We start from the raw sequence: 56,122 nt of genomic DNA, 5'->3' as shown, positions 1-56,122 counted from the left end.
GATCCGTGACCGTGCCACCCGCCTCCGTGATGATCGGCACCAGCGCCGCCACGTCCCACAGGGACAACTCCGGCTCGGCCATCACGTCGAGTGCACCCTCGGCCAGCAGCATGTAACCGTAGAAGTCGCCGTACGCCCGGTTGCGCCAGCTGCCGCGCATCAGGTCGAGCACCGCGTCGAGCCGCCCGCCCTTCTCCCACCCCTCCAGCGAGGAGTAACAGAAGCTGGCATCGGCGATCCCGCGCACCGCGGAGACGCCGATCCGTTCGCCGGCCGCAGGGCCCGGTCCGGCGTACGCGCCCGCGCCGGCGCTGGCCCACCAGCGTCGTCCGAGCGCTGGTGCGGACACCACGCCGACGGCCGGCCGGTCGCCGTCGTAGAGGGCGATCAGGGTGGCCCAGATCGGCACACCACGGACGAAGTTCTTGGTGCCGTCGATCGGGTCGATGATCCACCGGCGGCCGTTCGGGTCGGCGGACGGCTGCGCGCCGTACTCCTCACCGATGAGTCCGTCGGCCGGCCGGTGCTCGGCCAGCAGGGCGCGGATCTCCCGCTCCACGGCGGTGTCCGCGTCGGAGACCGGCGTCAGGTCGGGCTTCGCCTCGACGTGCAGGTCGAGCGCGCGGAACCGGGCCGTGGCGATGGCGTCGGCCCGGTCGGCGAGCAGGTGGGCTAGGGCGAGATCGTCGGCGTACCCGGTCATGCCGGCAACCTAGCCCACGCCGGTCGGGTCACTCGTCCGGCCCGCGACGGTCACCCTCACCGGGCCCGCGCTGGTCGCTGTCGCCGCGTGGGTCACCCTCGCCGGCCCGGGAGGCGAGCAACCGACGGTACGAGGCCAACCGACGCGGGTCGGCCTTACCGGCGGCCACCCAGGCGTCCAGCCCACACTCCGCCTCGTCGGCGGTGTGCGGGCAGTTCGGCGGGCAGTCGACGGTGCCCTCGACCAGGTCCGGGAAGCCGTGCAGCAGGCTGTCGGCCGAGACGTGCGCCAACCCGAAGCTGCGGATCCCGGGGGTGTCGATGATCCAGCCCGGGTCGCTGTCGACGCCCGGCACCGGTGGCAGCCGCAGCGCCACCGCGCTGGTGGAGGTGTGCCGACCCCGGCCGATCGCGCTCACCACGCCGACCGCCCGGGCGGCGTCCGGGACGAGGCGGTTGACCAGCGTCGACTTGCCCACCCCGGAGTGCCCGACCAGGACCGACACCTTGCCACTCAGCAGCGCCCGGAGCGCGTCGAGGTCGCCGTCGGGGCGGTTGAGCACGTACGGCAGTTCCAACTCCGTGTAGTAGCCCAACACCTCCTCCGGCCCGGCCAGATCGGCCTTGGTGAGGCAGAGCAGCGGCTCGACGTCCGCGTCGTACGCGGCCACCAGGCAGCGGTCGATGAACCCGGTGCGCGGCGGCGGATCGGCCAGGGCGCTGACGATCACCAGCTGGTCGGCGTTGGCCACCACCACCCGTTCCAGCCGACCCTCGGCGGTGGTCTCGTCGTCGTCGGCGGTGCGGCGCAACACCGAGCGGCGCTCGGCGATCCGGACGATGCGAGCGAGAGCGCCCTCCGCGCCCGACGTGTCACCGACCAGGCTGACCCGGTCACCCACCACCACCGACTTGCGGCCCAGCTCACGGGCCCGCATCGCGGTGACCGTGGGCAGCTCGGCGCCGACCACCCCGCGTTCGGCTCCGGACAGCACGCACGTGTAGCGGCCCCGGTCGACGGCGATGACGAACCCGTCGACCGCGTCGGCGTGCCGTGGGCGGGTACGCGTACGCGGGCGCGAGGACTTTCCGGGCCGGACCCGTACGTCGTCCTCGTCGTACTCCCGCCGTTTGGTCGCCAGGACCTGTCCTCTTCTCGCGTCAGCTCTTGCCGGTCACCATCGCTGACCATAGCTCCGGGAACTCGGGCATGGTCTTGGAGGTACACCCCACGTCGTCCACCTCGATGCCGGGAACGGCGAGCCCGGCCACCGCGGCGGCGTGTGCCATCCGGTGGTCGTGGTAGGTGCGGAAGACTCCACCGCGCAGCGGGCGCGGCCGGATCTCCAGCCCGTCGGCGGTCTCGGTGATGTCCGCCCCGAGCCCGCCGAACTCCCGCGCGAGCGCGGCGAGCCGGTCGGTCTCGTGGCCCCGGATGTGCCCGACGCCGGTGAAGACCGACGGCGAGTCGGCCAGCATGGCCAGCGCGGTCAGCACGAGGGTCAGCTCGCCGACGTCGGACAGGTCGGCGGTCAGACCGTGCACCACGCCCGTGCCGCGGACGGTCAGCCCGTTGGTGGAGAGGGTGACCTCGCCGCCCATCCGCTGGAGCAGCGAGCGGAGCTGCTCGACCGGCTGGGCGCTGTTGTGCGGCCAGCCCTGGAGGGTCACCTCACCCCCGGTGACCAGGGCGGCGGCGAAGAACGGCACGGCGCCGGAGAGGTCCGGTTCGATGTCCCAGCCGCGCCCGGTGAGCGGGCCGGGCTCGACGGCCCACACGTCGGGGGTGCTGTCGTCGACCGCCGCGCCGGCGGCCCGCAGCATCTGCACCGTCATCCGCAGGTGCGGCGCGGAGGGCACCGGCGGGCCGACGTGGCGCACCACGACCCCGCGGTCGAAGCGCGGGGCGGCCAGCAGCAGGCCGGAGACGAGTTGGCTGGACGCGGACGCGTCGATCACCACGTCGCCCCCGGCGACCCGGCCGGTGCCGAGCACGGTCAGCGGCAGGCTGCCCGCGCCGGTGACGTCGATCCGGACGCCCAGCGAGCGCAGCGCGCCGACGAGCGGGCCGAGGGGCCGGGTGCGGGCGTACGGGTCGCCGTCGAAGGTGACCTGCCCGTCGGCCAGGCCCGCCACCGGCGGCACGAACCGCATCACGGTGCCGGCCAGCCCGACGTCGACGTGCGCGGGGCCGACCAGCGGGTGCGGCCGGACCAGCCAGCGCTCGTCGTCGCTGATCGACACGTGCGCGCCCATCGCCCGCAGGCCGGCGGCCATCAACTCGGTGTCGCGGGCGCGCAGCGGCCCGGCCAGCGTCGACGGGCCGGCGGCGAGCGCGCTGAGCACCAGGGCGCGGGCGGTCATCGATTTGGAGCCGGGCAGACGCAGCGTCGCCGCCACCGGGTCGGACGCGGTCGGTGCGGTCCACGGCTGCGGCGGCCGGGTCGCGGTCAGATTCCCCACGGTTACATTCTGCCGTGTCGGCCGGTGGACGGTGGGAACCGGCGGTCGTACTCCCGGTTGTCGGGACAGCCAACCGGGCGTCCGACGCATTAGCGTGTGTGCCATGTGTGGCAGGTACGCGACGACCCGAAGCTCCGGTGAGCTGAGCGCGCTGTTCGAGTCGTCCGACGACACCGAGGGCGGGGTCCGGCCGGATCACAACGTCGCACCGACCGACCCGGTGCCGCTGGTCCGGGTCACCCCGGAGGGGCACCGCAGCCTCTGTGTCGGCCGCTGGGGTCTGCTGCCGCACTGGTCCCGCTCCGCCTCGGGCGCCGCCCGCATGATCAACGCGCGGGCGGAGACGGTGGCCACCAGCCGGGCGTACGCCGGCTCGTTCGCCCGCCGCCGCTGCCTGGTCCCGGCCGATGGCTGGTACGAGTGGGTCCGGCTCCCCGACGGCGGCCGGCAGGCGTACTTCATGACCCCCCGGGACGGCTCGGTGCTGGCGCTGGCCGGCATCTGGTCGGTCTGGGAGTCCGACGCCGAGCGCCGACTCACCTTCAGCGTGCTGACCACCGCGGCGCTCGGCGACCTGGTCGAGGTGCACGACCGGATGCCGGTGCTGCTGCCGCCCGAGCGTTGGTCGTCGTGGCTCGCGTCGACCGACGAGCCGGAGCGGTTGCTCACGGCGGCGTCGACGGAGCAGTTGGCGGGGTTGGAGATCCGACCGGTGGGTGCGGCGGTGGGGGACGTTCGCAACGACGGGCCGCAGCTGACCGCCCGGGTGGCCGTGGCGCCGAGTGTGACACCGCAGGAGTTGACCCTGTTCTGACACCGGCGCGCATCGTCGGCCGCCGATTTGCCAGGGTTCCGCGTGATTCGTCTCCTGGCTGTTCAGTCATGTTCCCGGCAGACCCTTGTCCCGGTGTCGATAAGTGCGATAGAACACAGCGCCGGTAGTGGCCGTCGATTCGCACGGGGCGGACGACGTCCATCGATCTTGCCGGTCCCACGGGGGAGGTGGGTGGATGACACGGGCACGTATGCCGCGCCCGCACGAGGTGGCGGCGGCGCGGCGAGATCCGCGACTGCTGCGGGCCGTGCAGGAACGGCGACAGGACGACGCGTGGCGCACCAGAGGAACCTGCCAGAGCGTCGATCCGGAGACATTCTTTCCGGCACCGAACGAACCGGCGGACGCTGCCGTCGCGCTGTGCCGCAGTTGTGACGTGCAGGGCTCCTGCCTGGCCTGGGCCCTCGACGTCGGTGACTGCCACGGTGTCTGGGGCGGCACGACGCCCCGGGAGCGACGAGCGATGTTGGTCGCCTGGCGCGGCGAGGTCGAGCCTGACCTGGGCGCCATCGACGACGCCGGCCCACCGGTGCGCGATCGTCTGCTCGCCCTGGTCCCGCTGAGCTGAATCGGCGGGCGGGTTCGCACCTGTGGTTGGTGCGGCGGCGCAGAATAGGCCGGTGCCACCCAGCAACGAGATCGAGACCCCGCGCGGTCCGGCGCGGATCGACACCGACCTGCCCCGCCGTCCGGCCACCGCCCTGCTCGTCCTCGGGCACGGCGCGGGCGGCAGCGTCGACGCGCCCGACCTGCTCGCGGTCCGGGACGCGTCGGTCGAGGCCGGCGTGGCGGTGGTTCGGGTGACCCAGCCCTACCGGGTCGCCGGTCGACGCGCGCCGGCACCGGCAGGTCACCTCGACGAAGCCTGGGCGGCGGTGCTCGCCGTGCTGCGGGACCGGCACGCCGACGTGCCGACGGTGGTCGGTGGGCGTTCCAGTGGTGCCCGGGTGGCCTGCCGGACGGCCCGTGCGGTGGGTGCGGTCGGCGTGGTCGCGTTGGCCTTTCCGCTGCACCCGCCCGGCCGACCGGAACGCTCGCGGGCCACCGAACTGGACACCGGCCTGCCGACGTTGGTCGTGAACGGCGACCGGGACCCGTTCGGGACGCCGGAGCCGGGGCCGACCGTGCAGGTGGTGAGCCGTCCGGGTGAGACGCACGATCTACGCCGGGATCCACCCGGCACCGCCGCCGCCGTGCGCGCCTGGCTGTCCGCCCAGGGCTGGGCGGCCGGCTGAGCCGTCGCGGCCGGCTCGCCGGGGCGACCGTTTCCGGGGCCGGGCACGGGTCGTTGCATCCGATGGTGCCGGCGGCCCCGATCAGGGCCGTCGACACCAGTCCTCCCAGGCCCTTCCTGGTCCCAGCGCCGGCCGCCGTCGGGGCCGGGACCAGGAACGGGAGGGCCGGCCGGAATGCCCCAGTGGTCATCTCGCGTTACTAACCCCGGACGACTTTTCTGCGAGGGGGGTGACCGGTGCCAACCGAGACACGAAGCCTGCAACGGGACGAACGGGACGCCCGGCAGTTGAAGCAACTGCTGGATGGCCCGGAGTGGCCGGCGACGGCGGGACCGGGCGGGGTCGGTGCGGTGAGCACGAGCACACCCGCCGGAAGTGAATCTGCGGGCAGGTCCGTGCGCGTATCCTCGGCGGGAAAGCATCCGACGCGAGGGGATGTGCGGTTGACCACCGAGAAGACGGACGAGCGCAGGGCCCGATTCGAGCGGGACGCGATGCCATTCGTCGATCAGCTCTACGCTGCTGGGCTGCGGATGACACGCAACCCGGCGGATGCCGAGGACCTGGTTCAGGAGACCTACCTGAAGGCGTACGCGGCCTTCCACCAGTTTGAGCAGGGCACGAACCTGAAGGCCTGGCTCTACCGGATCCTGACCAACACCTACATCAACTCCTACCGCAAGCGGCAGCGCCAACCGATCCAGGCGCCCACCGAGGAGATCACCGACTGGCAGCTCGCTGAGGCCGAGTCGCACACCTCCAGCGGCCTGCGCTCCGCCGAGACGGAGGCACTGGACCGGCTGCCGGACAGTGACGTCAAGGAGGCCCTCCAGCAGTTGCCGGAGGAGTTCCGCCTGGCGGTCTACCTCACTGATGTCGAGGGCTTCTCCTACAAGGAGGTCGCGGACATCATGGGCACGCCGATCGGCACCGTGATGTCGCGTCTGCACCGGGGCCGTCGTAATCTGCGCAAGCTGCTCGAGCGCTACGCCGGGGAGCGGGGCTTCAGTGCCGCCCGCTCGGCGAAGGGCTCGACCGCCGCTGCTGCCGGCCGGGAGGTGTGACGTGAGCTGTGGGGAGCCGCACGAGACGGACTGCCGCGAAGTGCTCGCGGAGGTGTATCTCTACCTGGACCTGGAGTGCGCCGATGAGCGCCGCTCGCTGATCCGGCACCACCTGGACGAGTGCGGGCCCTGCCTGCGCGAGTACGGGTTGGAGCAGGAGGTGCGCGCGCTGGTGGCGCGGTGCTGTGGCAACGAGACCGCGCCGGACGAGCTGCGTGAGCGGTTGCGGGTCAAGCTCACCGAGCTGGTGGTCTTCGAGACCAGCGACTCGCGTGAGCTGGCCGACTGAGCGTCGGCACCAGCTGGCAAGACCGGTGGCCCGGGTCGATGTCGACCCGGGCCACCGGTGTACCCGGCCTCGGCCGGGTCGGGCTGAGCGGCGACGGGCAACCGGCCCGTCGACCCGTTCAGGAGTTGGGACGCTTGCCGTGGTTCGCGGCGCTCTTCTTACGAGCCTTCTTCTTCCGGGACTTCTTCGCCATGCTGACCTCCTCGTGATGGGTCGGATCCGTCCTGCGCACGACCTCGGCGCCGATGCAGCCACCGGAGGTCCGGCGTCGGGTCCGACCCGCTGATGGTAGTGCGGTCGACACCCGCCGCCTTCCCCAGGGCGGGCGGGTCATCCCGGCTGTGCCGCTGCGCGCCCACCGCCGGTCGACGCATGATTGGATACGTCGGCAGGCACGTCGCGAAGAGGGAGGGCCTGGACATGGCCGAGGAGATCCGCGCCGAGATGGTGGCCAACGTCTGGAAGGTCGTCGCCACCGCGGGTGACACGGTGGCCGAGGGTGACACCCTGGTGATCCTCGAGTCGATGAAGATGGAGATCCCGGTCATCGCCGAGTCTGACGGTGTGCTTCAGCAGCTCGCCGTGCACGAGGGCGACGTCGTGCAGGACGGTGACCTGATCGCGGTGATCGCTTGACCGGGTTGCGGGTCCGTCCGGCCGAGCCGGCCGACTTTCCGGCGGTGGCCCGACTGACCGTGGCCGCGTACGAGGCGGACGGCCAGCTCAAGGGCGAGCACGGGTACGGCGAGGTGCTGGCCGATGTGCCGACCCGGGCCGACAGCGGCGAGGTGCTGGTCGCGGTCGACGAGGTGACCGGTGCGGTGCTCGGCTCGGTCACGTTCGTGCTGCCGGGCACCCGGTTCGCCGAGCTGTCCGGGCCGGGCGAGGCGGAGTTCCGGATGCTCGCGGTCGACCCGGGTGCCCAGGGGCGGGGCGTCGGTGCCGCGCTGGTCGAGGCGTGTGTCGGCCGGGCGACCGAGTTGGGTTGCACGGCGGTGGTGATCTGCGTCCGGGCCGGGATGGCCGATCCGGCGCACCGGCTCTACTCGCGGCGCGGGTTCGTCCGCTTCCCGGAGAAGGACTGGTCACCGGCGCCGGGCGTGGACCTGCTCGGCCTGCGCCTGGAGCTGACCCGCGGCTGACCCGCTTACCGACGACCGGCGGCTGAGCCGCCGACCCGGCGAGCCCGGAGTGTGACGATCGCGCCCGGGTCAGGCGTCGGGTTGCGTGCCGATGGCGGCCAGTAGCTCGTCGGCCACCTCCAGGGCGAGCTTGCGGCGTTCGTCGTCGCTGATGTGCGGGGCGCGGACCGCGAACCAGCTGGTGTGCACCGCGAACAGGGACAGCGCGGCGCGCAGTTGGGCGGCGGGGGAGTCGTCGCCCCGGCAGAGCGCGTTGGCCAGCTCCATCATCCGGCCGCGCATCTTCTGACCGGCGGCCAGGCTCTTGAGCGCGGTCTGGTTCTGTTCGAAGAAGCGCATCACCGACGGCTGCTCGCCGCTGAACATCGTGTCGGCGTAGCGGGAGATCAGCTCGCGGCGGGTGGCCAGGGTCGACGGTTGCGACTCGGCCCAGGCGACCAGCGCGTCCATCCGCTCCAGCCGGTCCTCGACGAAGCTGGCGACGATGTCGTCCTTGCTCTTGAAGTGGTAGTAGAGCGCGGCCTTGGTGACGTTGAGGCGCTCGGCGATCTCCCGGAGCGAGGTCTTCTCGTACCCCTGCTCGGTGAAGAGCTCGAGCGCGACGGCCTTGATCCGTTCCCGCGTTCCGCCGCCTGTGCTCTCGCTCACCCACACCCTCCAAATACCTTGACCGGTCGCTCGCCCCCAACTTACCGTGCGGCTAGTAAGGTGACTAGCCGGGCGGCAAGTAAGTTAGCAATTCTCGGGGGGAGCTTACCCATGACTCAGGCAACACAGGCCGGCACACGACCCAACAACATACGGGTGGTGCTGTTCGGGCTGATGATCGCGATGATGCTCGCGATGCTCGACAACATGATCGTCAGCACCGCGCTACCGCGGATCGTCGGCGAGTTCGGCGGCCTCAACCACTTCACCTGGGTGGTCACCGCGTACGTGCTGGGCACCACCGTCTCCACCCCGATCTGGGGCAAGCTCGGTGACCTCTACGGCCGCAAGTCGGTCTTCCTGACCTCGGTCGTCGTCTTCCTCGTCGGCTCCGCCCTCTGCGGAATGGCCGGCTCCGGCATGTTCGGCGGTCCGCAGGACGGCATGGTCCAGCTCATCGCCTTCCGGGCCGTGCAGGGCCTCGGCGCCGGCGGCCTCATGGTCGGCGTGATGGCGATCATCGGTGACCTGGTCCCGCCCCGCGAGCGCGGGCGCTACCAGGGCATGATCGCCGGCATCATGGCCATCGCCATGGTGGCCGGCCCGCTGGCCGGTGGCTTCATCACCGACCACCTCTCGTGGCGCTGGGCGTTCTACGTGAACCTGCCGCTGGGCGGTATCGCGCTGCTCGTGCTGATCACCACGATGCACCTGCCGAAGTACCGCACCGAGCACCGGATCGACTGGCTCGGCGCCGGGCTGCTCTCGGTCGGCATCACCGCGATCGTGCTCATCACCACCTGGGGTGGCAACGAGTACGACTGGACGTCGCCGCAGATCCTCGGCCTGGCCGTGCTGGCCGTGCTCGCGTTGGTGGTGTTCGCCCTGGTGGAACGCCGTGTCCAGGAGCCGATCCTGCCGCTGGCGCTCTTCGCCAACCGCAACTTCGCGCTGATCTCGGTGATCGGCTTCCTGCTCGGCTTCGCGATGTTCGGCGCGATGAACTTCCTGCCGCTCTACCAGCAGACCGTGCAGGGAGCGTCGGCGACCAACAGCGGTCTGCTGCTGCTGCCGCTGATGTTCGGCATGCTGGTCGTCTCGCTGGTCATCGGTCGGGCGATCACCCGCAATGGCCGGTACCGCGCGTACCCGATCATCGGTGGCGTGGTGATGACCGGGGGCATGGCGCTGCTGTCCATGCTCGACACCGACACCAGCAAGCTGATGTCCTCGCTGTACATGATCGTGCTCGGCGTCGGCATGGGCTTCCTCATGCAGACCTCGATGCTGATCGCCCAGAACAGCGTGGAGCAGAAGGACCTCGGTGCGGCCAGCGGCGCGGCCACCTTCTTCCGGTCGATCGGTGGCTCGTTCGGCATCTCGCTGTTCGGCGCGATCTTCGCCAACCGGCTGGCCAGCTCCGAGGGCGGCCGGGCCTTCGGTGGCGGCGAGGCCGGTGCCGGAATGGACCTGGCGAAGCTCAAGGAGCTTCCCGCCCAGGCGCGCGAGGCGGTGCTCGGCGGTCTCTCCGACGCCATCTCGCACGTCTTCCTCTGGGCGGTGCTGTTCACCATCGTGATCCCGGTGCTCGCCTGGTTCATCAAGGAGATCCCGCTGCGCACCGCGAACGAGGCACCGCCGCAGGCCACCCCGGAAGAGGACGCCGAGGTCGCCCTCGGCAAGGCCGCCCCGGTCGCCTGACCCGACCCCCGAACGCGCCGCGTCGACCGTCACGGTCGGCGCGGCGCGCCCCTGCTCAGGCGTTGCCAGAGGCGACGCAGGGGGTTGCGGGGGCGGGGCAGCTGCGGGGCCTGGCTGCCCAGGAGTTCGGTCGCCAGTGCCGCCGTCGCCGGGTCCAACTGCGGGGCGGCGAGGGCCAGGTGAGCCAGCGAGGCGGCGATCGGGACCGGTCGACTCCGCGCCACCTCCGCGACGTCGGCCAGCCGCTCCGCCACCACCCGGGCCACGTCCGGCCGTACCGCAGGGTCCACCCAGGCGGCGGTGATCAGGGCGAACAGCGCCGCCTCGGTGACCCAGTCCTCGACGCCCCAGACCAGGTCGAGCAGCACCCGACGTCGGGTCGAGCCCTCCCACGGCTCGTCGGTGCGGTGGTGCAGCAACCCCAGGCAGGCCCAGACCTGCACGCCACGGACCCAGACCGACGGGTCGTGGGCCGCCAGCAGTCGACCCACCCCGTTGGCCGGCGCGGCCGGCGGGTGCACCAGCAGACCGAGCAGGTCGGTCAGGTCGAGGCCGGCCAGGCTCACCGCCGCGTCGTACGCCGCCGGTGGGTGCGCCCACGCCGGGTGGGCGATCTGCCCGATCCGTTCGATCGCCGTCGCCGAGGGTGCTGCCAGCGCGGGCGTGGGGACGACGTCCGCGTAGTGCCACAACCGCTGAGCGGACGCCCTTCGCGGCTCGCGCGGGTCGGGCTCCGCCACGCCGACGACCTCGATCCGCAGCCCGGGGGCGGTGGAGATCGCCGTCCCGATCGCGCTGGGCGGGGCGGCGGCGGGTAGGCGCACCGCGCCGCCGAGGCCGTTGTCGTCATCGGCCACCGCCTGGCGTACCGCGTCGAGCAGGGGACCGCCGGCCGGCGTGAGTTGGCCGAGCCAGGGCCGGCCCCGGCAGCACTGGGCCAAATCGCCGTGCTCGTGGCTGTCGTCCGGGTGGTCGCGCACGAAGTCGGCGAGCGCGACCAGATGGGCGAGGTCACCGTCGCGCAGGTGCCGCAGGCGGTGGGCGGTGTGCACCGCGCAGTCGAACGACGGATCGCGCGCCAGCGCCCGCTCGGTCCACTCCAGCGCCTCGTCCAGCCGGCCGATCTCGGCCAGGGTGCCGGCGATGTCCGCGTAGATCGCCAGGTCGTCGGGGTCCAGCTCGACGGCCCGACCGAGGGCCGCGAGGCCGTCGCGGGTCCGGCCCGAGCTGCGGTACGCGTACCCGAGCCACACCTCGCCCATCTTCGACGGTTGTGCGCGTACCCCTCGGGTGGCCCACCGGACCGCCAGCTCGACCTCGCCGAGTCGCCGGGCCAGCGCGGACGCCGCGCCCAGCAGCAGGCCGTGGTCGGGGTGCACGGTGGCCGCGTTGCGGGCGAGCGTGAGGTACGGGGTCAGCGGGGCCCGGCCGATCCGTGGCACCGGGTCGGGCAGCGCGGCGCAGATCTGCATGAGGACGCGGGCGATGTGCTCCGGATCCAGTCGTTCGGCCAGCTCGGGGGCGGTGACCCAGGGCACGCCAGCCCACTCGGTGCCGGGCGCGTACGCCGTCGCGGCGGCCAGCAGTTCCAGCCCTTCGGCGGGGCGGCCGGCGGTGGCGAGGAGGTGGGCGCGGGCGACGACCGCACCGACGAAGGTGTGGTGGTTGATCGGGAAGAGGTCGAGGCCACCGCCGCTCGTCGCGGCGAGTCGGGCCAGCGTCTCGTGCACCTCCGGGAGGGTGGGGGCCTGTGCCAACGCGCCGGCGAGGTGGCCGGCGGCGTGGTGCAGGTCGCCCTCGTCGAGCGCCAGCCGGGCCAGCGCCAGCTCTTCCGTCACGGAGAGCGCGGGATCGTCCGTTCCCTCGGGCACGTCGTCCTCTCGTGGCAGTGAGACCGGATGTAGCGGGTAAAGCTTAGTTGATATTGAGATCAACTGGTGATCATCTGCGCAGTCCTGCTCGTTAAATTGCTGGTATACGCTCAAAAGTGCAAGACTGAGCAAGAAGTGCGCGGCAACCGCGCAGAGGGAGGGGTTTCCGTGACACGTGCAGGGGCTGGCATGGCCGCCGACATCGACGAGCAGCCGGCTGGCTACGCGCGCCTGCTCTCCGCTGCCAACGCCGCCGAGATCGCCCGGGTGGCGGCGGTCATCGCCGAGCGTCGGCCACGGCACGTGGTCTTCACCGCGCGGGGCACCTCCGACCACGCGGCGCTCTACGGGGCCTACCTGACCGAGATCCGGCTCGGCCTGCCCGCCGGGCTCGCCTCGCCCAGCGTCGTCACCCTGTTCGGGGCCCGGCCCGACCTGTCCGAGGCGCTGGTCGTCGGGGTCAGCCAGAGCGGCGGCTCACCCGACCTGGCCGAGGTGCTGCGCGCCGCCCGGGCCTCCGGGGCGCTGACCCTCGCGGTCACCAACGCCCCCGACTCGCCGCTGGTCGGCGTGGCCGAGCTGAGCGTCGACATCGCCGCCGGACACGAGCGGGCGGTGGCCGCCACCAAGACGTACACCGCCGAGCTGCTCGCCCTGCTGATGCTGGTGGAGGGGATCCGGGCCGGCGACGGCGTGCTGCCCAAGGCCGAACGGGAGGCGCTCGACACGCTGCCCGAGCTGGCCGCCCGCACCCTGGCCGACGGGACCCCGGCCCAGCTCGCCCCGCGCTACCGGTTCGCCCGCCAACTGGTCACCACCGGCCGGGGGTACGCCTACCCGACCGCCCGGGAGGCCGCGCTGAAGCTGATGGAGACCTCGTACCTGCCGGCGCTCGCCTTCTCCGGTGCCGACCTGCTGCACGGCCCGCTCGCGATGACCGACCCGGAGGTTCCGGTGCTCGCCGTGGTCGGCTCCGGCCCCGGTGGTCGCTCCATGGGTGAGGTGCTGCCCCGCCTCGGCGAGCGCCGCGCCGACGTCGTGGTGGTCGGCTCCGCCGACGTGCCGGGCGCCACCCGGCTGGCCGTTCCCGAGGTCGACGAGCGGTACGCCCCCCTGCTGGACATCCTGCCGATGCAGCGGTTGGCGCTGGCCCTGGCGCTCACCCGGGGCGAGGACCCGGATGCGCCACGCGGGTTGAAGAAGGTGACCGCGACGATGTGAGGCGCGGCATGGCACCCTGGTCACCGTGTCCACGCTGCGCGACCTCGCCGAGGAGCACACCCATCTCCGTCCGGCAGACATCGACCACCTGCACCGGATCGCCGGCGATTGGCAGCTGCTCTCCGATCTGTCCTTCGCTGACCTGCTGCTCTGGGTGCCGGTCGACGCCGACGGGACGTTCCTCTGTGTCGCCCAGGTGCGTCCGACCACCGCGCCGACCGCCTACCAGGACGACCAGGTGGGTCGGATCGTCGGCGGGCCGGAGGTGGCCCACCTGGGGGTGGCCTACTCCCAGGGTCGGATCTGGCGTGAGGGCGACCCGGTCTGGTACGGCGACGTGCCGGCCCGGCACGAGGCGATCCCGGTTCGGCTGCGTACCGCCGAGGGGGAGGCCGGCGAGGTGATCGCCGTGGTGGGGCGGGACACCAACCTCTCCACCGCGCGTACGCCCAGCCAGCTGGAGCTCAACTACCTCACCACGGCCGACGACCTGGCGCAGATGATCGCGGACGGCACCTTCCCGCCGCCGCGGCATCCGGGCGAGACCACCTCGGCGCCCCGGGTCGGCGACGGCCTGGTCCGGCTCGATGCCGGAGGGAAGGTCACCTACGCCAGCCCGAACGCGCAGTCCGCGTACCGCCGACTGGGCTACGCCTCCCACCTGGTGGGGGAGGACCTGGCCGCGTTGCACCGCCGGCTGGCCGGTGACCCGCTGGACGGCACCGAGGCGTCGAACGGCATCCTGGCCGCGCTGCGCGGTGAGGCGCCTCCCCGCCGGGAGATCGACGCACGAGGTGCCACCATGCTCACCCGGGCGCTGCCGCTGATGCCGGCCGGCGTGCCGATCGGCGCGTTGGTGCTGGTCCGGGACATCACCGAGGTCCGCCGCCGGGACCGGGCGCTGATCACCAAGGACGCCACGATCCGGGAGATCCACCATCGGGTGAAGAACAACCTTCAGACGGTGGCCGCGCTGCTGCGGTTGCAGGCCCGCCGGGTGGCGATGCCGGAAGCCCGGGTCGCGTTGGAGGAGTCGGTCCGCCGGGTCGCCTCGATCGCCCTGGTGCACGAGACGCTCTCGATGTCCAGCGACGAGGCGGTGGAGTTCGACGGCATCGTTGACCGGGTGGCCAGCGCCGCGACCGAGGTAGCGGCGACCGAGGTGAGCGTCGGCATGCGGCGGCGGGGCAGCTTCGGCGTACTGCCGGCGGAGATCGCCACCTCGCTGGTGATGGTCCTCAACGAGTTGCTGCTCAACGCCGTCGAGCACGGCTTCCCACCTGCCGACGAGGCGGACGAGGTCCCGGTGCCCGCCGCGTCGGGCATGGTGCCGGTCGCCGCCCCCGAGGTCGACCCGTCGCTGCGACCCGAGGTGGTGGTCTCGGCGCACCGGTTCCGCAAGATGCTGCACGTCTCGGTGACCGACAACGGGCGCGGCCTACCCCCGGACTTCGACGCCGAAGCCGGCAGCCGGCTCGGCCTCCAGATCGTCCGCGCCCTGATCACCGGTGAGCTGCGCGGCACCATCGAACTGCGCGCCGGCGCCAACGGTGGCACCGAGGCGGTGCTGGTCGTTCCGCTGGCCCGTAGCACCGACGGCCGCTCGCAGGCCTGACCCGCCCTCCCGCCTCCGGTGTCGCGGGGTCTGCGGCGGGAGCGGACCTCAGGATGGGCGTGATGCCGCTCAGTCATCAGGATGATTCACCGGCATCAGGCGCATCGGGGTGGGCGGGCCCGGTCGCCGGCCGGCGTCCGGTCAGCGGTCGGGGCGGCTGGTCAGCAGGGCGACGGTGAGACCGGGGCGCTGCCAGACCTGGGCGACCGTGAAGTCCCTGCGGAGCGTGTCGCCCTTGGCACCGGGCACGGCGGCCAGCGGCTCGGCGTGCCGGCCGGAGACGACGAGCCACACCCGTGCCGTACCGGCCAGGCACGGTGCGGGCTGGGGGCACTCGGCGGCCCACAGGTCGCCGCGGCGCACCTCGTCCTCGGTGACCAGCACGTCGCGCGGCGGGTCGCTGAGGTGGTACTCGATGCCGAGGTCGAGGAAGAGCCAGCTGTGCCGGGGTGAGTAGACCACCGCGTCCCCCGGTCGTTGACCGTCGGCGATCACCCTGGCCGCCCCGGCGTAGTCCACCGGCGCGCTGCGCGGCCACTCGTGGGTCCGTCGCAGCGCGGCCTGGTCGGGTAGGCCGAGCAGCCCGGCCAGGACCACCACGACGAGCGCGGCCGGTGCGGCCACGGCGGCCAGCGCCGCGCCCGCCAGCAGGCACGCGAAGGGCACCACGAAGACCAGGTACCGGGGCACCCACAGCGGTACGACAGTGCCGGCGGCGAAGAGCAGCAGGACCGGCAGCAGCACCGCCGTGACCGGCAGCAGGGCGCGCCGTCCGAGCCGGGCCGCGCCCAGCGCGGCGACCCCGACCAGCAGACCACCGACCACACTGCTCTGGGTGACGCCGCCGGGCAGCGCGGTCAGGTCGTCCAGCCGGACCAGGTGCACCCAGTTCAACTGCCGGGACTGCTGGGTACGGGCCTTGAGCAGCAGCGGACCGGCCAGCAGTGCGACCGGTAGCACGGCGACCAGCCACCGCCACACCCGCCGATCCGGGGCACCGTCGCGATCGGCCGGCGCGGTGGTGCTGGGCGTGGTGGAGCCCGGTGCCGGGATGCCCGAGGGGACGGTACCGCGCCACCAGACGAGCGCGACGACCAGCGCGTGGGCGGCGAGCAGGGTGAGCGCGATCAGGTGGATGAGCCCGAGCGCGGCGACGGCGGCCGCGTAACCGGCCCACCGGGCCCAGCTCGGTCGACGCAGCGCGGTCACCAGCAGCAGGGTGGCGAGCACCGCGAGCACGGTGGCCAGCGCGTACGGGCGGGCCTCCTGGCCGTAACGCGACGTGCCGGGAAGCACCGCGAACAGCAGGCCGGCGAAGAGACCGGCGCGCCGGTCGACGAGCCGTGCGCCGAGCACGGCGAGCAACCCGGCGGCCACTGTCATCGCCAGCACTGCCGGCGCGCGCAGGGCGACCGTGGAGTCGCCGACGATCCTGGTCCAGACGTGCATCAGCAGGTAGTACGGGCCGGTGGCGGCGTCGATCGTGTCGGCCAGGCGGGCCAGGTCTCTGGGCGACCGGGTGGCCGCGCTCCACGTCGCCAGTTCGTCACGCCAGAGCTGGGCGGAGTTCAGCCCGGTCACTGTCACCGCCAGGGTCAGCAGCGCCGGAGGGAGCCAGACCGGCAGGCGGCGTAGGTGGTCCCACGCCGCCCCGATCGACTTTCCGGACAATCCGCCCACGGTTCGAGCCTGCCACGGCCCTGCCGCCCGTGGGTGTCAGCTGGCGGCAGCCGGCTGCCGCCAGGCGGGCATCACGTCGTTCGGGCGGGCGGTCTTCGCCGGATCACGCTCGACGAGGTCACCGAGCACGGCGTCGATCCGTGCCGTCAGCTCGTCGTCCAGCCGTACCGCCGAGGCCGCGGCCGTCTCGGCGAGTTGCTCGGGCCGGGACGCACCGACGATGGCCCCGGCCACCGTCGGCCGGTTCAGCACCCACGCCACCGCCAACTGGGCCATCGTGCAGCCGGCGTCCTCGGCGATCGACCGGAGTTCGCGTACCCGGGAGAGCAGCAGGGCCGACGAGTAACGGGCGATGAACGACCCGCCGAAGCCGTCGGTCGCCCGGGAGCCGGCGGGCGGGCGTTGGCCGGGCTGGTAGCGACCGGTCAGTACGCCCATCGCCAGCGGCGCCCAGGCCAGCTGACCGAGCCCGAACTCGGCACAAGTGGGCACCACCTCGGCCTCCACCACCCGCCACAGCATCGAGTACTGCGGCTGGTTGGCGATGAACGGGATGTGCAGCTCGGCGGCGAGCCGTACCCCCGCTCGCAGTTGCGGCGCGGTCCATTCGGAGGCACCGACGTAGAGCACCTTGCCGTGGCGGACCAGGTCCGCGAAGGCGAGCATCGTCTCCTCCAGCGGCACCGTGTCGTCGTACCGGTGGGCCTGGTAGAGGTCGACATAGTCGGTGCCCAGCCGGTTCAGCGAGGCGTGGCAGCCCTCGATGATGTGCTTGCGGGACAGCCCGGCGTCGTTGGCCCCCGGCCCGACCGGCAGGCACACCTTCGTGCACAGCTCGATCGAGCTGCGCCGGACGCCGCTCAGCGCCTTGCCCAGCGCCTCCTCGGCCCGACCCTGGGCGTACCGGTCGGCGGTGTCGAAGGTGGTGATGCCCGCGTCCAGGGCGGCGGCCACGCAGGCGGCCGCCGCGTCGTCGTCGAGTTGGTTGCCGTGAGTGACCCAGTTGCCGTACGCGACCGCGCTGACGCGCAGGCCCGAACGGCCCAGTTGCCTGTACTCCATATGAGGATCCTCGGGTCGCTCCGAGCTGTCGCCGAAGCGTTCGAACGTGGTCGAATCCGTCCGTGATCGAGGTTCGGTTCTCACCGGACGACCTGAGTCGGGTCCGGTTCGTGCACTCGCCCCTGGCCGAGCTGGTGGCCAGTTCCTGGGCGCTGCGCAAGCCGGCGAAGTACTGGATGCACCGTCCGTGGCGGGAGCGTGCCGAGCGGCTGCTGCCGGACGCCGGCCTGGAGCCGTTGTTGGCGGTGCTCAGGTCGTCCAACGGCTACGTGCCGGACTTCCTCACCCCGATCGGAGTGGCACCGAACCTGGCGGCCGAACTGCGGGCGGTCGCCGGCACCGACCCGACAGTGGTGCGACGGCAACTGGAACGCGCCGGAGCGCCCCGGTTGTCCACGGCCGAGCTGGTCGCGCAGCTCCACAGGTACTTCACCCTGCTGATCGCGCCGGACTGGCCCCGGCTGCGGGCACTGGCGCTGGCCGACGTCCGGCGGCGGACGCTGCTCGCCGCTGAGCAGGGCGGGCGCACCCTGCTGCACGAGGTGCACCCGTTGATCCGGTGGGACGGCGCGGCGCTGCGGGTCGCCGTCGGCGCGACCCTGCCGGCCGACCGGGACGGACGCCCGTGGACGCTGCTGCCCACCGCGTTCTCCGGGCCGACTGTGCACGCGATCCTGGAAGGTGACGCCGGGCCCGCCCTCTGCTATCCGCCGGCCGGGTTGGGCGGGCTATGGGATTCGCCGCCGCCCAGCGCCGCGCTGGGCGCTCTGCTCGGTGGTACGCGGGCGGCGGCGCTGACCCTGCTCGACACGCCGCTGAGCACCGGCGAGCTGGCCGCGATGTTGGGGCTCGCGCCGGCGACCGCGTCGCACCACCTCACCACCCTGCGGGACAACGGCCTGATCGCCGGTGTGCGACAGGGACGGGTCGTGCGTTATGCCCGAACTATCCTCGGTGACCAGCTGGTCGGTTGACCGCTGGCCCGTGATGTGGGATCCCACACGCGGACATTGGCCGGCCCCCTCGGGGTGTGGCAGCATGGCCCCATGACCGCCGCAGTCGTTCGCCGCTTCGTGGCCCGTCGCCACGTCGATTACGGCCGCGTGCGCAGCGCGATCTGTCCGGCCGACTGACGACGCCCGACCAATCCGTCTCGGGCGCGCTCCGCGCCGGCTGTCACCGACACCGTTGTCCCGCCCGCTTCGCCGGGCCGGCCGCCGCGCCCCGCGTACCCCGAGGCACAGCAGACAACGGAGGACGCCGCGATGGCGGTCAGCAGCATCCCGGCCCGTTCCGAGGACCCGACGGCTCGTCCGACCCGCGCGCCGCGCCGGCCACGGGGTGAGGGTCAGTGGGCGCTCGGCCACCGTGAGCCGCTCAACCCCAACGAGCGGATCAAGAAGGACGACGACCCACTCAACGTCCGGGCCCGCATCGAGAACATCTACGCGCACCGCGGCTTCGCCTCCATCGACCCGCAGGACCTGCGCGGCCGGTTCCGCTGGTGGGGCCTCTACACCCAGCGCAAGGCGGGCATCGACGGCGGGCGCACCGCCGTGCTGGAGCCGCACGAGCTGGAGGACGAGTTCTTCATGCTCCGGGTCCGCATCGACGGCGGTCAGCTCAGCCTGGCCCAGCTGCGGGTTATCGCGGACATCTCCCGGGAGTTCGCCCGGGACACCGCCGACATCACCGACCGGCAGAACATCCAGTACCACTGGATCCGGGTCGAGGACATGCCGGAGATCTGGCGTCGGTTGGAGTCGGTCGGCCTGCAGACCACCGAGGCGTGCGGCGACTGCCCGCGGATCGTGCTGGGCAGCCCGGTCGCCGGGGTGGCCCGCGACGAGCTGCTCGACCCGACCCCGGCGATCGACGAGATCGTCTCCCGGTACGTCGGCGACAAGCAGTTCTCCAACCTGCCCCGCAAGTTCAAGACCTCGATCTCCTGGTTGGTGGACACCCCGTACGAGTCGAACGACATCGCGTTCCTCGGCGTCGACCACCCCGAGCACGGGCCCGGCTTCGACGTCTGGGTCGGTGGGGGCCTCTCCACCAACCCGATGCTCGCCAAGCGGCTCGGTGTCTGGGTGCCGCTGGCCGAGGTACCGGACGTGTGGGCCGGGGTGGTGGGGATCTTCCGCGACTACGGCTACCGCCGGCTGCGCAACCGGGCCCGGTTGAAGTTCCTGGTGGCCGACTGGGGCGTGGAGCGCTTCCGCGAGGTGCTGGAGAAGGACTACCTCGGCCGTACGCTGCTCGACGGCCCGGCCCCGATCCTGCCGTCGAAGCCGGTCGACCACGTGGGCGTGCACGAGCAGGCCGACGGGCGGCACTACGTGGGTGCCGCCCCGGTGGTCGGGCGGGTCTCCGGCGCACAGCTCAGCCAGCTCGCCGACGTGGTCGAGGCGCACGGCAGCGACCGGGTGCGGCTCACCCCGTACCAGAAGCTGCTGGTGCTCGACGTGCCGGCGGAGCGGACGGAGTCGCTGGTCGACGCCCTGCGCGGGATCGGTCTGGAGGCCCGGCCGTCGGCCTGGCGACGCGGCACGATGGCGTGCACCGGCATCGAGTACTGCAAGTTGGCGATCGTCGAGACGAAGGCCCGCGGCGAGGAGTTGGTGGCCCGGCTGGAGCAGCGGCTGCGCGACTTCGACGCGGACATCTCGATCCACATCAACGGCTGCCCGAACGCGTGCGCGCGTACCCAGGTGGCCGACATCGGGCTCAAGGGCCAACTGGTGGTCGGCCCGGACGGCCGGCAGGTCGAGGGTTTCCAGGTGCACCTGGGCGGCGGGCTGGGCATGGCCCAGGGGCAGACCGCCGGTTTCGGCCGCAAGCTGCGGGGTCTGAAGACCACCGCCGAGGAGCTTCCGGAGTACGTGGAACGGCTGGCCCGTCGCTACCTGGCTGGTCGGAGCGAGGGCGAGACGTTCGCCAACTGGGTGATCAGAGTCGACGAGGAGGAACTGCGGTGAGCAGCGAGAACCGAGCGGCACCTCTGTACTGCCCGTACTGCGGCGAGGAGGACCTGCGGCCGCACGAGGCGGGGCACGGCGCCTGGGAGTGCCACGCCTGCACCCGGGTCTTCTCGGTGAAGTTCACCGGGCTGCTCAGCCGGGCGGTGACGTCATGAGCCTCGTCTCGGCCGCCAGCCTGCGCCTGGTGGGCCCGGGCGGCGCGACACCGGCCGACCCGACCCGGCGCAGCCCGGACGAGCTGCGGGCGCTGGCCGAGCAGGCCGCTCGGGACCTGGAGGGCGCCCCGGCGCTGGAGATCGCCCGCTGGGCGGCGCAGACCTTCGGTGAGCGGTTCTGCGTCACCAGCTCGATGGCCGATGCCGTGTTGGCGCACCTGGTGTCCCGGGTGGCTCCAGGGGTGGACGTGGTCTTCCTCGACACCGGCCTGCACTTCCCCGAGACGCTGCGGGTGCGCGACGAGGTCGCCCGGACGCTGCCGGTGAACGTCCGGTCGATCCGGCCCCGGCTCACGGTCGGGCAGCAGGACGGCCAGTACGGCCCCCGACTGTTCAACAAGTCGCCGGACGACTGCTGTCAGCTGCGCAAGGTGGAGCCGCTGGAGCGGGCGCTGACCGGGTACGACGCCTGGGCCGCCGGTCTGCGTCGGGACGAGTCGCCGACCCGGGCCAACACGCCGGTGGTGACCTTCGACGCGCGCCGCGGCAAGGTCAAGGTCAACCCGATCGCGGCGTGGACGCAGCGGGAGGTGGACGCCTACATCGCCCGCTTCAACGTGCCGGTCAACGAGCTGTTCAAGCAGGGGTACGGGTCGATCGGCTGCTGGCCGTGCACCCGCCGTACGAAGGCCGGCGAGGACGCGCGGGCCGGGCGGTGGGCCATGTTCGAGAAGACCGAGTGCGGGCTGCACGTCTGACCTCCCCGGCGACGACCCTGACCGGCCCCGGCGCGGCCGGCGGGGCGGACCCGGTGGTGCTGGTCGCGCATGGCAGCCGTGATCCACGGGCGGCCGATGCCACCCGGGCGTTGGCTCGGGCGGTGTCGGCGGCCCGGCCGGGCACGTCAGTGTGGGCGAGTTGGCTGGACCACACCGAGCCCGGACCGACCGAGGTGCTGCGCGACCTGGCCCGGGCCGGTCACCGCCGGGCCGTGCTGGTGCCGCTGCTGCTGACCGCCGCGTACCACCATCGGGTGGACATCCCGGCGGCGGTCGCCGCGGCGGTGCGGACCGGGCCGCCGCTGGCGGTACGGGTCACCGATGTGCTGGGGCCGTCGGACGGCACGCCCGATCCGAGGCTGCTGGCCGGGCTGTGCCGCCGGCTGGGTGAGACGAGTCCGGGGCGCTTCGACGCGTTGGTGCTGGCGGCGGCGGGCACCCGGGACGCGCGGGCGCGCCGCTCGGTGGGTCGGGTCGCCGATGCCCTGGGCGTGGAGTTCGGGGTGCCCTGCCGGGTGGCGTACGCGTCGGCGGCGCCACCCGCGGCCGGCGTGGCGGTGTCCCGGCTGCGGGCTGCCGGCGCGCACCGGGTCGCGGTCTCCGCGTACTTCCTGGCACCGGGGCTGTTCCATGACGCGGTGGCGGAGGCTGCCCGCGCGGCGGGCGCGGTGGCGGTTGCCGCGCCGCTGACCGACGCGCCGGAGTTGGCCGAGTTGGTGCTGCGTCGGGTCGACGATCGGCCGGTGCTGGCGTCGACGGGGTGACGCCGCGCCCCTGCCCGTGCCCGCCCGGCACGGCGATCCGGTGCCGGACAGCGGAACGCCCCGGCGGGTGAACCCACCGGGGCGTACAGCTGTGTCGTTGGGGATCAGGCGGTGTGAGCGCGCAGCACCCGGAGACCGCCGCGCCGCTTGACAGCGCGCCGCTCCTCCTCGCTCATTCCGCCCCAGACGCCGGCGTCCTGACCAGACTCGAGTGCCCACTGCAGGCACTGGTCGGTCACGGAGCAGCGCCGGCAGACGGCCTTGGCCTGCTCGACCTGCAGGAGAGCCGGTCCGGACGTCCCAATCGGGAAGAACAGCTCCGGGTCCTCGTCGCGGCAGACAGCATGGTGACGCCAGTCCATGGCGGCAACACTCCTCATTCTGGATGGGTGGCAAATATTGCTTGTCGTGCTTTTCCTATATGCATCCGCAGTGCCGAGGTGACCGTTAGCGTTCGTCCATTCGGCAGTGCGTGAGCAGGCGGTTAGCGCCGGGGACCTGCTGGAACAGCTCAACCTGTCGAGCATATCCAGGCGATGTCCCGGTAACTCAAGTTCGCTTGTGAATACTTTCACGAACAGTCGTGATGTCAAGGGTGACGCTCGGAAAAACTCCAGGCGGTGAGCAAGCCCACAACCCATTTGTCCAGGTTCCAGTGCTTTCCTGGTTACCCGCCGTGCCACAGTCGAGGATCAATATAGTACAGTCCGCGTGACATTGCTGACATTTCCGGCACCCGTCCCTCGGTGTGGCGGCGACCAGTCGATCGGCTGTGGCCGCCGGGTCAACCAAGGGCAGTACCCGAGACCTAGCAGATTACTCTCAGTGCGGCGGGAACGGAGGTGAATCTGACTTTCTCCCGCTCGCCGAGGTAGTCCCCGTCCAGCTGAAACGCCTGCGGGCGACTGGAGACCAGCGTGAACTCCGCTGTGTCATGGAGACGTAACACCTGCCGGCCGCGAGGATTCGGCTGCCGGGACAGGAACTGCGTCACTGTCCGTGTTGTGCTAGCCACCCGGAGCTGACGCAACGCCAGCACATCCAGCCCGAGGTCGAACGACGCGGCCGGATTCGGGTTGACCTCCCGGTCGCCCAGGTACGTCCAGGGCGCCGTGTTCTGAATGATGACGGTGGCCAGCTCGGCCTCCGCCGGCTCGCCCGGACGCTCCAGGACGATCGCCGGGTGCCGCCGGTCCGAGGCGAGGAAGTACTGGTTCATGATCGACCGTAGGTAGAGCGACGGCGTGGACACCCGTCCCTTCCGCCGGGCCTGCTCCACCCGGTGGATCACCGCGGCGTCCAGGCCGAACCCGGCGCAGAAGGTGAAGTAGCGGTCGTCGGCGAGGCCCAGCCCCACCGTCCGGCTCCGGCCCAGCCGCAGCCCTTCCAGGATCATGCTGGTCGCCTCCGGCCATTCCCGGGGCAGCCCCACCGCGCGGGCGAACACGTTCGTCGAACCACCCGGGACGGTCGCCAGCGCGGGCAGCCGCTCGGCCATCGGCGTAGCGCCGACGCGCGTCGGCGGTTCGGCCGTCATCAGGCCGTTCACCACCTCGTTGACGGTGCCATCGCCACCCAGGGTGACGACCACGTCGACCCCCTCCGCGGCTGCCTCCCGGGCCAGCGCGACGGCGTGCCCGCGCCGACGGGTGTAGCGCACGCTGAGATCGACTTCGCTGCGCAGCGCCCGGACGAGCACGTCCCGGCTGCGTTCGCTGGTGGTGGTGGCCTTCGGATTGACCACCAGGACGGCCCGCATGGGCGGCACTGTACCTTCCGGCGGCCCGGGTATCGTGGCGCGCGTGACCATCGACTCGGACCCGATCCCCGTCACGCTCCGCTGGGCGGTCCGGCTGCTGTGGGCGGAGGCGGCCGTCGTCGGGCTGATCGCCGTCTGGCTGGTCTGGGCCGACCTCACGGCCACCCGCACCGACCTGCTGGCCGCGTTGCTGGTGACCGCGTTCGCCGTCGGAGCGGCCGTCGCGCTCTGGGCACTGGGCCGGGCGCTGCTGCGCCGTCAGGCGGGCGCACGCGCCCCCGCGATCGTGCTCCAGTTGATGCTGCTGCCGATCGGGTGGTTCATGATCCAGGCCGGGTTGGGCTGGCTGGGCGTACCGCTGATGGCGCTCGGCCTCGGCGTGGGCTGGCTGCTGGTCTGCCCACCGACGACCCGCGCCCTCGGCTTCGAGTGACCGCGCCGGTGTGCCGGACCGGTCAGTAACCGCCGGAGCGGCGGGTGAGCAGCGCGATCGTGGCCCGACCGTCGGCGGAGGAGGCGGACGCCGAGGTGGTCAGCGCGGTGAGCACCTTCCAGGCGAACGACGACTCGGCGGGCAGGGTGGCACCGCGCACGGTCGGCACTGTCACCTCGACGGTCAGCGCGTCCTCGGTGACCGCGAAGCGGCACTCCAACTCGGCGTCCCGGGTGGCGATGGCGAGCAGCATGGCGCACGCCTCGTCGACCGCGATGCGCAGATCCTCGATCTCGTCGAGCGCGAACTGCAACCGGGCCGCGAGACCGGCGGTGGCGGTACGAAGCACGCCGAGGTAACTGCCGTCGGCGGGCACCGTGAGGTGCACCACGTCATCGTCAGTCGCTGGCTGGCCAGTCAGTTGAGTCACGCCTCATCCCCCCGGTCGGGGACTCTACCCGGTCAGTCGCCCGTACGCGTGCCGGCGGTGGTGGCGTGCTCGGCCAACTCGTGGAGCGCGTCGCCGCTGAGCCGATAGGGAACCCACTCGCTCATCGGCTTCGCGCCGATCGAGGCGTAGAAACCGGCGGCCGGGTTCCAGTCGATCATCCACCACTCCAGCCGCTGGTAGCCCCGCCGTACGCAGAGGTCGGCCAGCGTGGCCAGCAGCAGTCGACCGGCGCCGGTGCCCCGGGCCGCCGGGCGGACGTAGAGATCCTCCAGGTAGATGCCGTGCACACCGGCCCAGGTGGAGAAGTTGAGGAACCACAGCGCGAAGCCGACCGGCTCGTCGTACTCGTTGACCGCGACGTGACCGAAGAGCGCCGGAGCCGTCGTACGACCGCTCCAGTTCGGCGCGTCTGACGCCACGCCGCGACCTGGAGCAGTCGCGAACAGGGCCGAGGTCAGCTGCTCGGTGGTGAGGTGGCACTGCTCCGGGGCGCGTTCGTACTCGGCCAGCTCGTGCACCATGGCGACGACGGCCGGCACGTCCTCGGGACGTGCCGGCCGGACCGTTGGGTTGACCGGGGAGGTCACGCCTTCTTGGTCTCCCAGAAGATCTTCGAGATCTCGTCGATCTTCGCGAGCAGCTTGTCGGCGGTGGCCGGGTCGAGGCTGCCCTTGACGCCACCGGCGCCAGCGAGCTTGGTGGCCTCGTTGAACAGGCTGTGCAGGTTCGGGTACTTCTCGAAGTGCGGCGGCTTGAAGTAGTCGGTCCACAGCACCCAGAGGTGGTGCTTGACCAGCTCGGCGCGCTGCTCCTTGATGATGACGGCGCGGGTGCGGAACTCCGGGTCGGTGTTCGCCTGGTACTTCTCGCAGATCATTTTGACCGACTCGGCCTCGATCCGGGCCTGAGCCGGGTCGTAGACACCGCACGGTAGGTCGCAGTGAGCGCTCGCGGTGACGCGGGGCGCAAGGATGCGCGGAAGTCGCATCGGGATCCTCCATGGGAAGTTTGCGATGATCAAAGGCGACATTACTCCTGGGGATGCTCCCCGAACGGGGTGGAGGTGAAACCAGTGGCCGCCGATCACCCGGCTGAGGTGCCCCGGCTGCGCGGGCCGCTGACCGCCGTTCTGGTGACCGGCCCGTCCATGGCCCCGACGCTGCGGCACGGCGACGCGGTGCTGGTTCGCCCCGGTGGCCGCCCGATCCGGGCCGGCGACGTGGTGGTCGCGGTCTTTCGGACCCGCCCCGATCTGCTGGTGGTGAAGCGTGCGGTCCGGCCGCACGACGGTGGCTGGTGGCTACGCGGCGACAACGACCTGATCACCGACGACTCCCGGGCGTACGGGGTGGCCGACGTGCGCGGACGGGTACTGGCCCGCTACTGGCCGCGTCCGGGGCGGGTACCTCGCCGCCAGTTATGACCCTGCTCACATCCGGGGGGTGGTGCCGACACTATGCTCGGAAAGTGCCCGGGTGACCCCCCGCACCGCGTGCCACCGCTCGCCGCCCACCTCGCGGCGGGGCCGGCCGCCTCACATCTGCTCGACAGATCCTGGAGTCACCACCATGTCTTCGTCCACCGTGGACCCCGCTGATCCCGTGTTCCTGCTGCACCGTGGCGGCAAGATGGCCGTCACCTCGACCGTGCCGCTCACCAGCCGGGAGGACCTCTCCCTGGCGTACACCCCGGGGGTGGCCCGGGTGTGTGAGGCGATCGCCGCCGACCCTGCCCTGGTGGACGACTACACCTGGGTGTCGCACACGGTCGCGGTGGTCACCGACGGTTCGGCGGTGCTCGGGCTGGGCAACATCGGCCCCCGGGCCGCGTTGCCGGTGATGGAGGGTAAAGCGGTGCTGTTCAAGCAGTTCGCCGGGGTGGACGCGGTGCCGGTGTGCCTGGACACCCAGGACGTGGACGAGATCGTCGCGGTGGTGCGGGCGCTGGCGCCCTCGTTCGGTGGGATCAACCTGGAGGACATCAGCGCGCCGCGTTGCTTCGAGATCGAGCGTCGGCTCGACGAGGCGCTGGACATCCCGGTCTTCCACGACGACCAGCACGGCACCGCGATCGTGGTGCTCGCCGCGTTGCGCAACGCCGCGACGTTGCTCGACCGCAAGCTCGGTGACCTGAGGGTGGCGGTGAGCGGCGCGGGCGCGGCCGGCGTGGCCGTGACGAAGATGCTGATCGCCGGGGGCGTCAACCCGGACCAGGTGGTGGTCTGCGACTCCAAGGGGATCATCGGCCGGCACCGCACCGAGCTGACCGGCACCAAGGCCGAGCTGGCGGAGAGCACCAACACCGACGGCCGCCACGGCGACATCACCGAGGCGCTGCGCGACGCGGACGTGCTGGTCGGGGTCTCCGGCGGGCAGATCCCCGAGGCGGCGGTGGCGCAGATGGCACCCGGCGGGATCGTGTTCGCGCTGGCGAACCCCACCCCCGAGGTGCACCCCGAGGTGGCCGCGCGACACGTCGCGGTGGTCGCCACCGGGCGCAGTGACTACCCCAACCAGATCAACAACGTGCTTGCCTTCCCCGGGGTGTTCCGGGGCGCGCTGGACGCCGGTGCCACCCGGATCACCGAGGCGATGAAGGTCGCCGCCGCGGACGCCATCGCCGGGGTGGTGGCCGAGTCGCTGACCGCCGACGCGATCGTTCCGTCCCCGCTCGACCCGCGCGTCGCGCCGGCCGTGGCCGAGGCGGTCGCCGAAGCCGCCCGCCGCGACGGCGTCGCCCGCCGCTAGCCGGTACGCGCCCCCGGCTCGTGCGTAGGCATGGGCCGGGGTGCGCCCCGGGCGGCCCGCGCGCACGCCTTCTTAACGGGCGCTCAGCTTGTTACCGTGCCGATCATGCGTGCTGCCTTTGCCTCCCGTTTCGACGACGCCGATCCGCTCGCCGCGCTCACCGTCGGCGAGCGGCCCGAGCCGACCCCGCCGGACGACGACTGGGTGACCGTGCAGGTGCGGGCCACCTCGCTCAACCACCACGACCTCTGGTCGCTGCGCGGGGTGGGTCTCACCGAGGCACAGCTGCCGATGATCCTCGGCTGCGACGCGGTCGGACTGGACCCGCACGGGCGGCCGGTGGTCGTGTACCCGGTGGTCGTCACCCCGGGTGACCCGCGGGGGGTCTCCATCCTCTCCGAGCACTTCAACGGGACGTTCGCCGAGCGGGTGGTCGTACCCCGGTCGAACCTGATCCCCCTGCCCGACGGGATGGCGGCGACCGACGCGGCGTGCCTGCCCACGGCCTGGCTGACCGCGTGGCGGATGTTGACCACCAAGGGCCGCGTCGCGGACGCCGACAGCGTGCTGGTGCAGGGCGCGGGCGGCGGCGTGGCCACCGCGGCCGTCGCGCTCGCCGTCGCGATGGGCAAGCGGGTGTACGCGACCAGCCGCGACGCCGGCAAACGGGACCGGATCTCGGCCCTCGGCGCCACCGCCGTCGAGCCCGGCGCCCGGCTGCCGGAGCGGGTGGACGTGGTGATCGAGACGGTCGGCGCGGCCACCTTCGACCACTCGCTGAAGTCCGCCGCGCCGATGGCCCGGATCGTGGTCTCCGGGGCGACCGCTGGGCACGAGCCGTCGGTCAACCTGCGCCGGGTCTTCGCCATGCAGTTGGAGATCCTGGGCACCTCGATGGGCACCCCCGGCGAGCTGTACGAGCTGCTGGCGTTCTGCTCCGACAACGAGGTGCGCCCGGTGGTGGACAGCGTCATCCCGTTCAGCCGGGTCGAGGACGCCTTCGCCCGAATGCACTCCGGTGACGCCTTCGGAAAGGTCGTCGTCGACCACACCGCCTGACGCGCCCGGCCTTCGCGGTCCCCGGTCGACCGACCGGGGACCTCAGAGGTGGTCGTCGAAGGTGGCGATGTCGCCGCGCGTCGCGTCGGTGGAGATGCGCTTCTTGGCATCCGGGTCGCCGTACAGCGACCAGCGCAGGAACTCCACCGACGTGTCCGACACGACCCGCAGCGTCGCGCCGTCGCTGAGCAGCGCCCGCCCATGGTCGCCCTTGGGCAGGCTCAGCATGGCCTTCGGCCAGGGCACCTTGTCGTAGGCGGCCTTGCCCGCCGCGTACTCGACGACCTCGTCCAGCTCGCCGTGCACGAACAACTGCGGCGCGGCCGCACCGGCGAACGCGGTGCCCACACCGAGCGCCGTGCCGGCGAACACCACCCCCGCGTCCAGCCGTTCGTCCCGGCTCGCGGTGAACAGGCCGATGGTGGTCACCCCGCCCGCCGAGTGCCCGGCGGCGGCCACCCGCTCGCCGTCCAACCGGCCGCGCAACGCGTCGCCGGCCCTGCCGTCCAACGCCAACACCTGATCCAACGCGTACGACACGTCGGCCGGCTGGTTGAGCACGTCGAGGACGTTGTTGTCAGCACCTCGGGAGGTGTGCGGGAACGCCGGCGCGGCCACCACGAAACCGGCCGCCGCCCAGCGGGTCAGCAAGGTGGCGTAGTCGTCCGGCCGCCCACCCAGGCCGTGACTGAACATCACCACCGGGAACCGGCCTTCCGCCGCCGTCGCCGACCGCCTGGCCGAGCCGCCGGACTGCCCGGCCGCCGGGTACCAGAGCGTCGTCGGCAGCGCCCGGCCGTCCCGGTTCAGCTTCAGCTGGCGTACGCCGACCGCGAAGGTGCGCTGCGGGGCCTTCCCGGCGGGAACCTGCGGTGTGGGTGTGGCGGCGGGCGGTGGTTCGACGGCCACCTGCTGGCCCTCGGTCTTCCTGGCGTCCGCCGAGCAGCCGACCAGACCGGCCATGAGGAGGGCGCTGGCCATCAGTGCGGGGGTGACGCGTCGCGACATGAATCCGATTGTGCCTTGCCCCGCAGACCTGCCCGATGGACTTCGACCCGGTGTGCCCGCCCGCTCACCAAGCGCACGCCTGCTCAACCGAGGTCAGTGGGCCGGGCGGGACTCGTAGCGGGTCAGGGGGGAGCGGGCGACGGCGGGCAGGCGGGCACCGGCGGCCTGATCGCCGTAGAGGGTCCAGCGCAGGAAGTCCGTGGTGGTGGCGACGACCGGGGCGAAACCCGGGTGGCCCGGCGTGAGGTACGCGCCGTGGTCCTGGCCGAGCAGGCTGAGGAACGCGGCCGGCCCGGGGGTGCGCGCGTACGCGGCCCGGCCGACCGTCACCGGCACCACCGGGTCGGCCGTGCCGTGCACGAAGAGCACCGGCGCGGCCGGCCCGGCGAAGCTGCCCGGCAACCCGCCCCCGGCGATCACGATCCCGGCGCGCAGCCGGGTCGGGTGGCCCTCGCTGAACATGCCGGAGGTGGTGAAGCCGCCCGCCGAGTGCCCGGCGGCGGCGACCGACGTCAGGTCGAGGTGCCCGGCGAGCGGGTCGACCCGGCTCCGGTCGAGGCCGGCCAGGTGCCGGATCAGCCGCCAGGCGTCGGCCGGCTGGTGGCGTACGTCGGCCCGGGTGAAGTGCGCGGCACCCCGTCGGGTGTGCGGGTACGCGGGTGCGGCCACCACGAAACCGGCCGCCGCCCAGCGGGCGGTCAGGTTGGCGTGCAACTCGGGAAGGCTGCCCAGCCCATGGCTGTAGATCACCACCGGGAACCGCCCGGCCGCCACCTGAGCGGTCGACGCCGGGTACCAGATCGTCACCGGCAGCGGGCGCGCCGAGTGCGGATCGAGGGTGAGCGTACGCACGCCGACGGCGTACGACCCCTCGGGCGCACGACGCGCCGAGGCTGGCCCGGTGCCGCCGCCAGCCACCGCCGTGGTCGGCGCGCAACCGGCCAGCAGCGCCGTCACCAGTACGGCCACCAGCCGACCCGCCCCCATCGCTTCACGGTAGGTGCCCGCACGGGCGTGGTGGCCCCACCGTCCGGCTCGGGTGCACCCGCCACCCGGTCCGGTCACCTCCACCGGCCGGGCCCCACCCCTGGGACGCCGTGGGCCGGGGACGGTGCCACGTGACCAGCTTCGCTAGGGTCACCGGCATGCCTGAGAACTACACAGACCCCAGCGGCAACACCGAGGCGTTCCGCGCCTTCACCCAGACGCCGGAGGCCACGGCACCGGCGGAGGCCCCGTCCCGCCTGCCGCTCATCATCGGTGCGGCAGTGGTCGTCGTCGTGGTGGTGGCACTCGTCGCCTGGCTCGCGACCGGCTGATCGGTGGGTCAGGCGGCCCCGACCACGTCGCGGGTCTGCCGGGCGATCTCCCGCTCCTCGTCGGTGCGGATGACGCAGACGCTCACCTCGGCACCGTCAGGCGAGATCAACCGGTCGCCGTCGCCGCCGTCGTTGCGGGCGTCGTCCACGGTGATGCCGAGCCGGCCCAGCCCGGCCAGCGCGGCGGCCCGCACCGGCGCGGCGTGCTCGCCGACCCCGGCGGTGAAGGCGATCGCGTCGACCCGGCCGAGCAGCGCGTAATACGCCCCGACGTAGCCGGTGATGCGCCGGCAGTACACGTCGAAGGCCAACGCCGCCGCCTGGTCGCCGCCCGCCCGGCGTTCGAGCACCTCGCGCATGTCGTTGACGCCGGTCAGCCCGAGCAGGCCACTGCGGTGGTTCAGCAGGTCGTCGATGTCGTCCACCGACAGCCCGCCCTCCCGGCGCAGGTGGAAGATCACGGTGGGGTCGATGTCGCCGCTGCGAGTCCCCATCACCAGCCCCTGCAACGGGGACATGCCCATCGAGGTGGCGACGCTGCGGCCGTTCGCCACCGCGCAGGCGCTGGCCCCGTTGCCCAGGTGCAGGGTGATCGTGTTGATCTGCTCGTACGGGCGGCCCAGCAGTTCGGCGGTGCGCCGGGACACGTACGCGTGTGAGGTGCCGTGGAAGCCGTACCGGCGGATGTCGTACCGCTCGGCGGTGTCCCGGTCGATCGCGTACGTCGCGGCGGCCTCGGGCAGGGTGTGGTGGAACGCGGTGTCGAAGACGGCGACCTGCGGGACGTCCGGCAGTGCCGCCCGGGCCACCTCGATGCCGGCCAGGTTGGCCGGGTTGTGCAGCGGGGCGAGCGGCACCAGGTCCTTGATCGCGGCCAGCACCGCGTCGTCGACCAGCACCGGCGCGCTGAACGTCCGGCCGCCGTGCACCACCCGGTGCCCGACCGCCGCCAGCCCGGTCAGGTCCAGCCCGTCCAGGATCTGCCGGACCGCACCGGTGTGGTCAGCCGGGCCGCCGCCGGGCTCACCGATCCGCTCGATGGTGCCGTGGTCGAGGGCCCGGTCACCGTCGTAGCGGCGCCACTTCACCGACGACGACCCGCAGTTGAGCACCAGCACCTGACTCACGACGCCTCCTCGGTGGCGGCCTGGATGGCGGTGATCGCCACCGTGTTGACGATGTCCGTCACCAACGCGCCCCGGGACAGGTCGTTCACCGGTCGGCGCAGGCCCTGCATGACCGGGCCGACGGCGACCGCCCCGGCGGAGCGTTGCACCGCCTTGTACGTGTTGTTGCCGGTGTTCAGGTCCGGGAAGATGAAGACCGTGGCGTGGCCCGCGACCGGGCTGTCCGGCAGCTTCGTCGCCGCCACCGTCGGGTCGATCGCCGCGTCGTACTGGATGGGCCCCTCGACCAGCAGGTCGGGCCGGCGTTCCCGGACCAGCGCGGTGGCCGCGGCGACCTTCTCCACGTCCGCGCCAGCGCCGGAACTGCCGGTGGAGTACGACAGCATGGCCACCCGGGGTTCGATGCCGAACCGGGCGGCCGTGTCGGCCGACGAGATCGCGATGTCGGCGAGCTGGGCCGCGTCCGGGTCACGGTTGACCGCGCAGTCGCCGTAGACCAGCACCCGGTCGGCGAGCAGCATGAAGAAGACGCTGGACGCCACCGAGACGTCCGGCAGCGTACGGATGATCTCGAACGCCGGCCGGATGGTGGCGGCGGTGGTGTGCGTCGCACCGGAGACCATGCCGTCGGCTCGGCCGGTCGCCACCATCAGCGTGCCGAAGTAGTTGGGCTGCGCCACGATGTCGTACGCCAACTCGGCGGTGACCCCCCGGTGGGCGCGCAGCCGGGCGTACTCGGCGGCGAAGTCGTCGCGCCACCCGCTGGTGCCCGGGTCGACCACGTGCGCGTCGCCGAGGTCGATGCCCAGCTCGCGGGTGCGCCGGGCGATCTCGTCGGGCCGGCCGAGCACCGTCAGCTCGGCCACTCCCCGGCGCAGCAGGATCTCCGCCGCGCGCAGGATCCGCTCGTCGGTGCCTTCCGGCAGCACCAGGTGCCGGGGCTTTGAGCGGGCCCGGTCGATCAGCTCGTTCTCGAACATCAGCGGGGTGACCCGTGCCGACCGGCTGACCCGCAGCCGACGGGCCAGGTCGTCGGTGTCCACACAGCGCTCGAACGCGCCGAGCGCGGCCTCCACCTTGCGGGGATTGGCCGCGCTGGGCCGGCCCTCGATACGGCTGGACGCGGCCACCGTGTCGTAGCTGTCGCTGCGTACCGAAAGCACCGCCAGCCCGGTGTTCAGCCCCTCCACCAGCCGCATGGCCCTCGGGTCGGGCTGAACGCCCAGGGTGAGCACCAACCCGGCCACCGACACCTGCCCGGCCACGTGCGCGGCGCTCGCCGCGACGAGCAGGTCGGCCCGGTCCCCAGGGGTGATCACCAGGGCGCCTTCGGTGAGGTGGCCCAGCAGGGTCGGCACGTGCGCCGCGCCGACCACGAAATCCAGCACGTCGCGCCCGAGCGCGGCGTCGTCCCCGGCCAGCAGGGTGGCGTCGAGCGCCGCCGCCACCTCGGCCACCGTCGGCGCCGACACGCTCGGCACCTCCGGGATGGCGTACGCGGGGACCGGCAGGTCGGGCAACGTCATCGGCGCGGCCACCCGGTTGGCGATGACCGCGAGCACCGTCGCGCCCAGGTCGGCCAGATCGTGGTACGCCCCCCGTACGGCCGACGCGACCGCTGCCGGCTCCTGCCCGAAGCCGTCCACCACCGGCACCACCACGCTGCCGAACTCGGTGGCCAACCGGGCGTTGAAGGCCAACTCCCGGGGGCGGGCCGGATCACCCGGGTCGTCGAAGTCGCTGCCCACCACGACCACCGCGGGGCACTGCCGCTCCACCGCCCGGTAGCGCTCGACGATCGCGGAGATCAGCTCCTCTCGCCGGCCGTCGGCGACCAGCGCCGCAGCCTCGGCGTAGCTCGCCCCGGCCAGCTCGGCGAGCGGCACCTCGACCCGGTACCGCTCGCTCAGCAGGGCGAGGATCGGGTCCGGACCGCCGCCGTCAGCCACCAGCGGCCGAAACACGCCGATCCGCCCGACCTGCCGGGACAACAACTCCGCCAACCCGAGCGCGACGGCCGACTTGCCCCCGCCGGACCCCACGCTGGTGAGGTAAACACTCCGTGCCACGTCCCACCCCCTTGCCCGGTGATCAAGAAGTTTGCGTCACGCCGGCCCCCAATGGTGACCGAAAGCTCTTGATCACCGGGGGTGAAACAGGCTGTTAGGCGTCGTCGTCGGGGTCGTCCAGGCGGGCCAGGTAGGTGGCCAGGCGTTCGATGGGGGTCTCGAACTCGGGGTTGAGGTCGACGAAATCGCGCAGGCGCTCGCCCAGCCACTCCAGGGTCACCTGGTCGTCGCCCCGGCGTTCGACCAACTCCTCGATGCCACGGTCGGTGAAGTACATGGGCACGTCCTCGTGCTCGGCCCGGTGCGGACCGGGCGGGTAGGTGGGTGGTGAGACCTGGCCGGCGGGACCTACGAGAGCCGGGGCAGGACCGTGGTGAAACGGCCCTGCCCCGGCTTCCGTGCTCAGGTCAGGTCAGGTCACGGGCGGGGGAGAGCCGCTTCGATCAGCGCGTTCTGCTCGACCTCGTGGGTCTTGGCCGAGCCGACCGCCGGGGCGGCCGCGGCCGGGCGGGAGATCCGCCGCAGCCGCACGTCCGTGAGGTGCTCCAGCAGGTTGAGCGCGACGAACGACCAGGCACCCTGGTTGGCCGGCTCCTCCTGCACCCAGGCGAAGTCCTCCGCGTTCGGGAACTGCGCCAGGGCGGCCCGGATCTCCTCCACCGGCAGCGGGTACAGCTGCTCGATCCGGATGATCGCGGTGTCGGTGACGCCGCGCTCCTGCCGGGCCTGGAACAGGTCGTAGTAGACCTTGCCGGAGCAGAGCAGCACCCGCTTCACCGACTCCGGTGCCGGGGCGGCCGTGTCGCGCAGCACCGGCTGGAAGGTGCCGGTGGTGAAGTCCTCCACCGACGAGACGCAGAGCTTGTGCCGCAGCAGCGACTTCGGTGTGAACACCACCAGCGGCTTGCGCTTGGGCGACAGGGCCTGGCGGCGCAGCAGGTGGAAGTAGTTCGCCGGGGTGGTCGGAATGGACACCCGCATGTTGTCCTCGGCGCACATCTGCAGGAACCGCTCCGGCCGGCCGGAGGTGTGGTCCGGGCCCTGACCCTCGTGGCCGTGCGGCAGCAGCAGGGTGATGGCGGAGCGCTGGCCCCACTTCACCTCACCGGACGAGATGAACTCGTCGATCACCGACTGGGCGCCGTTGACGAAGTCGCCGAACTGGGCCTCCCAGGCGACGAGGGCGTTGATGTTCTCCACCGAGTAGCCGTACTCGAAGCCCATCGCCGCGTACTCGCTGAGCAGCGAGTCGTGCACGAAGAACCGGGAGCGCTCGCCGTCGCCGGTGAGCGACTTCAGCGGCAGGTAGTCGTCCCCGGTGCGGGAGTCGACCACCGAGGCGTGCCGCTGGACGAACGTGCCGCGACGCGAGTCCTGCCCGGCGAGCCGGACGGTGACCCCGTCGTGCAGCAGGGCCCCGAACGCGATGATCTCGCCGTAGCCCCAGTCGATGTTGCCCTCGGTGGACATCTTGGCCCGCCGGTCGAGCAACTGCTGGATCCGCTTGTGCGGGGTGAAGCCCTCGGGCAGGTTGATGTGCGCCTCGCCGATGGCCTTGATCACGGAGGCGTCGGTGGCGGTGTCGACCTGCGGCTCCGGCTCCTCCTCGCGGCGCGGCCGGTTGAGCTGGCGGGGTGCCGAGGCCGCGTCCCGGGTGGCCTTGAAGACCTTCTCCAGCTGCGCCTGGTAGTCGCGCAGCAGCTCCTCCGCGTCCTCCACGGTGATGTCGCCGCGCCCGATCAGCTCCTCGGTGTAGAGCTTGCGGACCGAGCGCTTCGAGTCAATGATCTTGTACATCTGGGGGTTGGACATCGACGGGTCGTCGCCCTCGTTGTGCCCACGCCGGCGGTAGCAGACCATGTCGATCACGACGTCCTTGTTGAACGTCTGCCGGTACTCGAACGCCAGCCGGGCCACCCGGACGACCGCCTCCGGGTCGTCGCCGTTCACGTGGAAGATCGGCGCCTGGATCATCCGGGCCACGTCGGTGCTGTAGAGGCTGGACCGGCTGTACTCCGGGGCGGTGGTGAAGCCGACCTGGTTGTTGACCACCACGTGCACGGTGCCGCCGGTGCGGTAGCCCCGCAGCTGCGACAGGTTGAGCGTCTCGGCGACCACGCCCTGCCCGGCGAAGGCGGCGTCACCGTGCACCGCCAGCGGCAGCACGGTGTAGCCCTCCAGCTTGAGGTCGATCCGGTCCTGCTTGGCCCGGACGATGCCCTCCAGCACCGGGTCGACGGCCTCCAGGTGCGACGGGTTGGCCACCACCGACACCTTGACCGCGTGCTCGCCGTCGGGGGTGGTGAACTTGCCGTTCTGGCCCAGGTGGTACTTCACGTCGCCGGAGCCCTGCGTCGAGCGCGGGTCCAGGTGACCCTCGAACTCCGAGAAGATCTTCTCGTACGGCTTGCCGACGATGTTGGCCAGCACGTTGAGCCGACCCCGGTGGGCCATGCCGATGACGACCTCGTCCAGCCCGTTCTCGGCGGAGGATTCCAGCACCTCACCGAGGAGCGGGATCAGCGACTCGCCGCCCTCCAGCGAGAAGCGCTTCTGGCCGACGTACTTCGTCTGGAGGAAGGTCTCGAACGCCTCGGCGGCGTTGAGCCGGTTGAGCACGTGCTTCTGCTCGTCGGCGGACGGCTTCTCGTACTTGCGCTCGATCCGTTCCTGGACCCAGCGCCGCTCCTCCGGGTCCTGGATGTGCATGTACTCGATGCCGACGCGGCGGCAGTACGAGTCGCGCAGCACGCCGAGGATCTCGCGCAGCTTCATCCGCTGCCGGCCGGCGAAGCCGTTGACCGGGAACTCGCGGTCCAGGTCCCACAGGGTGAGCCCGTGCTGGAGGACGTCCAGGTCGGGGTGCTTACGGATCTTGAATTCCAGCGGGTCGGTGTCGGCCATCAGGTGACCGCGCACCCGGTACGCGTGGATCAGCTCGTGCACCCGGGCGGTCTTGTTGATCTGACCCTCGGAGTTGACCGCGACGTCGCGCATCCAGCGCACCGGCTCGTACGGGATGCGCAGCGCGGTGAAGATCTGGTCGTAGAAGCCGTGCTCACCCAGGATCAGCTCGTGCATCGCCTTGAGGAACTCGCCGGACTGGGCGCCCTGGATGATCCGGTGGTCGTACGTGCTGGTCAGCGTGATGATCTTGCTGACCGCCAGCTCGGCCAGGGTGGCCTCGGACATCCCCTGGTAGGGGGCCGGGTACTCCATCGCGCCCACACCGATGATCGCGCTCTGCCCCTGCATCAGCCGCGGCATCGAGTGCACGGTGCCGATGCCACCCGGGTTGGTCAGCGAGATCGTGGTGCCGGAGTAGTCCTCCATGGTCAGCTCGTTGCGCCGCGCCCGACGGACCACGTCCTCGTACGCCTGCCAGAACTGCCGGAAGTCCATCTGCTCGCAGCCCTTGATGGAGGGGACCACCAGGTTGCGGCTGCCGTCCGGCTTGGCCAGGTCGATCGCGATGCCGAGGTTGACGTGTGCCGGGCGGACCACCGCCGGCTTGCCGTTGGCCTCGGCGAAGGAGTTGTTCATCTCGGGGTGCTGCACCAGCGCGCGCACCATGGCGTAGCCGACCAGGTGGGTGAAGCTGACCTTGCCACCCCGCCCCCGGGCGAGGTGGTTGTTGATCACGATGCGGTTGTCGACGAGCAGCTTGGCCGGGACCGCGCGCACGCTGGTCGCGGTGGGCACGCTCAGCGAGGCGTCCATGTTCTGGACGATCTTCGCGGCGACGCCCCGCAACGGCGTGGTCTGCGGACCGTCGGCGGTCGGCGCGGCGGCCTTGGCGGCCGGCTTGGCCGCGGCGGCCTTCTCCGGCGTCTCCTTGGACGTGGCCGGAGCAGCGGGCTTGGCCGCAGCGGTGGGCTTGGCCGCTGCCGGCTGGGCGGCGGCCGGCTTGCTCGGGGCGGCCGGCTTGGCCGGGGCGCTCGGTTGGGTGACCGTGGCGGCAGCCTCCGGCTGGCCGTCCGGCTCGGGAGCGGCGGCCGGCTTGTCCGACGATTCGGTGCCGCGCCCGGTGCCTGCGCCCGGTGCCGGCCGGTAGTCGGCGAAGAAGTCGTGCCAGGCCGAATCGACGCTCGATGGGTCAGCGAGATAACGCTGGTACATCTCCTCGACGATCCACTCATTCGGGCCGAAACCCGCCAGTGGGTTCTCCTGCGAAGTCTGCTGGGTCGACACGGCCGGTAATCGCCTCTTTCACGCGGGTTGTGTGGCACGCGGTGTGTCCCGCCGCGCCCGATTAGGAGCGCGGAGTGGACGGCTCCCAGGCTACGCCGTACCGATCCCGCAGGCATTTCCGCCTCGGTCCCGTGGTCGGTTTCACAGAAGATGCCAGAAGTTCAGCAACACCTGCGCGTACCGGGTCCAGCTGGTAGCACCCGCCCGGCCGGGCCGCCGCCGGTCGTCGACGGCGGTGGCCCGACCCCGGGGCGGCGAGCTTGTCGTCATCGCCCCGGGGTCGCAGCCGCCGTCAGGCGATGTCGCGCCGCCGGGTGAGCAGGACGCCGACAACGCCGCCCGGCCGGGCCGCCGCCGGTCGTCGACGGCGGTGGCCCGACCCCGGGGCGGCGAGCTTGTCGTCATCGCCCCGGGGTCGCAGCCGCCGTCAGGCGATGTCGCGCCGCCGGGTGAGCAGGACGCCGACAACGCCACTGACCAGCGCGTAGCCGATCAGCACCAGGGCGCCGACCCACCAGGACGGAGTGAACTCCGAGGTACCTTCCGCGATCATGACCTGGGAGGCCACCGCGGGCCAGATCACCTGCCACTTGAGCACCGCCTGGCTGTCGAGGAGGTTCGACAGGAGCAGGAAGAGCAGACCCACCACCTGGGTGCCGATCAGATAGAGCACCGCCGCCGTGATGACCGCGCCGAGCTGGTTGTTGATCAGCGTGCCGATGCCCACCCCGAGGATCGTCCAGATGGCGTACGCCAGCAGGTTGAACAGCAGCGCCCGCTGCACCGGCCACTCACCGAGTTGCGCCCCGTAGTCGTTCGCCGACAGGAAGATCGCGCCGGCCGCCAAGTCGATCAGCGTGGTCGCCAGCCAGAAGAAGAAGCCGAGCACGCTGGCCGCGACGAGCTTGCTGACGATCACCGAGGTTCGCCGGGGAGTCGTCAGGAACGTCGTGGTCGCGGTCTGGTGGAAGAACTCGTTGGTGACCATCAGGATGCCGATGAGCATCACGAACATCAGGCCGAGGTACTGGCCCGAGGTGTAGAGGTTCGCCGCCTGCGCCGCCGGCGTCGACTGCTCCGGGCTGGCGCCGAACTCCGCGCCGTCGCCGCCGAGGACGGTCACGGCGTACCAGGCGTTGAACGCGAACGCCATGGCGATCGACAGGAACGCGCCGAGAGCCAGCCACCACCAGGTGCTGGTAGTGCGGATCTTGAGTAGCTCGGATCGGACCAGGTTCATCGGATGCCCGCCTTTCCGGCCGTCAGCTCCAGGAAGACCCGTTCCAGATCGGGCCGTTCGGTGGTCAGTTCGTGCAGCTCGACCCCGGCGGCGAGGGCGGACCGGCCGATCGTCGGGGCGTCCACCCCGCCGACCAGCAGGACGCCCTGCTCGTCGATGTCGACGGTCGCCGACTGCGCCGTGAGGGCGGCGGTCAGCGCCTCGACCTGCGGGGTGCGGACCCGGACCCGCGCGCTCTGCGCCATCGAGCCGAGCACCTGCTCGACCGGACCCTGCCGGACCAGCTGCCCGGCCGCGATGATCACCACGTCGTCGGCGAGCAGCTGCATCTCCGACAGCAGGTGGCTGGAGACCAGGACCGTGCGGCCTTCCTGGGCGAGGTTCTTGAGGAACCCGCGCATCCACCGGATGCCCTCCGGGTCGAGCCCGTTGGCCGGCTCGTCGAGGATCAGCACGCGGGGGTCACCGAGCATCGCGGCGGCGATACCGAGCCGCTGCTTCATGCCCAACGAGTAGCCCTTGAACTTGCGCGTCGCCGCCGGGGTCAGCCCGACCAGGGCCAGCGCCTCGTCGGCCCGCTGCTTCGGCAGCCCGGCCGCCGCGCAGATGACCCGCAGGTGGTTGATGCCGGTGCGGCCCTTGTGCGCGCTGGACGCCTCCAGCACCGCGCCGACGTGCCGCAGCGGGTCGGCGAGGTCGACGTACCGCTGGCCGCTGATGGTGGCCGTGCCGGCGGTCGGCGTGACCAGGTTCAGCAGCATGCGCAGCGTGGTGGTCTTACCGGCGCCGTTCGGGCCGAGGAAGCCGGTCACCCGCCCCGGCGCCACGGTGAAGGACAGGTTGTTCACCGCCCGGACGTTCTTGTACTGCTTCGTCAGACCGGACACCACGATCTGACCGTCGCTGGTGGGGCTTCGCTGCCCGTCAGTCATCGTTCTCCTCCCGTGTGGCGTCGAGTACGCCGTGGCACAGCGTGACGGCCCGGGGCAACAAGGTCAATCAGGCGCGGTCAGTACGTTCGCGTCCGTCGTGGGACGGAGGAGGCTCCTCCTTGCGAACGACAGGCGGGTTCACCGGGCGATCCAGGTGGCCCGCGCCGCGCCGAGCAACGCGCCGTCCGGGCCGTACAGGCTGGTGTGCACGAGCGCCTTGCGGCCATCGACGCCGAGCAACGCCCCGGTCACCACGCACTCGTCTCCCGGCCGGGGCAGCGCCGCGACCACGGCGGCGATCCGGCCCAGCAGGTACGGCCGGCCCGGCGCGAGCACCGCCCAACCGCCGGGGCAGTCCAGCGCCGCCCAGACCGTGGCCCCGCTGACCTGAGCGGGCGCGCGGAACGGCGCGGCCGTCCGGCCGTCCGGCAGCCGGCCGGGGAAGATCCGCAGCCCGTCGGCCCGCTGCGGCCCGCAGACGTAACAGCTGGGGAACGGATGCTCGACCGGGCCGGGGTAGCGGGCCGCGGCGGCCGTCGCCGTCTCCAGGTCGACCGGGGGTACGACCGCGTCGATCGCCCCGGCCGGGCGTACCTCGGCCACCAGGTCGCCGCCCGGGTCCCGGACCTCGCCGTCGATCAGGGTCAGCTCGGTCTCCAGTGGTGGTGGCCGGCGCAGCGTCACCTCGACCGGCCCGCCGCCTGCCTCGGCGGCGAAGATCCCCGCGCTCCAGCCGCCGTTGCCGGAGCCGGCGGGCCCGTTGTAGTGGGCTTCGATGCGCATCGTCGACCTCCGGTGGGGGCGTGCCGGCGTCGTCGCCGGCCTGTCCCGCAGCCTCGCACGCTCGCGCGGGGAACCATCCGCCGGCCGGCGTTCATCCGGCCGACACCAGTGGTCCCCGTGGATGGCAACCGGGGCCCTTACACAGATCCCATGGCCGTTCTGCATGCCGCTGGCGCCCCCTTGACGACCACCGGATACACCCTGCTGATCGCCGACGACCCGACCCAGGTCGCGGCCGCGCAACGCCTGCGCCACGAGGTGTTCGCCACCGAGCTCGGCGCCACCCTCCGCCCCGGCGAGCCCGGGCTGGACGTGGACTCCTTCGACGCGTACTGCGACCACCTGATCGTCCGCGAGGACAGCACCGGTGCGGTGGTCGGCACGTACCGGCTGTTGCCGCCGGGGCGGACCAGTCGCCGGTACGCCGAGGGCGAGTTCGACCTCACGGCGCTCGACCCGCTCCGCGACGACCTGGTCGAGACGGGCCGGTCCTGTGTGCACCCGGATCACCGCTCCGGCGCGGTGATCAACCTGATGTGGGCCGGGCTGACCCGTTACCTGCACCTGCGCGGCTCCCGCTGGCTCGGCGGCTGCGCGTCGGTGCCGGTGACCGACGGCGGGCGGATGGTGGCCGAGGTGTGGTCCCAGGCCCAGGCCCGGCACCTGTCGCCGCCGCCACTGCGGGTCCGCCCCCTGCGGCCCTGGTTCGCCGAGCCCGCTGCCGCCGCCAGCCCGGCCGCCGCTGCCCCGGGCCGGCCGGTCGCGATTCCGCCGCTCCTGCGCGGCTACCTCCGGCTCGGCGCGTGGATCTGCGGCGAGCCGTCGTACGACAGCGATTTCGGGTGCGCGGACTTCTACGTGCTCTTCTCGCTGGACCGGATGAACCCGCGCTACCTGCGGCACTTCCTGGGCGGGGAGCAGCGGTGACCGCGCGCGACCTGTGGCGGCCCGCCTCGGGCTGCGACGACGGCTGCCTGCCGGCGGCCGGCGAGGTGCCGACGGTGCCGATGGGCCGCCGGGTGCTGCGGTTGGTCGCCGCGCTCGGCATGCTACTGGCCGGGGTCGCGGTGGTGGTGCTGCTGCCGGTGCTTCCCACCCGGGAACGGCAGGCGCTGCTCAGCGGGTGGGCGCGGGCCACCGTGCGGGCCTTCGGCGTCCGCCTCGTGGTCCGGGGTCGGCTGCCCCGCCGACGCGCGCTGCTGGTCGCCAACCACATGTCCTGGCTGGACATTCTCGCGGTGCTGGCGGTCGCGCCCACCCGGATGGTCGCGAAGCGGGAGATCCGCTCCTGGCCGGTGGTCGGCCTGCTGGCCGCTGCGGCGGGCACGGTCTTCGTGGACCGTTCCCGGCCGCTGGCGCTGCCGGGCACCGTCGACCGGGTCGCCGACGCGCTGCGCGCCGGGCGGTCGGTGGCGGTCTTTCCCGAGGGTACGACGTGGTGTGCCGCGAGTGGGGCCACCGACTGCCGGCCCGGTGGTGGTTTCCGGCCCGCGACGTTCCAGGCGGCCATCGACACGGGCAGCCCGGTGGTGCCGCTGCGGCTCACCTATCGCTACGCGGTGACCGGGTCGAGCACCACGGTGGCCGCCTTCCTTGGCGCGGACACCCTGCTGCGCTCGGTGGCACGGGTGGTCGCGGCACGGGAACTGGTGCTCTCGGTGACGGTCGCCGCCGCGCTGCACCCGGCCGGTGACGCCGATCGGCGGCTGCTGGCCCGGGCCGCCGAGTCGGCCGTACACCTGTTGCCGGCGGCGGGTGCCGTGGCGCGGGCCCGGCTGCGGCCGGTGCCCACGGTGCCCCCGGCGGTTTCCGTGCCGACGCCGGCCGTTGATCGGGAGCTGGACCTGGCGGCCTGAGGGGAGCGACGACAAGCCGGTCGGTCTTGTTCTATCGCGATGTATCGCGTTACAGTCTTCTCGTGTTCGGCGCGCGTCCGCGCGTCGTCGAGAGGGGAGACGCCATGGCCGGATGGACGATCGAGAGCCCGCAGCGGCTCACCCTGGACGCTCCGGTCGCCCGGCTGGACGTCCGACTGATCAGTGGGCGGCTCAACGTGGTCGCCACCGACGGGCCGACCCGGATCGACGTCACCCAGGTCGGCCGCCGGCCGGTGCTGATCGACCACAGCGACGGTCGGCTCACTATCCGCCAGGAGCGCGGTCGGGGCTGGTCGGACGTCCTGCGGTGGTTCCGAATGATCCACCGCTACCCCCGGGTGGACGTCTCCGTCGCCGTGCCCGCCGACGTCCTCGCCGATCTCGACCTGGTCGCCGGCTCGCTGGTCGCCTCCGGCCTGCGCCGACAGACCACCGCCACCGTCGTCGCCGGGCAGATCACCCTGATGGGGCTGCGCGGCAGCACCTCCGCGAAGCTCACCTCAGGGCCGGTGGAGGCGCTCGGCGTGCGCGGCGACCTCACCCTGGAGACGGTCTCCGGGGAGGTGATCCTCGCCGACAGCGCCGCCGAGCGGGTGCAGGCGCAGACCGTGTCCGGCGCCATCACCTGCGACCTGGACAACCCCCGGCGCAGCGACATCCGGTTGACCACCATCTCGGGCAGCATCACCGTCCGGGTCCGCGAGGACAGCGACCTCGCCGTCCGGCTGAACACCGCCTCCGGCCGCATCACCAGCGGCTTTCCGCAGCTGCGCACCTCGACGTTCCCACTGCCCAGCAGCGAGGGGGTGCTCGGTGCCGGCGAAGGTAAACTCTGGGCTTCCGCGACCTCGGGGAGCATCGCCCTGCTCGCCCGAGCGGTCGACCACGACGGGGAGGAGCTGCCGTGACCTCCGTGTTCAGCCACGGGCGGCTCCGGCTCTACCTGCTCAAGCTCCTCGACGACGGCCCGAAGCACGGCTATGAGCTGATCCGCCTGCTGGAGGACCGGTTCCTCGGGCTGTACGCGCCCAGCGCCGGCACCATCTACCCCCGCCTGCAACGGTTGGAGGTCGAGGGGCTGGTCAGCCACACCGCCGCCGGTGGCCGCAAGACGTACGACATCACCGACGCCGGCCGCGCGGAGCTACGCCAGCGGGCCGACGAGTTGACCGCGCTGGAGACGGACATCGCGGCCGCGGTGGCCGACCTCTCCAGCCTGGCCGGGGAGATCCGCAGCGAGGTACGCGGATCGGTGCGCGACCTCAAGCGAGAGCTGAGCGAGGCCACCCGGCAGACCCGGCGGGCCCCCCGGTGGGAGGCCCCCGCGCCGCCGCCCCGGCCGGCGTCGACCGCCGGGCCGCACGGCGAGCTGCTCGACGAACTCGACCAGCGGCTGGCCGGCTTCACCGCCGAGGTGGGCCGACTGGTGCGCGCCCGACAGTTCAACGACACCCAGCTGCGCACCGCGATCCGGCTGATCGACGGCGCCCTCGACGGGCTGCGCCGCCTGCTGCGCTGACCGACGCCGTCGAACGGTCAGCGACTCACAGCATTTTTGCAGGAAGCGTCCAGCGCCGGTGCAGTGACGTCACCGATGATGGGCGCATGCCCGCTACCCAGACCGAGGCGCGACTGCTTGTCGTCGAGGACGACCCCAACATCCTCGAACTGCTCTCCGCGAGCCTGCGGTTCGCGGGCTTCGACGTGGCGACAGCGACAAGTGGCAGCGCGGCCCTCAGCGCCGCCAAGGACCACCGGCCCGACCTGGTGGTGCTCGACGTGATGCTCCCCGACCTCGACGGCTTCGAGGTCATCCGGATGCTCCGCGAGGGCGGCACGCGTACCCCGGTGGTGTTCCTGACCGCGCGGGACGCCACCGACGACAAGATCCGTGGGCTGACCCTGGGCGGCGACGACTACGTCACGAAGCCGTTCAGCCTGGAGGAGTTGACCGCCCGGATCCGGGCCGTGCTGCGTCGCACCACGACCGGCGAGCAGGCCCCGTCCCGGCTCACCTTCGCCGACCTGGAGTTGGACGAGGAAACCCACGAGGTGCACCGGGCCGGCCAGCGGGTGCAGCTCTCGCCGACCGAGTTCAAGCTGCTGCGGTACCTGATGCTCAACGCCAACCGGGTGCTGTCCAAGGCGCAGATCCTCGACCACGTCTGGAACTACGACTTCCGGGGCGACGACAACATCGTCGAGTCCTACATCTCGTACCTGCGGCGCAAGGTCGACACCACCCAACCCCGGCTGATCCACACCCTCCGCGGCGTCGGATACGTGCTGCGCAAGCCGGCGGCGTGAACGCGGTCGAACAGGCGAAGGGCCGGGTCCGCGGTGTTCCGCTGCGGGTCAAGCTGGTCACCTCGGTGCTGGCGCTGGTCGCCGTCGCGCTCCTGGTGATCAGCGTCTCGACCGCGTACTTCCTGCACAACTACCTGGTTGACCAGATCGACCAGGAGTTGCACGACTCCGCCAAGCGGATCCAGAACATCACGGCGTCGTCGAACCGCGTCCTGCTGCCGACCGACTACGTGGTCGTGCTGACCGACCCGATAACCGGCAAGGCGCGGGCCCCGGTCTTCGACACCAGCACCTTCCGGATGGACGATCTGCCGCCGTGGCCGACCGACGCGGACGGTTTCCGGGCCGAGGAAGAGGCCCGCAACGGTGCGCCGTTCACCGTCCGGGCTCGGGACAGTTCGGTGCGCTGGCGGATGCTCTACACCGAGCTGCCCAGCGGCCAGATAGCCGCGATCGGCCAGCACCTGACGGATGTCGACCTCGCCGTCAAGCGGCTGGCCTGGATCGACCTGCTGGTCGGCGGCGCGGTGCTGATCATGCTGGCCTCGGTCGGCGCGGCGGTCGTCCGGACCAGCCTCAAACCGCTGGTGGAGATCGAACGCACCGCCGCCGCCATCGCCGGCGGTGACCTCTCCCGCCGCGTGCCCGACCCGGAGGAGGGCCAGGCCGAGCCCACCTCGGAGTTGGGCCGGCTCTCCCGTGCGCTGAACGCGATGCTCACCCAGATCGAGGCGGCGTTCACCGCCCGAGCGGCCTCGGAGACCTCGGCGCGGTGGGCGGAGAGCGCCGCCCGGGACGCCGCCGCCGCCGCCCAGGCGTCCGAGGCGCGAGCGATCCGCTCCGAGGAGCGGATGCGGCGCTTCGTCGCCGACGCCTCGCACGAGCTGCGGACTCCGCTGACCACCATCCGTGGCTTCGCCGAGCTGTACCGGCAGGGTGCGGCCCGCGAACCGGAACAGACCGCTGGTCTGCTGCGCCGGATCGAGGACGAGGCGGCCCGGATGGGGCTGCTGGTTGAGGACCTGCTGCTGCTCGCCCGGTTGGACCGGGAACGACCACTCGCGCTGACCCCGGTGGAGCTGCCGGTGCTCGCCTCCGACGCCGTACAGGCCGCTCGGGCGATGGCCCCGGATCGGCGGATCGAGCTGGAGATCGAGCCCGACTCGGGCCCGCTCGTCGTCTCCGCCGACGACGCCCGGCTGCGTCAGGTGATCGGCAACCTGGTCACCAACGCGCTGACCCACACCCCACCAGAGGCCGAGATCCGGGTACGGCTGCGTGCCGAACCGGGCGGCTTCGCGGTCGTGGAGGTGGCCGACACCGGCCCGGGTCTCACGGCGGAACAGGCGGAACGGGTCTTCGAGCGGTTCTACCGGGCCGACGCGGCGCGTACCCGGCGGGCCGACGGCAACACCGGCACCGGCCTCGGCCTGGCCATCGTGGCGGCGCTGGTCGCCGCTCACCACGGCTCGGTCGAGGTGGCCGAGACACCCGGGGGTGGGGCCACCTTCCGGGTCCGGCTGCCGCTGCTCGCCCAGGTCGACGGAGCGGGCGAGTGACTTTCAGCCAACTTCCAGGACGGTTCCAGCTTGATTGCAGTGCTGGGGGAGAAGGTAGTGCCATGACCGAGTTCGAGTCCGACCCGCAGCGCCGGCCGGCCCCCACCGACGCCGAGCCGTCGCACCCCACCGCCGAGCTGCCGCGCGACGAGCGCGTGCAGTCCGACTCCCCGACCACTCCCGTACCGGCCGTCTCGACCGCCGATGACCCGACGGTCGTCTCGACCGCCGGTGACGCCGAGACCACCGCCGTCACCCCGGCCACCGCGCCCGCCGAGCAGCCGGCCGCCGCGCAGCCCACCGGGTACGAGCCGCCGACCGGCTACCAGCCCTCGGCCACTCCGTCTGCGCCGCCGTACCCGGTGTCCGGCCACCCGACACCCGGCCAGCCCGGCTACCCACAGCCGGCCGCCGGTCACTACCCCGGTGCCCCCTGGTACGCGGGCCAGCAGTCCGGCTGGGCCGGCGGGGGCCAGCCGGGCATGGCGTACGCCCAGCACCCTCAGCACCAGCAGCACCCGGGCCAGCACGCCCAGCACCCGGGGCAGCACCCGCAGCACCTGGGGCAGCACCCCCAGCACCCGGGCCAGCCGGTCCCGCCGTGGGGCCCGCAGGTCGCGCCGCCCGGCAGTGGCCCTCGACCGGGCCGGATCGCCAAGTTCGCCGGTGCTGGCGTCGCGGTGTTCGCCCTGATGCTCGGTTCCGGTGTGGCGGGCGGCGCCCTCGCCCTCGCCCTCGACGGTGACGGCGGCGGCATCACCCGTACCTACTCCGCGGCTCCGGTGATCAACGGCGCGGACCTGCCGAAGATCGCCGCGTCGGTGCAGGACAGCGTCGTCTCGATCACCACCGACAGCGGTGAGGGTTCCGGGGTGGTGCTCAGCGCCGACGGGTACGTGCTGACCAACAACCACGTGGTGGCGTCCGCCGCGGGCGACGCCGTGCGGGTGGTCTTCGCCGACGGCAAGACCGCCGACGCGAAGATCATCGGCACCGACCCGAAGACCGACCTCGCCGTGGTGAAGGCCAACGGGGTGAGCGACCTCAAGCCGGCGAAGTTCGGTGACAGCGACGCCATGCAGGTCGGCGACCAGGTGCTCGCCCTGGGCAGCCCGCTCGGCCTCCAGGGTTCGGTGACCTCGGGCATCCTCAGCGCCCGGGACCGCACCATCCGGGCCGGCGAGGGCCAGCCGCAGGACCCGCGCCAGCAGCAGAGCCAGACCGTCAGCTCGATCTCCGGCCTGCTCCAGACCGACGCGCCGATCAACCCCGGCAACTCGGGCGGCGCGCTGGTCAACACCCGGGGTGAGGTGATCGGCATCAACACCGCCATCGCGACCTCCGGGCAGAGCACCGGCAACATCGGCGTCGGGTTCGCCATCCCCAGCAACAAGGCCAAGGACGTCGCGGGGAAGCTCCAGCGTGGCGAGAAGGTCAGCCACCCGTCGCTCGGGGTCGGCGTCAACCAGGCCGAGGGCGGCGGCGCCCTCGTCGCGTCGGTCACCCCGGGCAGCCCGGCGGAGAAGGCCGGCCTGCAGCGCGGCGACGTCGTCACCCGGTTCGGCGACAAGCCGGTCAACGACTCGGACGACCTGGTCGGCGCGGTGCAGGCCGGCAAGGTCGGCGACCGCGTCGAGGTGCAGTTCAAGCGCAACGGTGTCGAGAAGTCGGTGACCGTGACGCTCGCCGAGACGTCCTGACCAACGATCTGTTCCTGCTTCCTCCCTCCGGCGGCGGGTGGCGGGGCCGAGGGGGTCGGCTCCGTCACCCGCCGCTTTTTTCCGCCCGACGGCGGTTCACCCGACCCGGGTGAACCGCCGTCACCCGTCTGCCGGGCAGGTTCGGTGGACGAGTGTCGGCGACCGGAACCGGGGGTGGGGTGCCATGACCGAGGTGGTGGCTGTCCGCGACGACCAGCGGATCCAACGCGACGTCCTGGCCCAGCTGGCCTGGGATGCCCAGCTGCAACCGAACGAGATCGGGGTCACCGTCGACCAGGGCGTGGTCACCCTGACCGGCATCGTGGACGGTGCCGCGCGGGGGTGGGCCGCGACGCGGTGCGCACAGCGGGTCCGTGGCGTACGGGCGGTCGCCGACGAGATGGAGGTGCGGCTGCCCGGCACTCCGGGGCGTACCGACGCCGAGGTCGCCACCGCCGCCACCCGGGCCCTGGAGTGGGACAGCTTCGTGCCGGCCGAACGGCTGGACGTGACAGTGGCCAACGGCTGGCTGATGCTGCGCGGTGAGGTCGAGTTCGGGTGGCAACGGCGTGCCGCCGAGGGCGAGCTGCGTCGACTCGACGGCGTACGGGGCATCACCAACCTGATCGAGGTACGACCCGCGGCCCCACCGGCCGCCGAGCAGCTGCGTCACGACGTCCAGCGGGCGCTGCTGCGCACGCTCGGCGGCGAGCGGGTGACCGTCGAGGTGGACGGCGACACGTTGGTCCTCGCCGGGGTGGTCCGTTCCTGGTGGGAACGCGACCAGGTCGAGCGGGTGGCGTGGTCCGCGCCCGGGGTGCGGATGGTCCACGACCAGCTCCTGGTGGGCGGGTGAGCGTCCGCCGTGTCCGGTTTACCTGGGACGGTACGGGGAAACCGCCGCCGACCGGTTCGACCGGCGGCGCCGTCGCAGCGCGGATCAACGGGGAGGATGCGTGGCCGTGAACCACCCGCCTCCGGGCCGCCCCGACGAGCGGTCGCTGCGCATCGCGATGGTGGTTCCACCGTGGTTGTCCGTACCGCCGCCCGGCTACGGCGGCCTTGAGCAGGTCGTCGCCGCGCTGGTGGACGCGCTCTGTGGGCAGGGGCACACGGTGACCCTGTTCGGTGCCGGCGGGGACCACGGCACCGCTGCCGACGGCTTCGTCTCGACCGTCGCCGAGGTCCAGTACGAGCGGCTCGGCGAATCCCTGCCCGAGCTGGCGCACCTGGCCCGGGTGAATCGGCTGATCAGCGCGGCCGACTTCGACGTGATCCACGACCACACCACGATCGGTCCGCTGGTCGCCGGCCGCCGGGCGGTGCCGACGGTCGCGACAGTGCACGGGAACCCGGTGGGGGAGTACGGCGACGTGCTGAGCGACATCGACTCGGGCGTCGCCCTGGTGGCGATCTCGCACGCCCAGCGCCGGCTGAACCAGGATCTGCCGTGGGCCGGCACGGTGCACAACGCCCTGGACATCCGCGGCTTTCCGCGTAAGCACGCACCCGGCGCCGGGCCGGTGCTGTGGCTGGCCCGGTTCAGCCCGGACAAGGGCCCGGACACCGCCATCCGGGCGTGCCGGGCGGCCGGGTTGCCCCTGCTGCTGGCCGGCAAGTGCAACGAGCCGGCCGAGCGTCGCTACTACGAGCAGGTCGTCGCGCCGATGGTCGACGAGGACGTGACCGTCGTGCTCAACGCGGACCGCGCGACGACGCTGCGGATGCTGGTCGACGCCCGCTGCCTGATTATGCCGATCCAGTGGGACGAGCCGTTCGGGATGGTGATGCTGGAGGCGATGGCGACCGGCACCCCGGTGGTCGCGCTCAACCGGGGTGCGGTGCCGGAGCTGGTTCGACCGGGGTCGACCGGGCTCGTCGTGGAACGGTCGGAGGAGCTGCCCGCGGCGTTGCTCGCGGCGCAGCGACTCGACCCGGAGGACTGCGTGGCGCACGTCGCGCAGAACTTCTCGGTCGAGCGGATGGCGAGCGGCTACGCGGAGGTCTACCAGCGCTTCGCCCTCGGCCGGCGCGAGGTACGGGAATCGGCCCGGGTGCCGGCGAACTGACCCACCACATCCGCCCGGCTCGGGCCGGGTCAGACCCGGGTCGCACCCAGCTCGGTGATGGCGGCGTCGAGCCGAGACGCGTACGCCGGACTGATGCCGCCCTCACCGAGGCGGACGGTGACCTTCTCGCGCAGCCGGGCCACCGGCGGTGCCAGGTCCTCGCGGCCGGAGCCGACGGCCACGGTCAGGTTGCGCAGCTCGTTGCGTAGGTCGAGGGCCACATCGTCGCGGATCTCCCCGGCGCTCAGCCCGGCGCTGATCAGCCCGTCGACCCGGTTCGCGGCCTCGGTCAGGGTGCCCGGGTTCGAGGTGGGCGCACCGGTGGTCGGGGTCGTCGACGGTGTCGCGGTCGGCGCGCTCGGCGCGGACGGCTCGGGGGTCGGCGGATCGGTCGACGGGGTCTCCACCGGACCAGCGGAGGGCTGCGCCCGGTGGGTCGGCTGCTGGTCGGGCAGCAGGGCCACCCCGGCCAGGGTCAGCCCGACGGCCAGCACCAGCCCCAGCGCCAGCGCCAACCGTCGACGTGACCAGCCCGACTCGCTCGTCGGCTCGCTGACAGCGAAGGAGGTCCCGCCGTCCGGTGCCGCGGGCGCCTCCGTCGCGACGGCGGGTGACTGCGGTGGCAGGGGCGGCGTGGGCACCCGGACGGTCGCGGTCGACGGCTCGGCGGGCAGCGAGTGGTCGCGGAGCGCGGTGGCGACCTGCCGGGCGGTCGGCCGATCGGCGGGGTTACGGGCGAGGCTGCGCAGGCAGGTCTGGGCCACCGCCGGGGGCAGGTCCGGTAGGTCGGCCAGCGTCGGCGGGGGACCAGTGGCCAACGCGGCGCTGAGCTGCTCCCAGGTGTCCGCCGGATACGGGACCCGGCCGGTGAGCGCCTCGTACAGCAGAACGCCGAGCGAGTAGACGTCGGTGGACGGCTGGGCCGGCGCGCCGTCGAGGCGTTCCGGGGCGACGTACGCCGGGGTGCCGAAGGTCTCGCCGTCCTCGTCCTCGTCGGGCGCGCCGATCCGGGTGGCGATGCCGAAGTCGAGCACCTTGACGCCCGTCCCGGTCATCATCACATTGGCCGGGGTGATGTCCCGGTGCACGATGCCGAGCCGGTGCGCGGCGGCCAGCGCGTCCGCGACCTGCGCGCCCACCTGGACCGCCTCGGTCCACGGCAACGGCCCCTCGGTGAGCCGTAGCTTCAACTCCTCGCCGGTGAGCAGCTCCATCACCACGAACGAGGTGATCGAGCCGTCCGGGTCGACCGTCTCGCCGTAGTCGTGCACGGAGGTCAGATGCGGGTGCACCAGCTGGGCGGCGGCCCGCGCCTCGTCGCGCACCATGCCCCGAAACCGCGCGTCGGCGGCGAGTGACGGGGCGAGCACCTTGAGCGCGACCGCCCGGTCCAGAACCTCGTCCCGGGCACGCCAGATGACCGACATGCCGCCGGCGCCGATCTGGTCCAGAAGTCGGTATCTGCGAGCCAGCAATCGGCCCGGATGCAGCGCTGCCTTCACGGATCGCACCTGCCTCAGGGGTGGGAGCGGTATCAGGTTGCGCGAATGTCTCCTGCCTGTCAACGCCAACGGCCGTCGACAGGCGGCAGCAGCCGTGCGCTGATCGCCGGTTGACGGCGGCCCATCGGCCGGCGGCGGGCCCGTGCCAGGATGAGAGACATGGTGGGGGGACCGGTGGCGTTCGTGCTCGGCGGCGGGGGAGTGCTCGGCGCGGTCGAGGTCGGCATGTTGCGGGCGCTGTTCCGCGCCGGCATCCAACCCGACATGGTGCTCGGCACCTCGATCGGCGCGGTGAACGGTGCGCTGGTCGCCGCCGACCCGTCGGAGGCGGTGACCGACCGGCTGGTCCGGCTCTGGGCCTCACCGGAGGCGAGCGAGGTGTACGGCGACTCCGTCGCCCGGCAGCTGCGCCGCTTCGCCGCCCGCACCCACCTGCACTCACCCCGGCCGCTGCGCCGCCTGCTCGAAACCGAACTGGGGGTGGACACCACCTTCGCCGACCTGCGGGTGCCGTTCCGTTGCTGCGCCGCCCACATCGAGCGGGCCGCCGAGCACTGGTTCGACAGCGGTCCGGTGGTGCCGGCGGTCATGGCGTCGGCCTCGGTGCCGGGCCTGCTTCCACCGATGCAGATCGACGGCGCGCACTACGTGGACGGCGGGATCGTCAACTCCATCCCGATCGGCGAGGCGGTGGCCGTCGGCGCCCGCCGGATCTACGTCCTTCAGGTGGGACGCATCGAACGGGAGCTGACCCCACCCCGCCGGCCGTGGGAGATCGCGCAGGTCGCGTTCGAGATCTCCCGCCGGCACCGCTTCTTCCGCGAGATGGCGGCGCTGCCCGAGGGGGTGGAGGTGCACGTCCTGCCGACCGGCGGGCTCAACCCGCGCGACGACACACCGTGGGCGTACCGGGACATGGCGGCGGTGGGGCGGCGGATCAGCCGCGCGTACACCGCTTCCCGGCGCTACCTCGCCACCCACCTGGAGCGGTGATGCCGCTGCCTCCCCGGTGGCTACGTCGGCTGTTGTTCGCCCCCGCCGTCGTGCTGCTCGCCTTCCTCGTGGTCACCACGTTGCCGGTCTGGGCGCTGCTCGCGGCGGCCGCGTCCCCGCTGGTCCCGGGCCGATTACGCCCGCTGCGACTGCTCTGGATCGGCTGCTTCTACCTGGTCTGGGACGCCGCCGCGCTGCTCGCCCTCTTCGTGCTCTGGGTGGTCTCCGGTTTCGGCTGGCGGACCCGGTCGCCGGCCTTCCAGCGTGCCCACTACGTGTTGGCCGGCTGGTTCCTGCGGGCGCTGTTCTGGCAGGCGCGGTGGACACTGCGGTTGCGCATCGACGTGGTCGGCACCGACCCGGACACCGCCCTGCCCGGCCGACCCGAGCTGGTGCTCTGCCGACACGCCGGGCCCGGCGACTCGTTCATCCTGATCCACGGTCTGGTCAACTGGTTCCACCGGGAGCCGCGGATCGTCCTGAAGGACAGCCTCCAGTGGGATCCGGCGATCGACGTGCTGCTCAACCGGCTGCCCAACCGGTTCATCGCGCCGACCCCGGAGCGAGGCGAGGAGACGGTACGCCAGGTCGGGCACCTCGCCACCGGCCTGGACGACAACGACGCGTTCGTGATCTTCCCCGAGGGCGGCAACTTCACCCCCAGGCGACGACTGCGCGCCATCGCCCGACTGCGCTCCCTCGGCCTGGAACGGATGGCCCTGCGCGCCGAGCGGATGCGGCACGTGCTCGCCCCGCAGCCCGGCGGGATGCTCGCCGCGCTGGACGCCGCACCGGACGCCGGGGTCATCTTCGTCGCCCACACCGGTCTGGACCGGATGCTCACCGTCGCCGACGTGTGGCGGGAACTGCCGATGGACAAACGGATCGTGATGCGGTTCTGGTCGGTGCCACCGGAGGACGTTCCGACCGGGCGGCAGCAGCGCATCGACTGGCTCTTCGACTGGTGGGCGCAGATTGACTCCTGGATCGCCGGTAACCGGTGAGCGAAAGGCGGGTTCCGGTGAGCGTGACGATGCGGAGCGTAAGGGTCGCGAGCGAAAGGCGGGCTCAGCGGCGTATGGCCGCGTAGGGTGCGGGCGTGGACGAGATCTGCGTGGTGACGACGGTGGTGGACGCGCGTTCGGTCGCCGACGTGCTGGCGGCCGCGGCCGTCGCCGGCAGGCTCGCCGCCTGCGCCCAGGTGGGTGGTCAGGTGGACAGCACGTACTGGTGGCGGTCCGGGATGGAGACGAGCACCGAGTGGTCGGTACAGTTCAAGACCGCACCGGATCGGCTCGCCGCGCTGCTGGACCAGATCCGGGTCAGCCATCCGTACGAGGTGCCGGAGATTCTGGTGTCCAGGGTGGAGAGCGGCAACCCCGACTACGCGATGTGGGTGTACGAGCACACGCGATCCTGAGTACGCGCACTCTGGGTGGAAGCCGGGTCGGGTGTCGATGATGGCCGGGTGGACGACACCCGTTACCCCTGCCCCGCCTGCGGTGCGCCGGCCGATCTGAGCGCCGGTTGTTCCGGCTGCCGGCGCGCGCCCGACCCGATCGCCGCTGAGGTGGTTCGGCTGAGCCGGGAGGTCGCCGAGCTTGAGCCGGAGGTGGAGCGGGCCCGTCGCACGTACACCGAGTTGGCCGGACGTCTGTCGGCCGTGTCGCGGCGGCGGGCCGAACTGGCGGCGGCCGTCCGGGCCGGGTTGGCCGCCCCGGTGGTGGCGCGCCCGATGTCTCCGGTCGCGCCGATGCCGTCGATTGGCCGGGGGCCCGGGGGCGCGGGAGATGCGCGGCCGGGTGCGGCGGAGACCTCGACCCGGACCGTGCAGGGTCTGCTGTTCGTCCTCGGTGGACTCCTGCTGGGTACCGCTGCGGTGGTGTTCACCGCGGTGGCCTGGGCGGCGGTCGGGGTTGGTGGGCGGGCGTTGATCCTGGCGGCGTTCACGGCGCTCGCTCTGGGCGTACCGCTGCTGGCGGTCCGCCGTGGACTGCGCGGTACGGCGGAGACGTTCGCCGCGGTCGGGTTGCTGCTGGTGGTGCTGGACGGTTACGCGGCCTGGTCGGTGGACCTGGCCGGGGTGGCCAACTGGCCGGGCAGCCGGTACGCCGCGCTGGTCGGGGGGGCCAGCGCGGCGGTCGCCGTGGCGTACGGCAGGTGGAGCAGGTTGACGGGGCCCTGGTTCGCCGCCCTGATAGCCGCCCAGCCGGTGTTGCCGTTGCTCGCCGCGGAGGCCGGGCTGGGGGCGGCCGGGTGGGCGCTGGTCCTGCTCGGGGTGGCGCTGCTGAACCTGGCGGTGTTCGCCGCGTTGCGTGGCCGGGAGGGGGCTGCGCAGCTCGTCGGCCGGGTGCTGGCCGGGGTCGCCCACGTCGGCGCGCTGGTGGGCGCGACCGGATGTGCGGTGGTGCCGCTGCTCAGTGGGCGGGCGGGGGGATCGCCACTGCTGGCCGGGTTGCCGTTGTTGCTGGTCGCGCTGACCGGCCTGGGCGCGGCCTGGCTCGTCGGAGGGCGGGCGCTGCGGGCGGCGGCGGCCGGGCTGCTGGTGCCGGTGTTCGCCGCCGCCCTGCTGCGTCCGGTGGCCGAGCTGCGGCCGTCCCTGCTGCTGCTCGCGGCGGCGACGGGGGCGCTCGGGCTGGCGGCCGCCGTGCGGCTGCTGCCTGCGTCGGTCGGGGCGGCGGCAGGTGACGGTTGGCGGACCGGGCCGCGTGCTGGTGCGCTCTTCGTCGCGGCGGGCACGGCGCAGGTCACCGTGCTGATCACCCTTGGGCTGGCGGGTGCCGCGGTCGG

The 56,122-nt window shown here is 72.4% G+C and carries 57 protein-coding genes (2 of these 57 cut by a window edge); 33 read left to right on the top strand and 24 right to left on the bottom strand.

Annotated features, from left to right (window positions below; genetic code table 11):
• The 3 genes from hisN to aroA form a co-directional block, all read right to left on the bottom strand.
• Positions 1-703 carry the 5' portion of a histidinol-phosphatase gene (gene hisN, locus EV382_RS20590; RefSeq protein ID WP_130404291.1) on the bottom strand. Its footprint begins 116 nt before the window's first position, so 703 of the gene's 819 nt are visible here — the first part of the coding sequence; it begins with the start codon at positions 701-703; its stop codon lies off the left edge, out of view.
• A gap of 28 nt (positions 704-731) precedes the next feature.
• Positions 732-1,727 carry a ribosome small subunit-dependent GTPase A gene (rsgA, locus tag EV382_RS20585; RefSeq protein WP_130404289.1) on the bottom strand — a complete coding sequence of 332 codons (996 nt, stop codon included), beginning with the start codon at positions 1,725-1,727 and terminating at the stop codon, positions 732-734.
• A gap of 136 nt (positions 1,728-1,863) precedes the next feature.
• Positions 1,864-3,165 (bottom strand): 3-phosphoshikimate 1-carboxyvinyltransferase, encoded by a 1,302-nt coding sequence (aroA, locus tag EV382_RS20580; protein ID WP_130404287.1) that lies wholly within the window; start codon positions 3,163-3,165, stop codon positions 1,864-1,866.
• Between the two features lie 103 nt (positions 3,166-3,268).
• Between aroA and EV382_RS20575 the strand changes: the two genes are divergently transcribed.
• The 5 genes from EV382_RS20575 to rsrA all read left to right on the top strand — a co-directional run bounded on the left by EV382_RS20575 (position 3,269) and on the right by rsrA (position 6,588).
• Complete coding sequence (locus EV382_RS20575; RefSeq protein ID WP_130404285.1) at positions 3,269-3,979, top strand: SOS response-associated peptidase; 711 nt, start codon at positions 3,269-3,271, stop codon at positions 3,977-3,979.
• 196 nt (positions 3,980-4,175) lie between these two features.
• A complete protein-coding gene (locus tag EV382_RS20570) occupies positions 4,176-4,568 on the top strand; it encodes a WhiB family transcriptional regulator (RefSeq protein ID WP_130404283.1) in 393 nt (130 codons plus the stop codon).
• 52 nt (positions 4,569-4,620) lie between these two features.
• On the top strand, positions 4,621-5,235 hold the full coding sequence (locus tag EV382_RS20565) for an alpha/beta hydrolase family protein (protein ID WP_130404281.1): 615 nt from the start codon (positions 4,621-4,623) through the stop codon (positions 5,233-5,235).
• Positions 5,236-5,471: 236 nt separating this feature from the next.
• Entirely contained in the window at positions 5,472-6,299 is an 828-nt protein-coding gene (locus tag EV382_RS20560; RefSeq protein ID WP_130404279.1) for a sigma-70 family RNA polymerase sigma factor, read from the top strand.
• Between the two features lies 1 nt (position 6,300).
• On the top strand, positions 6,301-6,588 hold the full coding sequence (gene rsrA, locus EV382_RS20555; RefSeq protein WP_030336658.1) for a mycothiol system anti-sigma-R factor: 288 nt from the start codon (positions 6,301-6,303) through the stop codon (positions 6,586-6,588).
• 118 nt (positions 6,589-6,706) lie between these two features.
• Here rsrA and EV382_RS33985 read toward each other — a convergent pair whose 3' ends face one another.
• Positions 6,707-6,781: a 50S ribosomal protein bL37 gene (locus tag EV382_RS33985; RefSeq protein WP_369814844.1), complete on the bottom strand. Its 75-nt coding sequence runs from the start codon at positions 6,779-6,781 to the stop codon at positions 6,707-6,709.
• Positions 6,782-7,002: 221 nt separating this feature from the next.
• On the opposite strand from EV382_RS33985, the gene EV382_RS20550 reads away from it, so the two are divergent.
• Both EV382_RS20550 and EV382_RS20545 read left to right on the top strand, forming a co-directional pair.
• On the top strand, positions 7,003-7,224 hold the full coding sequence (locus EV382_RS20550) for a biotin/lipoyl-binding carrier protein (RefSeq protein WP_030490397.1): 222 nt from the start codon (positions 7,003-7,005) through the stop codon (positions 7,222-7,224).
• Positions 7,221-7,730, top strand: a complete 510-nt coding sequence (locus EV382_RS20545; protein WP_130404277.1) for a GNAT family N-acetyltransferase — start codon at positions 7,221-7,223, stop codon at positions 7,728-7,730. Before EV382_RS20550 ends, EV382_RS20545 begins: the two co-directional genes overlap by 4 nt.
• A gap of 69 nt (positions 7,731-7,799) precedes the next feature.
• Here the strand turns inward: EV382_RS20545 and EV382_RS20540 are convergent, their stop codons facing one another.
• Positions 7,800-8,384: a TetR/AcrR family transcriptional regulator gene (locus tag EV382_RS20540; RefSeq protein WP_130404275.1), complete on the bottom strand. Its 585-nt coding sequence runs from the start codon at positions 8,382-8,384 to the stop codon at positions 7,800-7,802.
• Between the two features lie 105 nt (positions 8,385-8,489).
• Here EV382_RS20540 and EV382_RS20535 point away from each other — a divergent pair, with 105 nt between their 5' ends.
• On the top strand, positions 8,490-10,079 hold the full coding sequence (locus EV382_RS20535; RefSeq protein ID WP_130404273.1) for an MDR family MFS transporter: 1,590 nt from the start codon (positions 8,490-8,492) through the stop codon (positions 10,077-10,079).
• 29 nt (positions 10,080-10,108) lie between these two features.
• Here EV382_RS20535 and EV382_RS20530 read toward each other — a convergent pair whose 3' ends face one another.
• Complete coding sequence (locus tag EV382_RS20530) at positions 10,109-11,950, bottom strand: tetratricopeptide repeat protein (RefSeq protein ID WP_130404271.1); 1,842 nt, start codon at positions 11,948-11,950, stop codon at positions 10,109-10,111.
• A 189-nt stretch (positions 11,951-12,139) separates the two neighbouring features.
• Between EV382_RS20530 and EV382_RS20525 the strand changes: the two genes are divergently transcribed.
• Positions 12,140-13,171: an SIS domain-containing protein gene (locus tag EV382_RS20525; RefSeq protein WP_130409043.1), complete on the top strand. Its 1,032-nt coding sequence runs from the start codon at positions 12,140-12,142 to the stop codon at positions 13,169-13,171.
• 25 nt (positions 13,172-13,196) lie between these two features.
• Positions 13,197-14,786 (top strand): PAS domain-containing sensor histidine kinase, encoded by a 1,590-nt coding sequence (locus EV382_RS20520; RefSeq protein WP_130404269.1) that lies wholly within the window; start codon positions 13,197-13,199, stop codon positions 14,784-14,786.
• A 141-nt stretch (positions 14,787-14,927) separates the two neighbouring features.
• Here EV382_RS20520 and EV382_RS20515 read toward each other — a convergent pair whose 3' ends face one another.
• Together EV382_RS20515 and EV382_RS20510 are read right to left on the bottom strand one after the other, a co-directional pair.
• The gene (locus EV382_RS20515; RefSeq protein WP_130404267.1) at positions 14,928-16,466 is read right to left on the bottom strand and encodes a glycosyltransferase family 39 protein; all 1,539 of its coding nucleotides are present in this window, start codon (positions 16,464-16,466) and stop codon (positions 14,928-14,930) included.
• Positions 16,467-16,502: 36 nt separating this feature from the next.
• Complete coding sequence (locus tag EV382_RS20510) at positions 16,503-17,528, bottom strand: aldo/keto reductase family protein (protein WP_130404265.1); 1,026 nt, start codon at positions 17,526-17,528, stop codon at positions 16,503-16,505.
• A 62-nt stretch (positions 17,529-17,590) separates the two neighbouring features.
• On the opposite strand from EV382_RS20510, the gene EV382_RS20505 reads away from it, so the two are divergent.
• From EV382_RS20505 to EV382_RS20490, 5 genes are all read left to right on the top strand, one after another.
• On the top strand, positions 17,591-18,502 hold the full coding sequence (locus tag EV382_RS20505) for an ArsR/SmtB family transcription factor (RefSeq protein ID WP_130404263.1): 912 nt from the start codon (positions 17,591-17,593) through the stop codon (positions 18,500-18,502).
• A 291-nt stretch (positions 18,503-18,793) separates the two neighbouring features.
• Positions 18,794-20,506 (top strand): nitrite/sulfite reductase, encoded by a 1,713-nt coding sequence (locus tag EV382_RS20500; protein WP_130404261.1) that lies wholly within the window; start codon positions 18,794-18,796, stop codon positions 20,504-20,506.
• A complete protein-coding gene (locus EV382_RS32850; RefSeq protein WP_165435836.1) occupies positions 20,503-20,664 on the top strand; it encodes a hypothetical protein in 162 nt (53 codons plus the stop codon). The genes EV382_RS20500 and EV382_RS32850 overlap by 4 nt, the downstream gene beginning before the upstream one ends.
• A complete protein-coding gene (locus EV382_RS20495) occupies positions 20,661-21,422 on the top strand; it encodes a phosphoadenylyl-sulfate reductase (RefSeq protein ID WP_130404259.1) in 762 nt (253 codons plus the stop codon). The genes EV382_RS32850 and EV382_RS20495 overlap by 4 nt, the downstream gene beginning before the upstream one ends.
• Positions 21,404-22,207 (top strand): sirohydrochlorin chelatase, encoded by an 804-nt coding sequence (locus tag EV382_RS20490; RefSeq protein ID WP_208758460.1) that lies wholly within the window; start codon positions 21,404-21,406, stop codon positions 22,205-22,207. Before EV382_RS20495 ends, EV382_RS20490 begins: the two co-directional genes overlap by 19 nt.
• 104 nt (positions 22,208-22,311) lie before the next feature.
• Here the strand turns inward: EV382_RS20490 and EV382_RS20485 are convergent, their stop codons facing one another.
• Both EV382_RS20485 and EV382_RS20480 read right to left on the bottom strand, forming a co-directional pair.
• Positions 22,312-22,569, bottom strand: a complete 258-nt coding sequence (locus EV382_RS20485) for a WhiB family transcriptional regulator (RefSeq protein WP_130404257.1) — start codon at positions 22,567-22,569, stop codon at positions 22,312-22,314.
• A gap of 446 nt (positions 22,570-23,015) precedes the next feature.
• On the bottom strand, positions 23,016-23,966 hold the full coding sequence (locus tag EV382_RS20480) for a diacylglycerol/lipid kinase family protein (RefSeq protein ID WP_130404255.1): 951 nt from the start codon (positions 23,964-23,966) through the stop codon (positions 23,016-23,018).
• A gap of 43 nt (positions 23,967-24,009) precedes the next feature.
• On the opposite strand from EV382_RS20480, the gene EV382_RS20475 reads away from it, so the two are divergent.
• Positions 24,010-24,399, top strand: coding sequence for a hypothetical protein (locus tag EV382_RS20475; RefSeq protein ID WP_130404253.1), 390 nt, complete (start codon positions 24,010-24,012; stop codon positions 24,397-24,399).
• Positions 24,400-24,421: 22 nt separating this feature from the next.
• Here the strand turns inward: EV382_RS20475 and EV382_RS20470 are convergent, their stop codons facing one another.
• Genes EV382_RS20470 through sodN form a run of 3 tightly spaced genes read right to left on the bottom strand, consistent with a single transcriptional unit; the run spans position 24,422 to position 25,838 of the window.
• Entirely contained in the window at positions 24,422-24,829 is a 408-nt protein-coding gene (locus EV382_RS20470) for an ATP-binding protein (protein WP_130404251.1), read from the bottom strand.
• Between the two features lie 32 nt (positions 24,830-24,861).
• The gene (locus EV382_RS20465; RefSeq protein ID WP_130404249.1) at positions 24,862-25,437 is read right to left on the bottom strand and encodes a GNAT family N-acetyltransferase; all 576 of its coding nucleotides are present in this window, start codon (positions 25,435-25,437) and stop codon (positions 24,862-24,864) included.
• Positions 25,434-25,838: a superoxide dismutase, Ni gene (gene sodN, locus EV382_RS20460; protein ID WP_088987805.1), complete on the bottom strand. Its 405-nt coding sequence runs from the start codon at positions 25,836-25,838 to the stop codon at positions 25,434-25,436. Before sodN ends, EV382_RS20465 begins: the two co-directional genes overlap by 4 nt.
• Positions 25,839-25,922: 84 nt before the next feature.
• Here sodN and EV382_RS20455 point away from each other — a divergent pair, with 84 nt between their 5' ends.
• The 3 genes from EV382_RS20455 to EV382_RS20445 all read left to right on the top strand — a co-directional run bounded on the left by EV382_RS20455 (position 25,923) and on the right by EV382_RS20445 (position 28,656).
• Positions 25,923-26,273: a S24/S26 family peptidase gene (locus EV382_RS20455; RefSeq protein WP_244236770.1), complete on the top strand. Its 351-nt coding sequence runs from the start codon at positions 25,923-25,925 to the stop codon at positions 26,271-26,273.
• 145 nt (positions 26,274-26,418) lie between these two features.
• The gene (locus EV382_RS20450) at positions 26,419-27,597 is read left to right on the top strand and encodes an NAD(P)-dependent malic enzyme (protein WP_130404247.1); all 1,179 of its coding nucleotides are present in this window, start codon (positions 26,419-26,421) and stop codon (positions 27,595-27,597) included.
• Between the two features lie 96 nt (positions 27,598-27,693).
• A complete protein-coding gene (locus EV382_RS20445) occupies positions 27,694-28,656 on the top strand; it encodes a zinc-binding dehydrogenase (RefSeq protein WP_208758459.1) in 963 nt (320 codons plus the stop codon).
• 42 nt (positions 28,657-28,698) lie between these two features.
• Here EV382_RS20445 and EV382_RS20440 read toward each other — a convergent pair whose 3' ends face one another.
• Positions 28,699-29,664, bottom strand: coding sequence for an alpha/beta hydrolase family protein (locus tag EV382_RS20440; protein ID WP_130404243.1), 966 nt, complete (start codon positions 29,662-29,664; stop codon positions 28,699-28,701).
• 93 nt (positions 29,665-29,757) lie between these two features.
• Complete coding sequence (locus tag EV382_RS20435) at positions 29,758-30,651, bottom strand: alpha/beta hydrolase family protein (RefSeq protein ID WP_130404241.1); 894 nt, start codon at positions 30,649-30,651, stop codon at positions 29,758-29,760.
• A 158-nt stretch (positions 30,652-30,809) separates the two neighbouring features.
• Here EV382_RS20435 and EV382_RS32845 point away from each other — a divergent pair, with 158 nt between their 5' ends.
• Positions 30,810-30,983, top strand: coding sequence for a hypothetical protein (locus EV382_RS32845; protein WP_165435835.1), 174 nt, complete (start codon positions 30,810-30,812; stop codon positions 30,981-30,983).
• An 8-nt stretch (positions 30,984-30,991) separates the two neighbouring features.
• Here EV382_RS32845 and EV382_RS20430 read toward each other — a convergent pair whose 3' ends face one another.
• From EV382_RS20430 to EV382_RS20395, 8 genes are all read right to left on the bottom strand, one after another.
• Positions 30,992-32,110, bottom strand: a complete 1,119-nt coding sequence (locus EV382_RS20430; protein ID WP_130404239.1) for an acetate/propionate family kinase — start codon at positions 32,108-32,110, stop codon at positions 30,992-30,994.
• On the bottom strand, positions 32,107-34,179 hold the full coding sequence (pta, locus tag EV382_RS20425; protein ID WP_130404237.1) for a phosphate acetyltransferase: 2,073 nt from the start codon (positions 34,177-34,179) through the stop codon (positions 32,107-32,109). Before pta ends, EV382_RS20430 begins: the two co-directional genes overlap by 4 nt.
• 94 nt (positions 34,180-34,273) lie before the next feature.
• Complete coding sequence (locus tag EV382_RS20420; protein ID WP_130404235.1) at positions 34,274-34,456, bottom strand: DUF6104 family protein; 183 nt, start codon at positions 34,454-34,456, stop codon at positions 34,274-34,276.
• Between the two features lie 140 nt (positions 34,457-34,596).
• Positions 34,597-38,370: a multifunctional oxoglutarate decarboxylase/oxoglutarate dehydrogenase thiamine pyrophosphate-binding subunit/dihydrolipoyllysine-residue succinyltransferase subunit gene (locus tag EV382_RS20415; RefSeq protein WP_130404233.1), complete on the bottom strand. Its 3,774-nt coding sequence runs from the start codon at positions 38,368-38,370 to the stop codon at positions 34,597-34,599.
• A gap of 141 nt (positions 38,371-38,511) precedes the next feature.
• The gene (locus EV382_RS20410; RefSeq protein WP_130404230.1) at positions 38,512-38,775 is read right to left on the bottom strand and encodes a hypothetical protein; all 264 of its coding nucleotides are present in this window, start codon (positions 38,773-38,775) and stop codon (positions 38,512-38,514) included.
• A 22-nt stretch (positions 38,776-38,797) separates the two neighbouring features.
• Entirely contained in the window at positions 38,798-39,610 is an 813-nt protein-coding gene (locus tag EV382_RS20405) for an ABC transporter permease (RefSeq protein ID WP_130404228.1), read from the bottom strand.
• Entirely contained in the window at positions 39,607-40,542 is a 936-nt protein-coding gene (locus EV382_RS20400; protein ID WP_130404226.1) for an ABC transporter ATP-binding protein, read from the bottom strand. Before EV382_RS20400 ends, EV382_RS20405 begins: the two co-directional genes overlap by 4 nt.
• A gap of 138 nt (positions 40,543-40,680) precedes the next feature.
• A complete protein-coding gene (locus tag EV382_RS20395; protein WP_130404224.1) occupies positions 40,681-41,325 on the bottom strand; it encodes a hypothetical protein in 645 nt (214 codons plus the stop codon).
• A gap of 150 nt (positions 41,326-41,475) precedes the next feature.
• Between EV382_RS20395 and EV382_RS20390 the strand changes: the two genes are divergently transcribed.
• From EV382_RS20390 to EV382_RS20350, 9 genes are all read left to right on the top strand, one after another.
• The gene (locus tag EV382_RS20390) at positions 41,476-42,252 is read left to right on the top strand and encodes a GNAT family N-acetyltransferase (RefSeq protein WP_130404222.1); all 777 of its coding nucleotides are present in this window, start codon (positions 41,476-41,478) and stop codon (positions 42,250-42,252) included.
• Positions 42,249-43,181 (top strand): lysophospholipid acyltransferase family protein, encoded by a 933-nt coding sequence (locus EV382_RS20385; protein ID WP_130404220.1) that lies wholly within the window; start codon positions 42,249-42,251, stop codon positions 43,179-43,181. Before EV382_RS20390 ends, EV382_RS20385 begins: the two co-directional genes overlap by 4 nt.
• A gap of 104 nt (positions 43,182-43,285) precedes the next feature.
• Positions 43,286-44,110 carry a DUF4097 family beta strand repeat-containing protein gene (locus EV382_RS20380; RefSeq protein WP_130404218.1) on the top strand — a complete coding sequence of 275 codons (825 nt, stop codon included), beginning with the start codon at positions 43,286-43,288 and terminating at the stop codon, positions 44,108-44,110.
• On the top strand, positions 44,107-44,721 hold the full coding sequence (locus EV382_RS20375) for a PadR family transcriptional regulator (RefSeq protein ID WP_130404216.1): 615 nt from the start codon (positions 44,107-44,109) through the stop codon (positions 44,719-44,721). The genes EV382_RS20380 and EV382_RS20375 overlap by 4 nt, the downstream gene beginning before the upstream one ends.
• Positions 44,722-44,807: 86 nt before the next feature.
• A complete protein-coding gene (locus EV382_RS20370; protein ID WP_130404214.1) occupies positions 44,808-45,509 on the top strand; it encodes a response regulator transcription factor in 702 nt (233 codons plus the stop codon).
• On the top strand, positions 45,506-47,068 hold the full coding sequence (locus EV382_RS20365; RefSeq protein WP_130404212.1) for a sensor histidine kinase: 1,563 nt from the start codon (positions 45,506-45,508) through the stop codon (positions 47,066-47,068). Before EV382_RS20370 ends, EV382_RS20365 begins: the two co-directional genes overlap by 4 nt.
• A 62-nt stretch (positions 47,069-47,130) precedes the next feature.
• Positions 47,131-48,768 carry a trypsin-like peptidase domain-containing protein gene (locus EV382_RS20360; protein WP_130404210.1) on the top strand — a complete coding sequence of 546 codons (1,638 nt, stop codon included), beginning with the start codon at positions 47,131-47,133 and terminating at the stop codon, positions 48,766-48,768.
• A 184-nt stretch (positions 48,769-48,952) separates the two neighbouring features.
• Complete coding sequence (locus EV382_RS20355) at positions 48,953-49,624, top strand: BON domain-containing protein (RefSeq protein ID WP_130404208.1); 672 nt, start codon at positions 48,953-48,955, stop codon at positions 49,622-49,624.
• A gap of 157 nt (positions 49,625-49,781) precedes the next feature.
• Complete coding sequence (locus EV382_RS20350; protein WP_130409037.1) at positions 49,782-50,837, top strand: glycosyltransferase family 4 protein; 1,056 nt, start codon at positions 49,782-49,784, stop codon at positions 50,835-50,837.
• 29 nt (positions 50,838-50,866) lie between these two features.
• Here EV382_RS20350 and EV382_RS20345 read toward each other — a convergent pair whose 3' ends face one another.
• Positions 50,867-52,339 (bottom strand): serine/threonine-protein kinase, encoded by a 1,473-nt coding sequence (locus tag EV382_RS20345; RefSeq protein WP_130404206.1) that lies wholly within the window; start codon positions 52,337-52,339, stop codon positions 50,867-50,869.
• Positions 52,340-52,498: 159 nt separating this feature from the next.
• On the opposite strand from EV382_RS20345, the gene EV382_RS20340 reads away from it, so the two are divergent.
• The 4 genes from EV382_RS20340 to EV382_RS20325 form a co-directional block, all read left to right on the top strand.
• The gene (locus EV382_RS20340; protein ID WP_130404204.1) at positions 52,499-53,332 is read left to right on the top strand and encodes a patatin-like phospholipase family protein; all 834 of its coding nucleotides are present in this window, start codon (positions 52,499-52,501) and stop codon (positions 53,330-53,332) included.
• A complete protein-coding gene (locus EV382_RS20335) occupies positions 53,332-54,336 on the top strand; it encodes a 1-acyl-sn-glycerol-3-phosphate acyltransferase (protein ID WP_130404202.1) in 1,005 nt (334 codons plus the stop codon). Before EV382_RS20340 ends, EV382_RS20335 begins: the two co-directional genes overlap by 1 nt.
• Before the next feature lie 95 nt (positions 54,337-54,431).
• Entirely contained in the window at positions 54,432-54,752 is a 321-nt protein-coding gene (cutA, locus tag EV382_RS20330; protein ID WP_130404200.1) for a divalent-cation tolerance protein CutA, read from the top strand.
• A gap of 48 nt (positions 54,753-54,800) precedes the next feature.
• Positions 54,801-56,122 carry the start of an SCO7613 C-terminal domain-containing membrane protein gene (locus EV382_RS20325; RefSeq protein ID WP_130404198.1) on the top strand. The gene runs 2,107 nt beyond the window's last position, so the window shows 1,322 of its 3,429 coding nt (coding positions 1-1,322); the start codon lies at positions 54,801-54,803; the stop codon falls past the right edge of the window.

The sequence above is a fragment of the Micromonospora violae genome (genome assembly GCF_004217135.1).
Taxonomy (GTDB): Bacteria; Actinomycetota; Actinomycetes; order Mycobacteriales; family Micromonosporaceae; genus Micromonospora; species Micromonospora violae.
Note: the sequence above shows the minus strand (reverse complement) of the source record. Positions and strands in the feature narration are given on the sequence as shown.

Excerpts from the sequence above, each read along its gene's own strand:
- EV382_RS20575 (WP_130404285.1), top strand. The coding sequence starts at position 3,269 with ATGTGTGGCAGGTACGCGACGACCCGAAGCTCCGGTGAGCTGAGCGCG.
- EV382_RS20570 (WP_130404283.1), top strand. The coding sequence starts at position 4,176 with ATGACACGGGCACGTATGCCGCGCCCGCACGAGGTGGCGGCGGCGCGG.
- EV382_RS20535 (WP_130404273.1), top strand. The coding sequence starts at position 8,490 with ATGACTCAGGCAACACAGGCCGGCACACGACCCAACAACATACGGGTG.
- EV382_RS20525 (WP_130409043.1), top strand. The coding sequence starts at position 12,140 with ATGGCCGCCGACATCGACGAGCAGCCGGCTGGCTACGCGCGCCTGCTC.
- EV382_RS20510 (WP_130404265.1), bottom strand. The coding sequence starts at position 17,528 with ATGGAGTACAGGCAACTGGGCCGTTCGGGCCTGCGCGTCAGCGCGGTC.
- EV382_RS20500 (WP_130404261.1), top strand. The coding sequence starts at position 18,794 with ATGGCGGTCAGCAGCATCCCGGCCCGTTCCGAGGACCCGACGGCTCGT.
- EV382_RS20495 (WP_130404259.1), top strand. The coding sequence starts at position 20,661 with ATGAGCCTCGTCTCGGCCGCCAGCCTGCGCCTGGTGGGCCCGGGCGGC.
- EV382_RS20485 (WP_130404257.1), bottom strand. The coding sequence starts at position 22,569 with ATGGACTGGCGTCACCATGCTGTCTGCCGCGACGAGGACCCGGAGCTG.
- EV382_RS20480 (WP_130404255.1), bottom strand. The coding sequence starts at position 23,966 with ATGCGGGCCGTCCTGGTGGTCAATCCGAAGGCCACCACCACCAGCGAA.
- sodN (WP_088987805.1), bottom strand. The coding sequence starts at position 25,838 with ATGCGACTTCCGCGCATCCTTGCGCCCCGCGTCACCGCGAGCGCTCAC.
- EV382_RS20450 (WP_130404247.1), top strand. The coding sequence starts at position 26,419 with ATGTCTTCGTCCACCGTGGACCCCGCTGATCCCGTGTTCCTGCTGCAC.
- EV382_RS20440 (WP_130404243.1), bottom strand. The coding sequence starts at position 29,664 with ATGTCGCGACGCGTCACCCCCGCACTGATGGCCAGCGCCCTCCTCATG.
- EV382_RS20435 (WP_130404241.1), bottom strand. The coding sequence starts at position 30,651 with ATGGGGGCGGGTCGGCTGGTGGCCGTACTGGTGACGGCGCTGCTGGCC.
- EV382_RS32845 (WP_165435835.1), top strand. The coding sequence starts at position 30,810 with ATGCCTGAGAACTACACAGACCCCAGCGGCAACACCGAGGCGTTCCGC.
- EV382_RS20420 (WP_130404235.1), bottom strand. The coding sequence starts at position 34,456 with ATGTACTTCACCGACCGTGGCATCGAGGAGTTGGTCGAACGCCGGGGC.
- EV382_RS20410 (WP_130404230.1), bottom strand. The coding sequence starts at position 38,775 with ATGACGACAAGCTCGCCGCCCCGGGGTCGGGCCACCGCCGTCGACGAC.
- EV382_RS20405 (WP_130404228.1), bottom strand. The coding sequence starts at position 39,610 with ATGAACCTGGTCCGATCCGAGCTACTCAAGATCCGCACTACCAGCACC.
- EV382_RS20400 (WP_130404226.1), bottom strand. The coding sequence starts at position 40,542 with ATGACTGACGGGCAGCGAAGCCCCACCAGCGACGGTCAGATCGTGGTG.
- EV382_RS20395 (WP_130404224.1), bottom strand. The coding sequence starts at position 41,325 with ATGCGCATCGAAGCCCACTACAACGGGCCCGCCGGCTCCGGCAACGGC.
- EV382_RS20390 (WP_130404222.1), top strand. The coding sequence starts at position 41,476 with ATGGCCGTTCTGCATGCCGCTGGCGCCCCCTTGACGACCACCGGATAC.
- EV382_RS20380 (WP_130404218.1), top strand. The coding sequence starts at position 43,286 with ATGGCCGGATGGACGATCGAGAGCCCGCAGCGGCTCACCCTGGACGCT.
- EV382_RS20370 (WP_130404214.1), top strand. The coding sequence starts at position 44,808 with ATGCCCGCTACCCAGACCGAGGCGCGACTGCTTGTCGTCGAGGACGAC.
- EV382_RS20360 (WP_130404210.1), top strand. The coding sequence starts at position 47,131 with ATGACCGAGTTCGAGTCCGACCCGCAGCGCCGGCCGGCCCCCACCGAC.
- EV382_RS20355 (WP_130404208.1), top strand. The coding sequence starts at position 48,953 with ATGACCGAGGTGGTGGCTGTCCGCGACGACCAGCGGATCCAACGCGAC.
- EV382_RS20350 (WP_130409037.1), top strand. The coding sequence starts at position 49,782 with ATGGTGGTTCCACCGTGGTTGTCCGTACCGCCGCCCGGCTACGGCGGC.
- EV382_RS20340 (WP_130404204.1), top strand. The coding sequence starts at position 52,499 with ATGGTGGGGGGACCGGTGGCGTTCGTGCTCGGCGGCGGGGGAGTGCTC.
- EV382_RS20335 (WP_130404202.1), top strand. The coding sequence starts at position 53,332 with ATGCCGCTGCCTCCCCGGTGGCTACGTCGGCTGTTGTTCGCCCCCGCC.